We start from the raw sequence: 57,140 nt of genomic DNA, 5'->3' as shown, positions 1-57,140 counted from the left end.
TGGCGCGCTGGGGCTTCGTGCCCCATTGGGTCAAGGACCCACGCGACTTCCCGCTGCTGGTCAATGCCCGCGCCGAAAGCATGGCCGAAAAGCCGGCCTTTCGCGACCGGGTCAAGCATGGCCGCTGCCTCGTTCCGGCCAGCGGCTATTACGAGTGGCACACCGGCCCGGACAAGAAAAAGCAGCCCTATTACATCACCCGCGCCGACGGGCAGCCCATGGCACTGGCCGGGCTCTATTCGGTCTGGATGGGTCCCAATGGCGAGGAGGTCGATACGGTCGCCACCATCACCGTCGCCGCCAACCCGCAACTCTCCGTGATCCACGATCGCATGCCCGCGATCATGCTGAGTGAGGACCAGCAGGACGCATGGCTCAATGTTCGCGAGGTCCGCGCACACGAGGCCGCGCAAATGGCGCTGCCCCTGGACGATGGGGTGTTGAAGTTCCACCCTGTCTCGACCCGGGTCAATTCCGCCCGCGACGATGATCCTGGCCTGATCGAGCCTGTGGACCTGACAAAATCTGCAGCGGCGGAGGCAAAACCCAAGCCCAAGAAGGCAGCCGGCGGCGGCGGGCAGATGGACCTTTTCTGAGACGCCAGCCTTCTTTCTCCCCTTGTGGGAGAAGGCGCCCGACGGGCGGATGAGGGGGCCTAGACCCCGATCTCGAAATAGCCCAGCGCGTCGCCGATGGATTCTTCCTCGTAGTGGAGGTGGCTGAGCAGCACTTTTTCCAGCGCCCGGAACACGGTCACCGCGTCCTCGAAATTGGATGGCCCCGGTGCATCGGCCAGTGCGATCAGCGCATCGATCAGGCGTTCGAGCAATTGATGCACCACCACGTGCTCGGCCTGCAGCCGGTCGGCAATGGCCTTGAACGCCGGCCCCTGCGCCGCAATGCCGGGGAAGATCGCATAGTCTTCGATGGAATGATGGCCATGCACGAACTGGCAATATTGCCCGCACAGCGTGCCGAAGCGCCGATAATTCGAGACCATCACAAGGTCCGCGGTTTCGGACTTGATCTCTTCAACGCTCGCCTTGCCTTCCGACGCGCGCTCGATCAACCGGCCGAGCACCACCATGTTCTCGCGCAGATGGTCATGGATTTGCTTGAGATGTTCGCCCGGCGCTTTCTGCGCTTCGGTCACGCCTTCGAGCTTGGGAATGGCGGGACGCGTAGCGTCGTCGAGAAATTGAATGTCTTTGAGCAGCATGCGTTCATAAATGGGGTCCAGGGGCACCACGGCGCAAGAACGCACATGGAAGTGACTGGGTCACATGATCAGCAACTTGCCCGGATTGAGAATCCCCCTCGGGTCCAGCGCCGTCTTGATCGCCCGCATCATTTCGAGCGCCACCGGATCCTTAACCTGTTGCAGCAGCTCTGTTTTAAGCTGCCCGATGCCATGTTCGGCCGAGACCGAGCCGCCCAGTTTCAGCACCACCTCATAGATGATCTCATGCATGGCCTCGTCATATTGCGCCATGAACGCCTTGGGATCGGCACCGACCGGCATCGAGAAATTGAAGTGAATATTGCCATCGCCCATATGCCCGAAGGGCACGGGGCGAATGCCGGGGACGAATTCTTCTGCCGCTTCCGAGCCTTCGGCAATCAGCGCCGGGACGGCGGCAATGGGCACCGAAACGTCGTGCTTGATCGACGCGCCCTCGCGGCTCTGGCACTCGCTCATCTGTTCGCGGAAGGCCCACATGCGGGTGCGGTCGGCCAGCGCTTCTGCCATCACCGCGTCGGAGATCAGCGTCTTCTCGAAAGCGGCCTCCAGCGCTGCTTGCAGGGCGCCCGGTTCCGTCCCGGCCATGCGGGTCAATTCGATCAGCGCATACCAGGGCGAGGCGCTCGCGGTGGGGTCCTTGTCCAGCATGCCGTGGCGAAGCTGGATGTCGAGGCCAATCCACGGGATCAGTTCGAAGGCGTTGAGGCGCGACCCGACGCGCCCGCGCATCAGTTGAAACAGCGCCAGCGCCGCTTCGGGCGAGGCCACATTGACGATGGCAGTCTCATAGTCCTCCGGCAGGGGGTAAATTTTCAAGCTTGCCGCCGTGATGATGCCAAGCGTTCCCTCTGCGCCCACCAGAAGGTCCTTGAGATCGTAGCCGGTATTATCCTTCTTGAGCGCATTGAGGCCCTGATAGAGCCGCCCATCGGCCAGCACCGCTTCCACCCCCATGGTCAGCTCGCGCGCATTGCCATAGGCCAGCACATTGACGCCCCCGGCATTGGAAGAGAGCACGCCACCAATCCGCGCCGAGCCCTGCGACGCCAGCCAAAGCGGGAACATCGCCCCCTCGGCCTCGGCCGCCTTGTGCGCGTTTTCAAGGATCACCCCGGCCTCGGCGGTCATCACCCCGGCGGTGGCATCAATGGAGCGGATGCGGTCGAGCCTGTGCAGACTCAGGACCACCTCCTGGCCCGAAAGCGGCACCTGTGCACCGACCAGCCCGGTATTGCCGCCCTGCGGGATGATCCCGACACGGTTCTGGTTGGCCCAGGCCATCACCTTTTGTACGGCCTCGACACTGGGGGGCGTCACCACTGCCGTGGCGGTCTGGTGAAAGCGTTTTCGCGGCTCGTTGAGCCAGGCTCCCATCTTTTCGGTGTCGGTCACGATCCCATCGCTTCCCACAATTCCGGTCAGGGTATCGCGCATTTCGCTGGCGGTGAGGGACATGGCAGAACTCCAAAACAGATGAGCTATGAAGGCGTTGCGCTTGCTTGGCCAGCCTAGGGTGTGCCACAAGCAAGCCATAGACTCCAGATGAACAAAGGCCGTGCCGGTCGGCGCGGAAGTGTCCATGACTGCCCCTTCCTGGCCAGACTTCTACTTCGCGCGCCACGGCGAAACCGACTGGAACCGTGAACAGCGCTATCAGGGCAGCCGCGATATTCCGCTCAACCGCACCGGCCAGTTGCAGGCCGATGCCAATGGCGTGCTGCTGCGGGATTTGTTGGAACGCGACGGTGTGGATCCTGCCTCCCTCAACTGGTTTGCCTCGCCGCTGAGCCGCGCTGCAGAAACCATGGACCGCATGCGCGCCGCCTTCGATATCGAGCTGCCGCCCGTGATCCACGACAAGCGGCTGATCGAGATTTCCTTCGGCAATTTTGAGGGCCGCCTGCATGCCGAGATCGCCCGCGAATATTCGGCCCTCGCACCTGGCGAACGCGACGAGAGCTATTGGCGCTTCCGCCCCGAAAATGGCGAAAACTATGATGATGTCGCCGCCCGCCTGCTCGATTTCGCTCATGAGCTGACCCATCACGCGGTGGTTGTAGCCCATGGTGGTGTGCTGCGCGTGGTCCGGCATCTGGTTGAAGGCACGCCGCGCGGCGATGTGCTCAACTGGCCGCCGCCGCAGGGGGTGATTGCCCATTTCGCCGGTGGGCGGATGACCTTGCACGCCGCCGAAAACACCTGGGACGAGCCCGTCGATTGACCTGACGCTCCGGCCTGCCTAGAACGCTCGCAACCACGGGGCCGCGCCATGTCTTTCAACACGTTCGGACATCTTTTCCGTTTCACCACCTGGGGCGAAAGCCACGGGCCGGCGCTGGGCGTCGTTGTCGACGGCTGCCCCCCGGGCATTGCCCTCACCCCCGAGATGATCCAGCGCGATCTTGATCGGCGCAAGCCCGGACAGTCCAAATTCACCACGCAGCGTCGCGAAGCCGACGAGGTGAAGATCCTTTCCGGCGTTTTCGAGGACGAGCGCACCGACGGCCCGCGCACCACCGGCACACCGATCTCGCTGATGATCGAGAACACCGATCAGCGCTCCAAGGATTATTCGGAGATCCGCGACAAATACCGTCCTGGCCATGCCGACTACACCTATGACCAGAAATATGGCATTCGCGACTATCGCGGCGGTGGCCGTACCTCGGCCCGCGAGACGGCAGCGCGCGTTGCGGCCGGTGCCGTGGCGCGCCAGATGCTCGCTGGCGTGACAATTCGTGCCAGCCTCGTGCAGATGGGCCCGCACAAGATCGACTACGCCAATTTCGATTGGGAGCAGGTGGGGCAGAACCCTTTCTTCTGCCCCGACGCCAGGGCCGCCGAGCTCTGGGCCGATTATCTCGATGGTCTGCGCAAGGATGGCAATTCCGCTGGTGCCGTCATCGAGGTGGTTGCCGAAGGTGTTCCGGCCGGCTGGGGTGCCCCGATCTATGGCAAGCTGAGCGCTGACCTGGCCTCGGCGATGATGAGCATCAATGCCGTCAAGGCCGTCGAAATCGGCGCTGGCTTCGAGGCGGCTGGCCTCACCGGCGTCGAGAATGCCGACCAGATGCGGGCGGGCGAAGACCGGCCCTATTTCCTCTCCAACCATGCCGGCGGCATATTGGGCGGCGTCTCCAATGGCGACCCGGTCGTCTGCCGCTTCGCGGTCAAGCCGACTTCGTCTATCCTCACCCCGCGCCAGACGGTGACTACCGCCAATGAGGATGTCGATATCGTCACCAAGGGCCGCCACGACCCCTGCGTGGGCATCCGCGCCGTGCCGGTTGGCGAAGCCATGATGGCGCTGGTCCTGGCCGACCACATGCTGCGCCATAGAGGGCAGACGGGTCGCGAGGGTGGAGTTGGTTTTCAACGGAACTAGGCCCTCGACAGGTCCAGCCGCGTCCCGAAAATCCCCCGCCTTACCCTAAGCGCTCCCAACCCCTCCAGATATTCCACATGCGCCGTCATGGTCATGCGCGCTGCAAGGCGTACTTTGGCCGGCTGGGTGGGATAGATCGCGGCGACCACCGCGCCAATGCTTCGTGCGCCTCTGCTCACGGCGTCGAGCACCTGCTGGTTGCGCATCTCCCGATGCGCCTTGAGGGCGGCCGCATGCGCCGGGCCATCTGAGATTGCGCCGCCATGCGCGGGCAGGTAGCGGCGGTAGGGCAGGGCGATGAGCTTGTCGAGCGAGGCGAAGTAATCTGCCATCGAGCCATCCGGCACCGAGACCAGAGTGGAGTTCCACCCCATCACATGGTCGCCGGAGAACAGCAGGTCGCTGTCCGCCACCCCGAAGGCCAGGTGGTTGGCGCAGTGCCCCGGCGTTGTGTGAACACTTAGGGTCATATCGCCCGCCGGAATTATCTCGCCATCTACCAGGGTCCGGTCCGGCGCCAGGTCCCAGTCACAAGATTTTCGGATCGGGTTGATTTCGAATCGGCGCAAGGGACGTGACAGCCGGTGCCGTCCGCCAAACCAGAGCGGCGCGCCCAGCTTCTGCGCCAGCATTTTTGCCGATGCGCTGTGGTCGCGATGGGTATGCGTGAGCATGATGGCCGTAACCAGACGTCCGCCAATGGCCCTGAGCAGGGCAGCCTCATGCGCATGGTCGATGGGGCCTGGATCGATCAGCGCAAGTTGATGATGTCCCACAAGAAAACTGTTCGTGCCGGTGAATGTGAATGGCGACGCATTTGGCGCGGTCACCCGGACAATGCCCTCCACGACGGCAACGGGTCGACCCGTTTGGGCATCGAATTGGGTGTCGAAGTGTAGTTCTGGAGTGGTGGGGGCCATTGCGTGCCGTGTAACGAAACCGTAATAGACTGTGGTCCGGACCCGACCACCCGGGAGGGGGTTGGTCCCTATCAATTACGGAAGGTATGAAATGGCTGTGACTTTGACCACGCCCAACACGCTGCTCGGTGCATTCCAGCCCAAGGGCAACGTCGCCAAGCTGGCAACCAATGCCGCTATCGTCCTCATCGGCACCATGCTCATTGCCGCTGCTGCCAAGGTCAATGTTCCGGTCTGGCCGGTTCCGGTGACCCTGCAGAGCTTTGCCATCGCCGCGCTCGCCGCTGCTTTCGGCATGCGCATTGGTGTTGCGACCGTTGCCGCATACCTCATTGAAGGGGCCATGGGCCTGCCCGTCTTCGCCACCGGCGGCGGCATGGCTTACCTCGTTGGCCCCACCGGCGGCTTCCTGATCGGCTTCCTCGCGCAGGCGGCAATCATCGGCTATGCCGCCGACCGCGGCGCTTCGAACCGTCCCTTTGCCCTGTTCGGCGCCATGCTGGTGGCGACCGCCGTGCTGTATGCCTTCGGCTTTGCCTGGCTCGTCACCATGGCCGGTCAGGCGGCCTGGGTCGACCAGACCAATGTTGTCGCCTCTGCCTTCGCCAAGGCCGTTCAGCCTTTCCTGGTCTGGGACACCCTCAAGATGGCCTTCGCGGCCCTGACTGTGACCGGCCTGTGGAGCTTCTTCGGCGCCAAGCGCTAAGCGCGGACGCCGCATAGGCAACAAAAAGGGCCGGTCGAAAGACCGGCCCTTTTTGCGTTCTGTATTGGTTGCTTCAGGCCGCCGCCACGGCGAGGCCATTGGCATCGAACAGCAGGGCTTTCGCCGGATCCACATCGAGCGCCAGGCTTTCGCCACGCTTGAGGGCCTGGTCGCCATCGAGCACGGCGAGCCATGAGGCGCCCGAGGGCAGTTCGAGATTGACGATGGTTTCATTGCCCAGGCGCTCGACCAACCCGACCCGGCCGACAATCGCGCCCGAGGTGGCAACCACCAGATCGTGCGGGCGCACGCCAAGCGTCAGCTTGTCACCAGGGCGAACCTTGCCCGCGGGCAGGGCGACGGGCACGCCGACCACATCGGGTCCGCTCACATTGACCGTATCGCCCGAAACCTTGTCGGCATTCACCGCAACGAAATTCATCTTGGGCGAGCCGATAAAGCCGGCAACGAATAGATTGGCCGGGTGCTTGTAAAGCTCGATCGGGCTGCCGACCTGCTGCACGACGCCGCCATCGAGCACCACGATCTTGTCAGCCAGCGTCATGGCCTCGACCTGGTCGTGCGTCACATAGATCATGGTGGCATCCAGATCATTGTGCAGCTTGGAGATTTCCATGCGCATATCGACGCGCAGCGCGGCATCCAGGTTCGAGAGCGGCTCGTCGAACAGGAACACTTCGGGCTGGCGCACAATGGCGCGGCCAATGGCAACGCGCTGGCGCTGCCCGCCCGAAAGCTGGCTGGGCTTGCGATCGAGCAGATGTTCCATTTGCAGGATGCGCGCCGCGTCGCGGATTTTCTGGTCACGCACGGCCTTGGGCGTCCGCGCCAGCTTCAGCCCGAAGCCGACATTGTCATAGACCGTCATGTGCGGATAGAGCGCATAGGACTGGAACACCATGGCGATGCCACGGTCGCGCGGCTCGACCGCGTTGACGACCTTGTCGCCGATCACCAGCTCGCCGCCCGTGATGTCCTCAAGGCCCGCGATCATGCGCAACAATGTGGACTTGCCGCAGCCCGACGGGCCGACGAAAACCACGAACTCGCCATGCTCGATGGAAAGGTCAACGCCCTTGATGACCTCGACTTTGCCATAGCTCTTGCGGAGCTGTTTCAGTTCAAGCCCGGCCATGGTCGGTCTCCTTGCAGTGTGTCGTCATGTGCCCTTACCCCTTCACGGCGCCGGCCGTCATGCCGGCCACGATCTGCCGGTTGAAGAACATGAAGACCAGCAGCGGCGGAATGGTGATGAGCAGGATATTGGTGAACAGCAGATTATAGGCCGTGCTGAACTGGCTCTGGAAATTGTAGAGCGTCAATTGCACGGTCGCGTTGGCATTGCCCGGCAGATAGTAGAGCGGGTTGGTGAAGTCGTTGAAGATGCCGACTGATTGCACCACGATATTGGTGACGGTGACCGGCCAGAGCAGCGGCAGCACCACGCGGAAGAACACATCCAGCGGCCGCGCTCCGTCGATTATGGCGGCCTCATCGAGATCGCGCGGAATGGTGGCGACGAAAGCGCGATAGAGAATGATCGAGAAGGGCAGGTTGTAGGCCACTTCGATCAGGATCATGCCATGCAGCGTCCCGAACAGCTTCAGCCCCTGCAGCAGCCAGATCGTCGGCACCACGGCGGGCGGCACCATCAGGCCGGCCAGGACCAGGAATTCGATCAGCCCATTCCAGCGTGTCTTGCGACGCGCCAGGACGTAACCAACCATGGCCGCAAAGATCACCAGAAGGGTCACGCTGACCACTGTGATGATGCTCGAATTGATGAAGGCGGTGATCATCATCCAGTTGCGGGTTTTGACCACCTCGACCACGTTCTCCCAGAAATGGAAGCCGGTGGGCCAGGAAAAGTCCCGCAGGGCCGATTGCTGCCGGTCCTTGAAGGCCATCAGTATGATGAAGATGAACGGAATGACGAACACCACAAAGGTGGCGGCGATGGCGGCCGCGCCGCCCAGGATCGAAGTGCGCTTTTTCATTCGTGACCCTGCTTGCGATTGAGGAACATGGTCAGCGGCACGACCAGCAGGGCGATGAGGATGAACAACACCACATTGCCCGCGGTCGACAGGCCATAGAACCCGGCCTGGTACTGCTTGTAGATCACCGAGGCGATGGTATCGGAGGCAAAGCCGGGACCGCCCTTGGTCATGGCCCAGATCAGATCGAATGTTCTGAGGCCACCAATGAAGCTCAGCGTGATGACGGTCGAGGTGGCCGGCCGGCAGAGCGGCAGGGTGACGTACCAGAAATTCTGCCAGGGCGTGGCACCGTCAATGCGCGCGGCCTCGTAATAGTCCTGCGGAATGGCGACCAGGCCCGCGATATAGATCACGGTGGCCAGGCCCACGCCCTTCCACACATCCACCAGCGCAACTGAATAGAGCGCCAGGTTCGGATCGGTCAGCCAGCCTGGCCCGGCAATGCCGAACAGCGCCAGTGTCTCGTTGATCATGCCCTGGGTAGGATGCATCAGGACGGTGAAGGTGATGCCGACGCCAACCGTGGAGACCAGCACGGGAAAGAAGATAACCGAGCGCAGATAGCCACGCCCGACGATCTGGCTGGTCAGCATCACGGCCAGCAGCAGGCCGACCACGACCTTGAGGCCGGATGTCACTGCGGCATAGATCACGGTGTTGACCAGGCCCTTGATCAGGAAGGGTTCGCGCAGGAACTGGGCGAAGTTCTCCAGGCCAATGAATTCGGAGTCGAACAGCGTCCAGCGCGTCAGGCTGAAATAGAGCGAGGCAAAGGTCGGCACCAGGAACAGCACCGAATAGATGATGGCGGCGGGGGTGAAGAACCATCCCGGATAAGGCGAGCGCTTGATGGCCCGCGTTTCGGCCCGGTTGGGTGTACCAGCCATGGTGGAAGCGCTCATGTCTCCCCCTCCTTCAACACTGAAAGTGATCCGGGATGCTGATATCAGCACCCCGGATCACAGGGACTATTGGCTTTTACCAGCCTTCAAGGCCAAGCTGCTGAGCCTGCTTGCGCACGTCCTCATCATAGAGGGCTGCGGCGCTGGCCGCATCACGGCTGCCGGTGCCCACCTCGACCAGGATCTGCTCGAGCGCAGGACCCTTGACCGGCGAGAGGAATTCGAGCGCCGGGGCGTTCTGGCCACCTTCCTGGAAGTAGGGCAGCATGTCAGAGACGGAGGGCGGCACGTCGGCCGGCAGTTCACAACCAGCAACCATGTAAGGGCCTGTCGCGCCAACGGCTTCGTTGCGGATGTCACAGCCTTCGGGGCTTGCGATAAACGCCACGAAGTCCTTGGCCAGGTCCGGGCTCGCCGTATTGGCAGCCACATAGACCGAGTCCGGCATCCAGGTGGTCAGGCCATTGTTCTCGGCGCTGTCGCCCGGCTGTGCGAAGAAGCCCACGTCATCGAGATAGTCCGGGGCGGTCTCGGCGATCGCGCCGACGGCAAAGGTCAACATGGGATAGTGTGCGCCTTCGCCCATGGCGATCATGCGCACGCCATCGGCATAGGTGGCCGCACCGAAATCGGCGTTGAAATAGCCGGCCTCGGCCACTTCCTGCAGCTTTTCAAAGCCGCGCAGTGCCGCAGGGGTGGCGGCGAACTTGGCTTCATTGGCGGTGAACTTCTCGGCAAAGTCGGGCTCTTCGGCCAGAACATTGTAGAAGTCGGACAGCACGAAGAGCTGGCTGGTCCAGGTGTCGGCATAGGTCTGGATCACGGCGACCTTGCCGGCTTCCTTGATCGCTTCATTATTGGCCATGAATTCGTCCCAGGTGGTGGGAATTTCGAGGCCAAGCTCCTCATAGATCGGCTTGTTGTAGAAGATGCCGCCGCCCATGGCCGGAGCGAACGGGGCGCCATAGACTTCGCCGCCAGCGGAAACCACGCTCTTGAAGCTGTCCTGAACGCCGTCCTGGAACGCCTCATTGGTCAGCGGCAGCAGGTTCTGGGTCGGGTTGATCGCCTGGAACAGCGAACCCGAATTATACGAGAACACGTCCGCCATGGCGCCGGTGGCCAGGCGCGTCTTGACGATGTTGTCGCCTTCCCCGCCGCCCGGACGCACTTCGATGTCGATGGTGACATCCGGGTTCATGGCCTTGTAGGCCTCGGCCCAGGCTTCCATGGTGGCAATGGACTGCGGGCCATTGTCGACAAGGATCGACAGATAGCCGGACTGCTGTGCCTGGACGGCACTGGCCGTCATCAGCATCCCCAGCGTGCTGGCACCCATCAGGGCAATGAGTTTGGTCTTGGTCTTGGTCATGGTCTTCCTCCCATTTGGCCGCTATTGCGGACCGGTCCTAAGAAAGTTACGCGCCGTTCAGGGCGTGTTCGCGTTCACCAGCGACCTCTGACGCTCCTCGCGCCGGGGTGCGGTATAGTTGAAGGTGACGACGTGGGTTCCCGCGTCCAACGCGGTCTCGGTCCCGGCCGCAATGGCCGCGCCATCCAGCGTCGCATCGCGATACTGCTCTGCCAGGCGCAAGACGCCCTTGCTGCCGGCGGGCACCTCGATTTCGTAGCGCACAGCCTCGCCTTCGATGGTCCATTCGGCGCGGATCAGTCCGGCCGGGCTGTCGTGATGCGCCTTGACCGGTGCGAGCTCGGGTAGAATGACCGGCTCGAAAACCACTGTCTTGAAGCCGGGATCCGTCTCGTCCGGGCGGAACCCGGCTACCCCTTCCAGAAGCCATTGGCAGACGGCGCCATAGGCATAGTGGTTGTAGGAGTTCATCTGCGGATTGTAGATGCTGCCATCGGGCTGGATTGCATCCCAGCGTTCCCAGATGGTCGTGGCGCCCATCTTGACCTGATAGAGCCAGCCCGGAACCTCTTCCTGCAGGAAGACCTCACTGGCCAGACCCCATTCGCCGATCTTGATCAGCGCAGGCAACAGGGCAGGGGTGCCGATAAAGCCGGTCCCGATGCGGCGCTCTGCCCGCTCTATGGTGTTCTTGAAATAGCCCTTGGCGGCCTCGAGCTTGTCGACCGGGATCAGGTCGTGGACGATCGCCAGCGCATAGGAGGTCTGGTCGTCATAGGCCAGGCGCCCCGACGGCGTCACGAATTCATTGGCGAACGCCGCCTTCACCTGGTCGGCCATCCCGGCCATGCGATCGGCAATGTCGGTCTTGCCCACGATCCCGGCAATATCGCTCACGGCCTTGGCCGCAATATGGAGATAGACGGTGGCGGCGGCATCGTCGCCCATGGTCGGCAGCGGCTTGGCGCTGGGACCCTTTGGCTGCAGCCAGTCGCCGAACGAGAAGCCGCGAGCCCCCCATTCGCGCGGCGGCGACACGATCGGGCCATCGCTGATCGACCAGACGAAGTCGACCCACTTGACCATCGCGGGCAGCACTTCTTCGAGAAAAGCCGTATCGCCATAGTGCAGGTAGAGCTGCCAGGGCACCATCCAGATGGCGTCGCCCCAACCGGTCGAACCGTAGAAGCCGGGATAATTGGTGGGGTCGAGCCGGGTGGGATCGGGACAGACATGGGGCACTGCGCCGTCTTCGCGCTGGTCGACCATCAGGTCGCGCACCCATTTGTGGAAGAACCCCTGCACCTCGCCCAGATAAGCGGCGGTTCCGGCGAAGACCTGCGCATCGCCGGTCCAGCCCAGGCGTTCGTCACGCTGTGGGCAATCGGTCGGCACCTCGATGAAATTGGCGCGCTGGCTCCAGAGGGTGTTGAGAAACAGCCGGTTCACCAGCGCATTGCCGGAGGTGAAGCCGGACTTCACCGCGGTCACCGAGCTGATCGGCACCGACACGATATCGATCAGCGTTGCCTCGCCCTCAATGGTCACACGGACATAGCGGTAGCCCTGGAAGGTGAAATAGGGGCGGTAATGTTCATCTCCCGTCCCCGCCAGCACATATTCAATGCGCGCTTCGGCCGTGCGGTAATTGCCATTGTAGAAATTGCCGTCCTGGTCGAGCACTTCGGCGTGCTCGATCGTGATCTTCGCTCCAGCGGCACCCTTGACCGTAATGGCAACATTGCCGCCGGCATTCTGGGCGAAGTCATAGACCGTGCGGCCTTCGGCGTCGGTCCAGTTCCTGGCAACGGCCAGGGGCTCGAGCTCGCGCACCGGTGTCGTTTCATGCGGCACCAGCACCGCAGTGTCGAACGCCAGCGCTTCGGTGCCCGCTGAAACCTTCGGGGCAATCCGCGCATCAAACACTTCGCCGAAATAGATGCCCGACTTGCGAACGGGCAGTTCGCCACTTTCCCAGCCGGCATCGGTAACCAGCAGCGGCTCTCCGGCGCCCGGCGCGGCGTGCAGCTCGGCAATAGCCGCAATCTTGTCGCCCCAGGTGTTGAAGATGGGATGCTTGCCCCACATCATCTGCGAGCGCAGCCAGCCATCGGCCAGCCAGATTTCGATCCGGTTCTCGCCCGGCACCAGCAGGTCGCCGACAGCATAGGTCTGATAGCTCAGACGCGCATCATAGCTGGTCCAGCCCGGCGTCAGCAGGTCATTGCCGACGCGCTTGCCATTGATGAAGGCGCGATACAGGCCCAGGGCGCTGATGGTCAGCACTTCAGATCCACCGACGCGGTCCAGCGTGAAGGACTTGGCGACAAAGCTGGCCGGGGTTCCCACACCAGTATCGGCGAGCGGATGGATCATCCGCGCGGTCCAATTGTGCAGGGCTTTTGCTGCACCCTGGGTGTGAACTGCTGCTGCGTCGGTCACGCTGGCCTCCTCGCCGATAAAGTCGCCTGTAGCGATCTTGTAGAATGTTCTACGTGTATCGTTCTACGTTTTTCATCGTTTGGCAATAGGCTTTCTCGACTGTGGATCAGCGCGTATAAGGGACGCCGGTCCGGTACAAAATCGGTTGGAATAACAGGATCTTGGGAGAGCCGGATGGCGCAGGCGGGGGAGGGGCGGCGAAACGGCCGGGTAACAATCCGTGAAGTCGCGGAGGATGCCGGGGTCTCGGTTGCGGCTGTCTCCAAGGTGCTGCGCGATGCCTATGGCGTCTCAGACGCGCTCCGCGCCAAAGTGCGGGCCTCGATGGACAAACTGGGCTATCGCCCCCTGGCCTCGGCGCGCGGCATGCGCGGCCAGACCTATACGCTGGGCCTCGTGCTGCCCGATCTGCGCAATCCGTTCTTCGCCGACATCATGACCGGCGTGAACAATGCGCTGGAGCGGACCCAATATCAGGTGATGATGGGGATCAGTTCGTCCACGGCAAAGCTTGAAACCGGCGTGGTCGATTCCATGATCGACCGGCAGATGGATGGCATCATCCTGATCGGCTCCACCGAAACCCGGGAGAGCCTGAATACCATTGCCGCCAAAAAGCCCCTGGTCACCATTGGCCACCACGACCCGTCAGCAGAAGCCTTTGACACGGTCAACAACAATGACCAGCAGGGCGCCCTGCTGGTCGTCCGCCATCTGGTCGCGGCAGGCTACCGCGACATTGCCATGCTGAGCCTGCAGGGCGAGCCATCGTCCATTCTCTCGGAACGCGAGATGGGCTATCGCCGGGGCATGATCGAGGCCGGTCTGGGCGGCGCCATCAATATCGCCCACTCCCCGCAGATCATGCGCGACGTTCAGTTTGCAACGCGCCGGCTGCTGCAGGGTCCCAAGCGTCCCGACGCCATCTTCTGCTGGACCGACTTCATCGCCCTTGAGGTGATCAGTGTAGCCACCGAACTGGGCCTGCGCGTGCCCCAGGACGTCGGTATCGTGGGCTATGACAACACCATGTATTGCGACTTCGCCCAGAATAGCCTGACCAGCATCGACCAGTCCGGCGAACTGCTCGGCCTGCAGGCGACACGGTTGGTGATCGAGCGGATCAATGGCCGCACCGAGGTCGAGCATTTCGTGGTGCCGCCGCGGCTCGTCGCCCGCCGCAGCACCAGCCGCAAGGAAGGCTGATCCCAAGGGCCGCAGAGCTGTCCGCCCGATGAAAAACCCCGACGTCCGAAGACGCCGGGGTTGATTGGTCGGAGTAGCAAGATTCGAACTTGCGACCCCCTGCTCCCGAAGCAGGTGCGCTACCAGGCTGCGCTATACTCCGTCAGACTCGCGGCATGTCGGGAAGGCTTGGGCCGAATGGGACGCCCCTGCCGCGATGTGGCGGCTTTATAGCTGTGGTCTTTTCCGTGTTCAAGCGCTTGTCACAACCTTTTACACGTGGTGCAGATCGTGTTGCACGGCGCGGCCGAACCGTGTAGGAACCGGCTCCAAGTTGGGGCGTCGCCAAGTGGTAAGGCACCGGTTTTTGGTACCGGCATTCCCAGGTTCGAATCCTGGCGCCCCAGCCAGAAATCTGCCTCGATACCGATACGCCTTTTGGTGTCGCGCGGCTCGAATGTCAGTTTGCGTTCAGGTCACAGTCAGAATTACCACGGGCTGATGTTGCAGTCGTCGCGCCGGGGAGGTTGCGATGATCGCCAACTGCACCAGAAACCCGGCACTTGCCAACACCAGACACGCGCCGACCCCCAGGGTCGATGCCACTCCTGCACCCACCACTGCGCCGACAGGTGCTGCCCCAGTGGTTGCGGTTACAATCACCGCAGATACCCTCCCCAGCATTGATTGCGGGGTAACTGCCTGCCGCAAAGTCATGGTGGTGATCGACCAGACCATTGGCCCGGCACCCATCAGGAAATAGGCCATGACGACGAGCATAGGCTGGGGAAACCAAAGGGTGGAAAGAACCAACATCGACCCCAAGGCTCCACAGGCCGGGCCAATGAGAATGAGCACGCCGGTGGAAAAGACCCGGCCAAGGATCGGCGTGAGTGCCGCACCGACAACCAGACCCGCACCATATGTCCCCAGAACAAGCCCGACGGCGCTGGCACTCATGGCGAGATCGCTGATCACATAAGCGACGAAGACACCGTGCATGACAAACCAGCTCAGGTTGAAAAATACTGCCGTCAGGCAGATCGGTCGAAGCAATGGATGCCTGACAACAAAGGAGACCCCTTCGCCAAGGTCAGCGAGAACCGGACGTGATGGGGTTGGTTCTGCCGCCGGCTCCTTGATGGTTAGAAGCAGTGCAACGGACACGGCAGATAGAGCGAAGGCCAACAGATAGGCCGGCGACGCTCCGAGTTGCCCCACCAGCGCTCCGCCCAAGGCGGGCCCTGCAACAAAGGCGCCGCTGCGCGCGAGCTCCAACCAGCGATTGGCGCTCGTCAACTCGTTTGGCCCCACGATCAGCGGCAACAGCGCCGGCGCAGCTACGGTAAAGCACACAGTGCCCACTGCTCCCAGAAAGCCCAGACCTGCAAGCATCACCAGGTTGAGGTGACCAGAAATCAGCAGGGCCACAAGGCAGAGTAGGGCAGTCGCACGCAGTATTTCGCCCAGCGCCATAACTGTCCGTTTCGGAGCGCGGTCGATCACCAGTCCGATAGGGATTGCGAACAGCATGAAGGGCAGCGTCTGAGCCGCCTGAAGCAGAGCTGTCTCCGCTGCTCCGGCCGCAAGCGCAAGCACCGCTACAATCGGCGCGGCCGCGAGGGCAAGCTGCTCTGCTACCTGGGCCGCCAGGGTGGACCAGCCGAGGCGGGCAAAACGAGAGTGGGATTTCATGGGACTACCTTGCTCCGAGAAGGTTCGGTCGCACCTAGTCTTTCTGCAATCGTCGCGCGACCCGATTTTCACGGAACCGAGTGGGGCCGCGCTGCCTCCAATCGGGAAGCGTTGACTGATCCTGAACCCTGTGGGGCTAGCGCCTCCGTGCTCATGCAACAGCGCGGAAAGGCACTACTCCGCCGCGGCAACCCGTTCCATGCCGGCGCCAATGGGTGCCCCGGTCGCCGCATCCCAGACCAGTACGGACTCGCGCTGGTTGGAAATGCCGATCCCGGCAATCGCCGCGCCATCGGCCTTGGCCACCACTTCGGCTATCACCTGCTTCACGCCATCGAACAACGCCATTGCCGATTGCTCGGCCCAGCCGGGCTGGGGATAGGTGACGATGTTGGGCGCAGACGCCTGATGCCGCATATGACCCGTCGCATCGACCAACAACGCCTTGGCGTTGGTGGTGCTCTGGTCAATGGCAAGGATCAGCGCGTCCGTCATGTCTTGCGCGCGATAGTCTGGCGCACAGCGTCGGCAATGCCGGCGGCGTTGAGGTCATAGTGGTCAAACAGCCATTTGGCCGAACCCGTTGGCACAAAGCGGGAAACCCCAGAATGCGCATCGGCACAGGATTGGTGGTCGCGACCACTTCGGCAATCGCGCCGCCCAGGCCGCCGCGTACGGAATGCTCCTCCACCGTGACAATGGCCCCGGTATCCGTCGCAGAGGCAATAGCCGCCTCGTCCGGTGGGTTGACGGTGGCCATGTTGACGACACGGGCCGCAATGCCTTCATCGGTAAGCGATCTTGCCGCTGCAACCGCCCGATGCACCATGGTGCCATTGGCGATAATGGTCGCATCGGCGCCATCCACCAGCGTTTCGGCCCTGCCCATTTCGAATGTCGCCCCTTTGGGGCGTTCAAGCGCCGGCACGGCCATGCGGCTGACGCGCACGAAGACCGGTCCGTCATACGCGGCAGCAGCCTTGATCGCTTCGGCCGTCTGCCAGGGGTCAGCCGGCACGATGACCTTGAGATTGTTGAACAGGCGCAGCCAGGCGAGATCCTCGATCGAATGATGCGTCGGGCCGAGCTCGCCATAGGCAACCCCGCTCGACTGGCCGATCAGCTTAACGTTGACATTGGAATAGGCGATGTCGGCCTTCACCTGTTCAAGCGCCCGGCCGGTGATAAAGCAGGACGCGGCCGAAACAAAGGGCACCTTGCCGCCATTGGCGAGGCCCGCGCCGACCGTCACCAGAGTCTGCTCGGCGATCCCCACATTGATCATGCGATCAGGAAACTTGGAGCGAAACCCGCCCAGTTTCGACGAGCCGACGCTGTCGCTGACCACGGTCACGATGCGCGGATCGGCCTCCGCGAGCGCCTCGATCGTTGCCGCGAAGCTGTCGCGGCAATCGAAATAGCCGTCATTCTTTGGTGTAGCAGCGTTCATCAGGCCAGTTCCGCCATGGCTTGCTCGAATTGTGCCTGAGTTGGCACGCCATGATGCCAGGAGACATTGTCCTGCATGAAGCTGACACCTTTGCCTTTGACGGTATTGGCAATCACGCAGAGCGGTTTGCCCCGACCCTTCGGGCTGGCTGAGAGCACGTCAAGCAATTGCTGGCAATTGTGGCCATCGACCATTTCGACATGCCAGCCAAAGGCACGCCATTTGTCGTCCAGTGGATCGAGCGAGGCGGTTTCTTCCGTACCGGCGCCTTGCTGCAGCCGATTGCGGTCGACGATCAGGGTCAGGTTTTCCAATCTGCGGTGCCCGGCGGTCAGCGCCGCTTCCCAATTGCTGCCTTCTTGCAATTCGCCGTCGCCGGTCAGCACAAAGGTGCGGAAATCGGCCTTGTCGATCTGGCCGGCAATCGCAATCCCAGTGGCAACAGGCAGGCCATGACCCAGCGGGCCGGTATTGGTCTCGACGCCGGGCAGATAATTGCGGTTCGGATGGCCGTTCAGCAGGCTGAACGGCTCCTTGTTGGCCGATTCCACCAAGATCGGCCGCGTGTCCTTCTCTGTCCTTGGCGGCGTGGAAATGGTCCACACGCTGATCACCGATGATGGCATCACTGATGCCGATCAAGCCGAGTTCGAGCGCCGCGGCGTCGAAGTGATCATCGCGCGCTGACGGTCTTGCAAACAGATGGTGGTTCAAGCGCGCCGTCTGGAGCGGGGATGTGCGCGAACAATGTTTGAAAAATCACGATAAATCGAAAATAAGCGACAACATGGGGCGCAGAGTCCGCGGGACGTGCCGTCCGCCAGGCATTCTGGCAACAGATAAACTGGAGGAAAGTCGACATGACCACGATTGCACAATGGGACATGTTCGAAGCCAGCTTTTTGGGGCCGTCCGACGGCAACCCCTTCGTTGAGGTCGAACTGGAAGCCAACTTTGCCCAGCACGGTCGCAAGGTGCGGGTGCCCGGCTTCTACGACGGGGAAGGGACCTACAAAGTCCGCTTCATGCCGGACAATCCGGGCGAATGGACATTTGAGACGCGCTCGAACATCTCAGCTCTCAATGGACAGACCGGTGGCCTGACAGTGACGGCGCCACGCCCGGACAATCACGGCCCAGTGCAGGTGGCTAACCGCTATCACTTCGCTCATGCCGACGGCACACCATTTCTCAGCTTCGGCACCACCTGCTACGCCTGGACCCATCAGCCCCTTGCCGGGCAGAACAAGACCCTGCAGACCCTTGGAAAAACCCGCTTCAACAAGGTTCGAATGGGCGTCTTTCCCAAGGACTACCCGTACAATGTCAACGCGCCGCTGCACGACGTCTATCAGCGCAGCGCCGACGGCAACCTCGATTTCGACCGGCCCAATCCCGAGAGCTTCCGCCACTTCGAAACCCAGGTGAAAGCCTTGAGTGATATGGGCATCCAGGCCGATATCATCATGCTGCACCCCTATGACCGCTGGGGCTATTCCGGCATGAGCGCGGAACAAGACTATCGCTACTTCGCTTATCTGACCGCGCGTCTCGCCGCCTATCATAATGTCTGGTGGTCGCTGGCCAACGAATACGACTTCCTGCTCGACACCAAGCCGATGCCGCAATGGGATCGCTATTTCCACATCATCGAGGAGAACGACCCTTACGGGCATCTGCGCTCGATCCACAATGGCGATCCGAAGGCCAGTTACGATCACCGCAAGGCCTGGGTCAGCCATGTCTGCATTCAGCATTGGGATGTGAAGCGCACGCTGGAGTGGCGCGCCGCCTATGGCAAGCCCGTGGTCAATGACGAGCCGGAATATGAGGGCAATATCACCGAGGCCTGGGGCAATATTTCCGCCCAGGAGCTGGTGCACCGCTTTTGGACCACGACCCTACGTGGCGGTTATGCCGGGCACGGCGAAACCTACCGGCATCCTGAAGACCTGCTTTGGTGGGCCAAGGGCGGCGAGCTGCATGGCCAGGCCTGGCAGCGCATCGGGTTCCTGCGGGACGTTTTGGAACAGGATGCGCGCAATGGCTTCGAGCCCATCGAGACCGGCATGCGTTTCGCCGGCCGCGTCTCGGCCGCGCGCGATGGAAACACCACCATCATCTATCTGGGCGAACACCAGCCGGAAATCTGGGCCTATGGCCTGCCCAAAGAACCCGGTGACTATGACGTGGACATCATCGACACCTGGGAGATGAGCATCACGCCGGCGGAGAGAGTTCCAGCGCCGGAGAACCATCCGGTGCGGCATGGCGCCGTCAGCCTGCCACGCGAACCCGATGCCGCCTTTGCCGTCAAATTGCAGACCAAGCCCAACCTCGCCATTCGCATCCGATCGAGGCGGTCCTGACCATGCCGGCTCTTCCAACGACGCTTGGCCACCCCAGTCGGAATGTCCTGCAGAATCGTCCGCCCGGGATGGCCCCCGCGGCCCTCTGGTCGTGGCACCGGAAGAGGAATCTGGAGTGCTCGCCCAGCTTCTTAGTCGTCGTGGCCAGGTCTGATTGGCGCCTCCCGCCACCATTGCAGCCAGCTTCGCGTGCCGCCGCTATGAAGAGCCCGTTCGGTTGAATGCTGTCTGTGCCGGACTGATTGAAGCAAGACCAGTCAGGATCAGCGCAACCAGATCGGCCTGCCGATGGGTCCCTGTCTTGCCAAACAGGTTCCGCAGATGAAATGCCACCGTGGTTGCTGAAATCGCCAGGTCCCTGGCGATTTCGTCGGTCCGGCGTCCACCGGCCAGGGCACGGGCAACTTCTGCCTCGGTCGGCGTCAGGCCAAACAGATCGGACAACACCGCATTGGAGACGTCCGGCCGGCGCGTGGGGTCTGAGATGAACACGACGGCCAGCTTCTCGGACGACACGGATACCTGTGGTTCGGGCAGGGAACAGACCGTCAAGAGGAGGTCCTGCGCGCTTGATGGTCTCGAGACACTGTGGCTCGCGACAAAATCCTCTCCGTCCGCTGCGGCAGCACATGCGCTCTCGATCAGGGCTTTCAACTCGCTATTGAGCACGCTTGAGCCGGCGCGCAGCGTTCGGCCAGAAACCAGGCCGCAGCCGGCATCCGCCATCTCCATGGCCGCCTGATTTGCGAAGGTGATCCCCGACCGCGACGCGACAACCACACCGAAAGCCAGCATGTCGAGAATGCGTTCAATCCCCGGGCGCAACTTTGCTTCCGGGCCACCCAGGGCCCTGCGCAGGTCTGCGATATGGCGCGCGGCCTTTTCATCCATCCGCTCCACCTGCCCAAGACGGGCCTTTATCGTGGCGAGCAGTAGATCATAGTCGATCGGTTTGACCAGATAGTCGTCCGCCCCTGCGAGCTTTCCGGCAATGACCGCCTGGCGTTCATCGAGCGCGGTCAGAAACACCAGAGGCACATCGGCCAGATCGGGGCGTTTGGTGCGAACCGTATCCAGAAAGGTAAATCCATCAATGTGCGGCATCGAAATATCGCACAGGATGAGATCAGGGCGCTTGGTGTCGAGCTGTCTCAGGGCCTCTCGTCCGTCGGCCGCCTCTTGCACTGCGTATCCCGCCGCCGCCAGCTCCTCGACAAGGTCTCGCCGAAGGTGGGTCTCGTCCTCGATGCACAGAATGGTTCTTTTTGTCCGGTCCCAAGCTTCATTCAATTGCGATTGCCTCCCCGCTGGCGCCGGCCAATGCCCAGGATCAGTTCACACCAGTATTAAGCCATATCCAAGCTTTCCTCCCCCCTGCAAACGGACGGGGACGATCCCAATTGGTCACAATAGGGTGGAGGTTGGATCAAACTTGAAGCGGAGTTGTCGCCCATGTGGGATTTTTCGGTCGGTCGCGCCCTTGGACTTATGCTCAAGACGCTGCCATTCGTGCTGCTCCGCATTGCGATCTATTTCGGCGTGGCGGTGGCCTATGTTCTGGTAACGGGTACCGGGGCCGGTATTGGCTGGGGCGTCGGTGGTTTTGGCGATGAGGGGTTCAGGGCCAGCACGACCTTCTGGGGTGGCCTTATCGGCTTCGGCCTCACCGCTGCGGTCATGTATCTGCTGCGCGAATATATTCTCTATGTCGTCAAGGCGGGCCACATCGCCGTGCTGATAAAGCTTCTGGACGGCGAGCAGATGCCCGAGGGCCGGTCGCAGATTGCCTATGCGCGGCAAGAGGTTTCACAGCGCTTCGCCCAGGCGAGCGTCCTTTTCGGTGTAGATCAGCTCATCAAGGGCGTGCTGCGTGCCATCACCGGGCTGGTCCGCGGCATTGTGAGCATCCTGCCGATCCCCGGTGCCCAGCAGATGGTCTCGGTGTTGCAGGCATTTCTCAGAATTGCGGTCGGTTTCATCGATGAGGTCATCCTGGCCTACGCCATTCGTACCGGATCCACCAATGCCTGGGCGTCCGCGCAGACCGGGCTGATCCTGTATGCCCAAAACTACAAGCCCATGCTCAAGAATGCCGCATGGCTGGCCCTGATTGTCTATGGGCTGTCCTTTCTGGTCTTTCTGGTCATGCTGGCGCCAGCGGCGCTCGCGGTCTATCTCATTCCCGGCGCCTGGTCGGCGGGCGGTCTGATTTTCGCGCTGCTGTTTGCCTGGGCAGTCAAGGCCGCGCTGCTTGAGCCATTCGCGATCACCTGCATGATGCAGGTTTATTTCCGGACCATCGAAGGCCAGGTCCCTGATCCGGCATGGGAAGCCAAGCTCGACAACCTCTCGGGCAAGTTCAGGACGCTCAAGGAAAAGGCACAGAACTACCAGCCGCCTCGGGCAACGGATACGGCCGCCGCGCCGGGCTGATCCAGATCGCATCGGCGCGCAAAACTGTGCCCGGAGAGCCCCTTGCGTGGACAGACGCGCCCGTGTCTGGTTTCCTGACATAAGTTCAGTCCGGAAACCGGGGGGCGGCCCAATGGCGCAAAATAGTCGTGCCCGAACGTCTCGGGAACACCTGCAGGCCGTCATGGCATCTTTGATGTCGACGCCGCTTGCGATACTGCGAGCCGTCAGCGCCATATCCGTCTTGTCCTTGGTGCCAACTGTCGTTCTGGCGCAGGACGACGCATTGGCCGATCCCGCCAATGAGATCGTCCTGACAATGACTGGCAATATAGCCCTGGCCAACCTCGATGGCCGGGCAGTGTTTGACCAGGCCATGCTCGACGCGCTCCCGGCAACCGTTCTCGAGACGAGTACTGTCGTAACCGATGGTGTGAAGCGGTTTGATGGCTTTCTGATGCGCGACCTGCTCGACCATGTCGGCGCTGAAGGGGAAATCGTGACGGCCAGGGCGCTCAACGACTATGTCATCGACATCCCCATGGCCGATTTCGAACGCTTCGACGTTCTCGTTGCCACCCATATGGACGGCGAGCGCCTCTTGCCCAGCGACAAGGGCCCGCTCTGGATCGTCTATCCGCGCGACGCACACACCGAACTACAGGACATCCGGTATGACTACCGCTGGGTCTGGCAACTCGTCGAGCTGGAGGTGAGATGACCCGGCGGCGGGACCTTGCGGCCTACTCAGTCGCCGGCATTGCCATCGTCGCCTTTGTCATCCTGCTCGCCTTTGCCCTGCTCAGGCTGGCCGAGACCGAAGCGGAAATGCGTCGCAATGAAGGTGACAACATGCTCTGGGCAATTTCGCGCACCCAGTCTGCGGCGCTTCTGCTCGATTCCTCCGTTTCGCGCCAGACCAGCATCCCCAACGCCGATGCGGAACTCGAAAGACGCTATAACGTGGTTCTGAGCAGACTCACTCTGCTCTCGGAGGGGCCGCAACTGCGCTACATGAAGGATTTGGGCCTCGATGACGAGATTGCGGCCACAACCAGGCAAATTAGGGCGCTGGAGCCCCGCATACTCGGCCTGTCCTTCGGCGACACAGAAACGGCCATTGCAATTCACCAAACCCTGGCGCCCCTGATCGAAGGTCTGGGCCGCGCCGGCAACCAATCCATGGTTCGGCAGTGGGAGGCCACCGGGGCCCGCGTCGATAGCCAGCGCGCGGCCATTGGTCAGGTTATCGTTTCGATCGTGGCCATCATTGCCCTGGGAATATTTCTGTCCCTCACCTTGCTGCGCGCCATGGCCGAGCGCCAACGTGCCGGGCATTTCCTGGCCCTCGAACGCGAAACTGCTGACCTTTATCGGGGATTTGTGACGCTGGTCTCTCATCAGTTCCGGACCCCGCTCGCCGTGATTGACTCGGCCATGCAGCGTATTCTGCGCAGTGGGCACACCATGTCGCGCCCCGAAATCGACCAGAGGGCCAGGCAAGTGCGTGCTGAAATCAAGGGGCTGACCAGCCTGCTTGATGCCACGCTCGATGTTGTCAGGCTGGAAGCGGGTCAGGTCGCCGCGAGGCCTGTTCAATGCGATATTGCTGACCTGGTCGAGCGGGTGAAAGCGCGTCAATTGGCGGAAACACCTGGCCGCATGCTGCGCGTCAGCTTTGGGGACGAAGTTCCACCTTTTCTGACGACCGATCCGGTTCTGGTCGAGCAGATCCTGACCAATCTGGTCTCAAACGCGGTCAAATACTCCCCCGAGACTGAACCTGTTTTGATGAATGTGACGGCCGAAAACCGTCAAATCCGCTTCACAGTCGAGGATCGTGGGGTTGGCGTCCCCGATGACGAACAGGACAAGTTGTTCAGTCGTTTCTTCCGCGCCAGCACGGCGCAGGGCCTGCCGGGGACCGGCGTAGGTCTGTCGACCTCGCACCAATTGGCGCACTTGCTGGGCGGCACGCTCGAATTTGTCAGCCATGCCGGTATCGGATCGATCTTCACGCTTCGGCTCCCCGATGAATGGGCCGGGCCCAAAGCGCAGTCCGACACAGTCCGGTCCGCTGCCTGAGGACAAGATCAGACTTCGATTTGGCTCAAGGTGATCGAAATTCTCATGGCCTGCTCATCAGCCGACCATGATGACGGCCCCGCGGCAATCAGGGCTGCTGCGCGATCACCGAAGCCGTTTTCCGGCTGGGGCGCTATTGCAGCACGGCATCGAACTTCAGGTCGATGCTCAGCGCATCTTCAGGGTCGGGGTTTTTGTGGCCGGCCTTGTCGACATTGGTCAGGACTCCTTCGACCCGCCCGGTGATCTCCAGCAAGGCGCCCACATACATGAAGCTTTCAAGGGTCAATGACAGTCCCGCATCGTCGTCAGCATAATAGAGGCGCAGGGGATTTGAATGCATGCCCATGCTGGCCTCTGCATGCGCGAACTCCCCGGTCAGCTCGCCCAGCCATTCGGCGCCCAGGCCCATTGCCCCCAGGCCGCGCTCACTCAGGTCATCCCCGATGATGTAGAGGGAAATATGCGCGTTGCCATAGTCCGATTGCTGGGCGAACACGACCAGCGCCACGGCCTCGCCATTGATGGTCCCGGTCACCGTTCCGCCTGGGGCAATGGCAAATGCGGGCATGCTGGCTACGAATAGACTGACAAAGGCTGTGGTCAATTTGCGCATGCGATCACGGTCCTTTGCGTCATGGGATGGATGCGTTAGTTGCCGACGGCAATAATCGCGCGCCCCAGCACCTCCTGCCGGCTCAGATCGAGAAACCGTACCTCGTATTGGCCCGGTTCAGTGGGAAGGGTGATGTCTGTTTCGGTTTCAGGGCCGACCGGATGAGCAGAAATCCAGGTGAAGTCAGGCGCATCGCTGGCGGCGAGCGTCACGCGCCGGTCAGCGTCCTCAGGTACGATGGTCCAGGAGACCGATATCGTTTCGCCCGGGGCGGCGCTGGCGGGAACGACTAGGCCCGCGCCATCGTCGAGCGGGGCGTCCGCGGCAACAACTTCCATCGGCGATGCGGCCAAAGTCTTGCTCCCTTCATCGAGCACATAGCGCACTTCGTAGAGTCCCGGTTCGGCCGGAGCCTGCAGCTCGACGTTGTCGTTGCCTTGCACCCGCTGGAAGGCCAGGTAATCTCCCTCTTCAGCCCCCGCCGGCACAATGGTGATCCAATCGCGCGGATTGATTGTTTCGCTCCAGGTCACCGTGAACGCGCTCTCCGCCCGCACGATCGCCGGCGCTGACACACTCTGCTCGGCCTCGATAACTTCCACAGGCGTTGAGGCGAGTGTCTTGCTGCCCTCATCGAGCACATAGCGCACTTCATATAGGCCGGGATCAGCAGGGGCCCTGATCTCGACGCTGTCGTCACCTTGCACGCGTTGAAAGGCGAGGTAGTCACCTTCATCAGCGCCCACCGGCACAATGGTGATCCAGTCGCGCGGATTGACCGTCTCGCCCCAGGTCACCGTGAACTCAGTACCAAAGGTGACGGAGGCAGGGGCTGAGACGGTCTGCTCGGCCTCGACAACTTCCACCGGCGTTGAGGCGAGCGTCTTGCTGCCCTCGTCGAGCACATAGCGCACCTCATATAGGCCGGGATCGGCAGGGGCCCTGATCTCGACGCTGTCGTCACCTTGAACCCGCTGAAAGGCAAGATAATCGCCTTCTTCGGCACCCACCGGCACAATGGTAATCCAGTCACGCGGATTGATTGTCTCGCCCCAGGTCACCGTGAACTCAGTACCAAAGGTGACGGAGGCAGGGGCTGAGACGGTCTGCTCGGCCTCGACAACTTCCACCGGCGTTGAGGCGAGCGTCTTGCTGCCCTCATCGAGCACATAGCGCACTTCATATAGGCCGGGATCGGCCGGGGCCCTGATCTCGACGCTGTCGTCGCCCTGCACGCGCTGGAAGGCGAGATAATCGCCTTCATCAGCACCCACCGGCACAATGGTGATCCAGTCGCGCGGATTGACCGTCTCGCCCCAGGTCACCGTGAACTCAGTACCAAAGGTGACGGAGGCAGGGGCAGAGACGGTCTGCTCGGCCTCGACAACTTCCACCGGCGTTGAGGCGAGCGTCTTGCTGCCCTCTTCGAGCACATAGCGCACTTCATATAGGCCGGGATCAGCAGGGGCCCTGATCTCGACGCTGTCGTCACCTTGAACCCGCTGAAAGGCAAGATAATCGCCTTCTTCGGCACCCACCGGCACAATGGTAATCCAGTCACGCGGATTGATTGTCTCGCCCCAGGTCACCGTGAATTCGGTCCCGAAGGTGACGGTCGCGGGCGCCGAAACGGTCTGCTCGGGCGCCTCTGGCTCCGGCTCCGGCTCCGGCTCCGGTTCAGGTTGGGGCTCCGGCTCCGGCGCCGTCTGAATGACCGCCTGCACCTGTGTCATGGCGTTGCGCAGCTCGTCGGCATCCTGCGCCGGCACAAATGTTCCGCCGGTATTTTCCGCGATACAGGAAAGCTGCCGCTGATCCTCACGCGCCACATCGAACCCGATGACATGGGTCGTGAAAGCAATGCCCTGTTGCTCAAGCTCGGCCGCAATCGAACAGGGATCGGCCTGACAAGACTCGATACCGTCCGAGATCAGCACGACCGTGGCCGGATTGTCCCGAAAGGAAAGGGTTTCGGCCGCCTCGACCACCGCGTCGGTCAGGGGCGTCTTGCCTCGCGGTATGATGCCATTGACGGTCGCCAGGAACGAATTTGCGTCCACCGGCCCCGGCGGGATCATCAGTTCGATATCACCGCAGTCGCCTTCGCGCCTGTGGCCATAGGCCATGAGCCCCAGATTGGTCGATTGCGGCCAGGTTTCAATCAGATCGGCCATGACCTCGCGGGCCGTCTCGATCTTGGCGATGCCATCGATCTGCCCCCACATCGAATTCGAGCCGTCATATACGATCATCACATCTTCAGCGGCAAAGGTCGTGACAGCCGAAAGGCCAATCAAGAGAGACAGAGCAATGGCAGCGTTCTTCATGCGTATGTCTTCCGAGCAAATGGGATAGGCGTGCCTGCGGCACAAAAGGTTCGTCGCGAAGGCTATGCGGGACCGGCGCATCTGTCCCCCTTCGTTCGAAGGGGAAGGAGGCGCCAAAGGGCACAGGCGAAATGCGGCATGCTCCCATGCGCGCGCGGCCCCGTCATTGATGCGAGACACAGCAAATCAAATCTGCTAATGCCATTAGTAATTGGATTTATGATTGCTAATGACGGGCACCAAGACATCATCATCGGTAGCGCGCGCCACGCGCCGGCCTGATCGTCGCGTGCGACGCGTCACAATGACCGATATCGCGCGAGAGGCGGGCTGTTCCCAGGCAACAGTGTCGTTCGTCATCAACAACGCGCCGGGCATCCGCTTGTCCGATGAAACGCGCCGTCGTGTCCTCGATGCCGCCCGGCGCCTGGGCTATAGCGTGCCGGCGGGCAAAGCCGACCCCAAGCAGCAGGCCGGAAAGCGCAACCGTCGGATTGGCTTTATTGTCGATCAGCTTGCGACCAGCCCGGAAGCGGTGCAGGCGATCGAAGGGCTGACGCAGGCGGCGCGGGCGCAAGGTGACCTGGTGTTTGTCGGCCAGAGCGACAATGACGCCGAGATCGAGTCCGCGCTGATCGATGCCTTTGTCGATCAAGGCGTTGCAGCGCTGGTCTATATGACCATTTTCACGCGCGAGGTGGACTTGCCGCTCGAGCTGAAAAGCCTCGATATCCCGGTCTACCTGCTCAACTGCTACGCTGCGGGTCTGGCCCGTCCGGCCGTAGTGCCCAGCGAGATTGCTGGCGGCCAGCGGGCCACGCATTATCTTGTCAGCAAGGGGCACCGGCGGGTCGCCACAATCACCGGCGAAATCTGGATGGAGGCGGCGCAGGACCGGCTCAAGGGCTATCGCCGCGCGCTGGCGACCGCCGATATTCCCTTCGATCAGGACCTGGTTTTCAATGGCGATTGGTCGGCCAGTGCCGGCTATGACGCCACGCGCAAGATCCTCGCTTTGTCCGAAAGGCCCACCGCCATCTTCTGCCAGAACGACCGCATGGCCATTGGCTGTTATGAGGCCTTGAAAGAAGCCGGCCTCGACATTCCGGGGGACATGTCGGTGATTGGCTATGACGACGAGGAAATTGCCCGTCACCTGCATCCGCGCCTGACCACAACGGTGCTGCCGCATCGCGCCATGGGGCAATGGGTGTTCGAACAGATGCTCGATGGCGTGGTCGAGGATCGCTATCCATTGACTAAGCTGGAATGTCCGCTGGTCGAGCGCGATTCCGTCGGCAGACCCCGTTAGGTAGCTAACCCTTTGGTGATGCTATTGAATCTCGCTCCACCAGTTCGCACTCGATCTTGAGTTTCTGCAGCCGCTCATCGGCGTCGATGCCATCGAAGCCGTCCAGCAACTGGCCCACCGCCCAGCGGGCCATTTCATCATGCGGCAGGACCATGGTCGAAAGCGGCGGATCCATGTTCGCGGCAATGTCCTCGTCGTCAAAACCGACAATCGACAGATCGCCGGGAACGGAAAGGCCCAGGCTGCGCGCCACTTCATAGCAGCCAATCGCCATGCGATCATTGAAACAGAAAATGGCGGTCGGCGGATTGGGTTGCGAGAGCAGCGCTAATGCGCGTTCGCGCCCGGCCCGTATGGTCCAGCCCCCCAGGGTGACCAGACTTTCGTCCACCGCGACCCCCCATTTTTCCATGGCCTGGCGGAAGCCCTGTTCGCGGTCGATGGCCGCCTCGACGATGTGTTCGCCCGCCAGATGGGCGATGCGCCTGTGTCCGGCGCGGAGCAGGGCGTCCGTCGCGGTGAAGCCCCCGACAATGTCGCCGGGCACCACTGAGGGGTGCTGCACCTTCTTTTCATAGCAATTGAGCAGCACCAGCGGGAGCTGCGAAAACGCTTCGGGAACAGTCACTTGCCGTGTGATCAGGGTGCAGTAGATCGCCCCGATGGCATTCTGGGCGACCAGCATGTCGAGCCCGGCCTGTTCAAGCGCCGGATCATTGCCGGTACAGAAAGTAGCGATGGTGACGTCCTGCAGCGCGGCCTCGTCCCGGGCCCCCTCGATGAACGGCGCGGCAAAGGGGGTGGTCGAGACTTCATCGATGAACAGACCCACCACACGCGTGCGCCCGGCCGGAACCGGGTGGGTCTTGCCCCGGCGATAGCCAAGCTGCTCTGCCGCTTCCTGCACGCGGCGGCGCGTGGCCTTGGATACACGGGCATTGGGCACGCCATTGAGCACCAGCGAAACCGTGGCCTGCGACACCCCGGCCAGTTCCGCCACCTCGTGCATGGTTGCGCGCTTTTCCAAATCACCGTCCCGCTCGGTTGTCCCCAGCCCCATTTAGGGCGATTTGCCCGGTTTTGACCACCAGCCAGAGCTGTCCTTGCACATTGCGATTTGGCTCTTGCCAAGGCCGATGGTTCGGCCCTATGGTGATAATAATATAACTAATACTGCTTAGGGTGGAGATTATGAACTTGGGTCGGGCAATGACATCCGAGGCGATCAGCGCGTCGCGCAACAGCCTGTCACTGGATGGCGTCTGGCAATTCCGGCATGAGGATGGGCCCTGGCGCCAGGCGCATGTGCCCCAGCCCTGGCAGGCCGAGTTTTCCGACCTGGTCGATACCTTCGGCCACGCCACCTACAAGCGCAGCTTCACCCTGCCTGCCGGCTGGGAAGATCGGGATCTGGCGCTGCATTTCGGTGCCGTCAGCTATGCCTGCGAGGTCTTCCTCAACGGCGAAAAGCTGGGCAGCCACGAAGGCGCCTTCCTGCCCTTCGAATTTGCCGTCGAAAACGCAAGGCTGCGGCCAACCAATGAAGTCGAGGTGCGGGTCACCATGCCCTCGGCCGACCAGTCCGCTTTCCCGGAATTTCCCTTCTCCGAAATCCCGCATGGCAAGATCTCCTGGTATGGCCGCATTGGCGGGCTGTGGCAGTCGGTCTCGCTGCTCGCCAGCGATGCCTGCCGCCTTGACCATGTGGTCATTGAGGCCGGCATGGATGGTGTGCTTAGGGCCGATCTCGCCTTCACCGCCGCGGCCAAGGGCCTGCCGGCCCAATTGGAGGTCCGCGACAGCGAAGGCGTCGTTGTCGCCTCCGCCGATCTGTCGGCGGCTGAATCGGTTGGCGTGACGCTCGAAGTGCCCGGCGTCAAGCTCTGGGATGTCGGCCAGCCCAACCTTTATACCCTTGCGGTAACCCTCGATGGCGGTGTCGATGTGGTCGAGCAAACCTTTGGCTTCCGCACCGTCACCACGGCCAATGGCCAGATCCTGCTCAACGGCAAGCCCGTCTATATGCGCGGCGCGCTGGACCAGGATTATTACCCCGATGGCATCTACACGCCGCCTTCCATCGAATTTCTCGAAGACCAGGCCAAAAAGGCCATCGAGCTGGGCCTCAATACGCTGCGCTGCCACATCAAGGTGCCGGACCCGCGCTATTATGATGTGGCCGACCGCTTTGGCCTGCTGGTCTGGACCGAAGTCCCCAATGTCCAGAGCTTCACCTCGGACTCGGCGCGGCGGATGCGCGAGACCATGGTGGGCATCCTCAATCGCGACCGCAACCACCCCTCTATCATCGCCTGGACGCTGATAAACGAGGATTGGGGCACCCGGCTGGTGGAAAATGCCGAACATCGCCAATGGCTCAAGGACAGCTATGACTGGCTCAAGGCCGAGGACACCACCCGCCTTGTTGTCGACAATTCGGCCTGTTTCCCGAACTTCCACGTCAAGACCGACCTCAACGACTATCACTATTACCGCTCGGTCCCGGAACGCCGGCAGGAATGGGACGACATCACCGCCCAGTTCGCCGCCGGCGCCGACTGGACCTTCTCGCCTTTGGGCGACGCCGAGCGCCGGGGCGACGAACCGCTGATCGTTTCCGAATTCGGCGTCTGGGGCCTGCCCGATCCAACCAAGCTGCGCAACGAGGACGGCTCGGAGCCGGACTGGTTCGAAACCGGTTCGCTCTGGGGTGACGGGGTGGCGCTGCCCCACGGCATCGAGCAGCGTTTCGGCGCGCTCGATATGGCCCGCACCTTCGGCAGCTTCGATGGTTTCATCGAGCAGGTGCAGTGGTACCAGTTCATGAACCTGCGCTACCAGATCGAGGAAATGCGCCGCTACCCCTCGATCATGGGCTACGTCATCACCGAACTGACGGACGTTCATTGGGAAGCCAACGGCCTTCTCGATATTGAGCGCAATCCACGCGTCTTCCACGATGTGTTTGCCACCATCAACGCCGATATCGTCATCGTGCCGCGCCCGGCGCGCTATTCGGCCTGGGCGGGCGAGGCGCTGCCGGTCGAACTCAAGATCGCCACCGGTGGCGGGTCGATCCCGAGCGGGGCAAAATTGAGCTGGACAGGCGATGTCAGCGGATCGCTCGCCGTGCCCGCGACCGGCCCGGTTTCGGTTGCAGATCTGGGAACCACCAGCCTCTCAATGCCGGTGGTTTCCGACAATACCACGCTGCGCCTTGACTTCATCCTCGAAGCCAACGGTGTGGTACTGGCGCGCAATAGCTGCGAGATCGCGCTTTACTCCCAGCGCGAGACGGCAGGGCTTTCCTCCATTGCAACTGCCGATCCCGATCTCGCCGCTTACGCCAGCGGCCTTGGCTATCCGCTCGTTCCGGCGGCCGAGGCCGACATTATCATCTGCCATGCGGTCGATGGCGCCGATGTCGAGGCCATCAAGGCCGGCGCGCGCTATGTGATCCTGGCCGATGGCAGCGTCGAGACCAACAAGAACCTGCGCACCGACATGCCCGATGGGGAATTGCCGCATCGCTCCATAGTGGCCGATGGCAAGCAGTTCCGCCCGAGCCTGGATCAGCATCTGCCCGGCATTGGCCTGGTCGAACGCGATGGCACTATCTGGCGCGGCGACTGGATTGCCGGTTTCTCCTGGGTGCGCCGCGAAGGCCATTTCGCCGCCATTCCGGGCGGCCCGCTCTTCGATCTCAGCTTTTCCGATGTGGTGCCACACCATCTGCTCACCGGGTTCCGGCCCTGGGAGTTCGGCAGCAACGTGATTGCCGGCATGGTTTGCGGCTGGGTCCACAAACCGGCGGCGATCATCGGTCAGAAGCGCGTCGGACGCGGCGGCGTGGTCGCCACCACCTTCCGGCTCACCCGCGAAGCGCCGGGCGCTGATCCGGTTGCTGCGGCCCTGTTCGATGCCCTGGTGGCAACCGCGGCCGACCTGCCGGTGGACGAGGGGAAAATCTAGCCAAGGCGAACTTCATCTCTCCCTGGATGGAGAGGTGAAGAACCGGGCGAGACGCGAAAACGCGCCGCCCAACCAAGGAGGAGAACAACATGGCCGATATCGTGCTCAAGGATGTGAGCAAATCCTATGGCGCCGTCGAGGTGCTCGAGCGGGTGAACATGCATATCCGCTCGGGCGAGTTCATCGTTTTCCTCGGCCCCTCGGGCTGCGGGAAGTCGACCCTGCTGCGGATGATTGCCGGGCTTGAAGCGGTCAACGCCGGCGAGATCCATATTGGCGAGCGCCGGGTGGACAATCTGCCGCCCAGTCAGCGCGGCGTGGCCATGGTGTTCCAGAACTACGCGCTTTACCCGCATATGAGCGTGCGCCAGAACATGAGCTTCGGGCTGGAAAATATCGGCACCGAGAAGGGCGAGATCGCCCGGCGCGTCGACGATGCGGCCCGCATGCTCGAGATCGGCGCGCTGCTCGATCGCCGCCCGGCCCAGCTTTCCGGCGGACAGCGCCAGCGTGTCGCCATTGGCCGAGCCATTGTGCGCGAGCCACAGGCCTTCCTGCTCGATGAACCGCTCTCCAATCTCGACGCGGGTCTGCGTGTCCGCACCAGGGTGGAACTGGCCCAGCTCCATCAGCGCATTGGCACGACGATGATTTTCGTCACCCACGACCAGACCGAAGCCATGACCCTGGCCAGCCGCATCGTGGTGATGAACAACCGCAAGGTCGAGCAGATCGGCACCCCCATGGAGGTCTATTCGCGCCCGGCCAGCCGGTTTGTGGCCGCCTTTGTCGGCTCGCCTTCGATGAACTTCATTCCCGTCACCGGCATCGAGACCGGCGCGGATGGTCTCAGGATCAACGTGGCGGGCGCACAACTCGCCACCACCATCCGCCAGCAGCCGAAAGACAAAGGTGAACTCACCCTGGGCGTTCGCCCGGAATCCCTGCGCGTGGCGCAGGATGGGGCCGGCGACATCACCGGACAGATTGCCCTGGTGGAGCGGCTGGGAGACCGCACGCTGGTGCACGTCACCCTCGCCGACGGCAGCAATGTCGTCGCCGAGGATGAAGGCAAGAGCACGCTCGCGGCCGGTGGCCCGGTGTCGCTCAAGGTGGACGGAACAGCCACCCATCTCTTCGACGCAGCCGGTCTGGCGTACCACGCGGACTAGGCGGCGGCGATTTCGGCCGGTGCGGCCAATGGCTCAATGCACCACATCGGCCGGCACATTTTTCGCATTGAGCTTTTTTGGGAGGAAAGCGACATGAACAAGACAATCAAGCGTCTTGCCCTGGTTTCCACGGCCCTGATGGCCCTGACATCGGCAGCTGCCGCCCAGCAGACCGTAGTCTGGTGGGATTTTCTGGCCGGCGGCGACGGCGTCCGCATGAAAGCACTGATCGACGCCTTCAACGAGGAGCATGCGGGCGAGATCACCATTGAAGGCACGACCCTGGAATGGGGCACACCCTTCTACACCAAGCTGCAGACCTCGGCCGCGATCGGCGAAGGCCCCGATATTGCCACCTATCACCTCAGCCGCATGCCGCTGGCTGTCGATAGCGGTACTTTGGCCGAGATCAGCGATGAGGATATGGCTTCGGTCGGCCTTTCGGACGACAGCTTCACCGCTGCCGCCGCCCAGGCTGCCAAGGTCGATGGCACCCGCTATGGCGTGCCCTTCGACCAGCACGGGCTGATCCTCTACTACAACAAGGAAATGCTTGGCGAAGCCGGGATGCTCGATGAAAACGGCATGCCCACCGGTCTCGACGGCATGGAGAATTTCGAGGCGGCGCTTGCCCAGTTCACCACCGAAGACGGGAAGTATGGTCTCTCCATGCCGACTGGCGACCGCTATCGTGCTGTCTATTCCTTCTTTGGCCAGCAGGGCGGCACCATGTTCGACGCCGAGGCGGGCGGGTTCTTCCCGACCGATGAAGACGTCAACAAGCTGGCGACTGCCACCGAGACAATGAAGCGCTGGGTGGACAATGGCTGGACCCCTGCCCAGATCGAAAGCCCGGCCGCGCTGGCCCAGTTCACCTCTGGCCAGGCCGCCTTCTTCATCATGGGCAATTGGGAAGTCCCGACCTTCACCGATCTCGCCGCCAAGGGCGAATTGTTCGAGTGGGGCGCGGTGGAATTGCCCGTGCTGTTCGATCAGCCGGCCGCCTGGTCGGATTCCCATGCCTTCGTCATCCCGGCCAATGGCGGCAAGGAAAACGATCCCGAAAAGCGTGCTGCGGTGATGGAAGTCATCGCCTGGATGGACAAGAACTCGCTCGACTGGGCAGGAGCCGGTCACATCCCAGCCTATAACGAGGTGCGCGAAAGCGAAGGCTTTGCTTCGATGAAGCCGCAGTCCGACTATGCCGGTTTCGCCGATACCGCCGTGTTCGATCCACGGACGGTGCTGGCCGGTCCCGCCGCCCCGCTCGGCGATGCCTGGTCCAACTTCATCAATCCGGCCACCACCGGCGAACTCGACCCGGCCGACGCCGCCATGGAAATGCGCGACGACCTCAACAGCCAGCTCTAGGGCTTGTGACCTCGGCCGGCGCCCACGGGTGCCGGCCACCAAACGGTTATTGCGGGAGGAGAACCGACATGATCCGCGACAAGCGCTCGGAATATCTGGCGGCCCTGATCCTGGTCGGGCCCTTCGTGGTCATTTATGGCCTGCTGTTCGTCTGGCCCACCATCCAGATGGTGATGCTCAGCTTTACAGACGCCCCCCTCATCGGGCCGGGAGACTGGGTCGGCATTGAGAACTATGTCGAAATCCTCACCCACCGCCTGTTCCACAATGCGACCTGGAACACAGCCTATTTCGTGCTGCTCACGGTCGTGCCCAACACGCTGGTGTCACTGGCCATTGCCATGGCGGTCAACCGGCTCAAGGGCTGGCAGCAAGGCTTCGTGATGGCCTGCTTCTTCCTGCCCTACATCCTGCCTGTCTCGGTGGTCTATCTCACCTGGAACTGGATCATCGACGTGCAATACGGCCTGGTCCAATACATCGTGCGTCCCTTCAATGGCGGGGAGCCGATGTCGCTGACCCGCACCATACCCTTCTTCATGCCGACCGTCGCCGTGGTCACCATCTGGTGGACGCTGGGCTTCAACGTGCTGCTGTTCATTGCCGGACTGCGCAACATTTCGCCCGAGATTTATGAAGCGGCCTCGCTCGACAGCGCCGGACGCTGGCGCCAGTTCCGCAAGATTACCTGGCCGCTGATCTGGCCGGTCACCGCGCTGGTGCTGACCATCCAGCTCATCGCCCAGCTCAAGATCTTCGATCAGGTCTATCTGTTCTCCATCGGCGGGCGACAGGACCCCACCATCGTGCTGGTCCAATATATCTACAAGCTGGCCTTCCAGCAGAACAAGGGCGGGGAGGGCGCCGCCGCCGCGACCCTGCTGTTCGCGATGATTATCATCCTGAGTGTCCTGCAATATCAGGCGCTGCGCGCAAGGGGGGAGAAATGAGCTCCGAAGCAATCACCCGCCCGGCCGAAAACGCCGCGCGCCTCAAGGGCGACCGCCTGATCGATTTCGGCGGGCTGGCCCTGACCATCGTGACACTCGGTTTTGCGCTGATGGCGATCTTCCCGGTCTATTGGGCCGTCGTCACCTCGTTCAAATCCGAAACCGAGGTGATCGCCTCGGGCATTGCCCTGTGGCCCTCGCGGATCAATACCGAGGCCTATGAGCATATCTGGACCAATACCAATATCGGCATCTGGTACATCAACTCCTTCGTTACCTCCGCACTCATCACCGCCGGCGTCATCGTCTCCTCGGCCGGCTGCGCCTATGCGCTCAGCCAACTCGATTTTCCCGGCCGGCGGCTGATCTATGTGCTGATCCTGGCCTGCTTCATGGTCCCCATGCAGGCATTGATCATCAATCATTTCGTGCTGATGGCGCAGTTCAAGCTGCTCAACAGCTGGGCGGGCATCATCCTGCCGCAACTGATCGTGCCGGTGACCATCATTGTCTACAAGCAGTTCTTCGACAATGTGCCGCGTGAGTTCCGCGAAGCCGCGCAGATGGACGGGGCCGGGCATTTCAAGACGCTGTTCCGCATCTACCTCCCCATGAACTGGGGCATTACCAGCGCGCTGGCGATCATCACCTTCATTGGCGCCTGGAACAGCTTCCTCTGGCCCTTCCTGGCGGCAACTGGCGAAGCGACCATGACAGTCCCGGTCGGCATCACCCAGGTCAAGGATGCCTATGGCATTGTCTATGCGCGGCAAATGGCCTCGGCCGTCATGGCGGGCCTGCCGGTGGCAGTGCTCTATCTCATCTTCCAGCGCCGGGTGACCCAGGCAATCATGCTCTCGGCAGGCGTCAAGGGGTGATGGCAGCGCCCGCTCGCTGCCTCAGGTGGCGGGCGGTTTGACTGATTGCGCAGACAAGGCTGCGGGCAAGGAGCCACGGACAACGACCGGCATCGGCACCAGATCGGGCTGGGCGTTCTCTTGCGGACCCAGCAACAGTTCGACGGCCCGGCGCCCCATATCTTCATGCGGCAGCCCAATGGTCGTCAGGCCGGGGCGCAGATAGGAGGCCAATTCGTCATTGTCGAAGGATACCAGGGCGACGTCCTCTGGAATTTTGAGGCCGGCTTCACCAAGCGCCTGGTAGGCACCGAAGGCCAGCCGGTCATTGAGGCACAATAGAGCCCGCGGGCGGCGGCTCTTGAGCAGCTTGCGCGTCAGCTCGTAACCGAAATTGGGCTCCCAGTTCCAGCAGCTCAACTCGGCCGAAAACTGCAGCCCTGCATCGGCCATTGCGTCGCGTATGCCCATGAATCGCCGTGCGATCGTTTCGGACCGGAACAGGCCCTCTTCCTGCTTCGCATTGTGACCGAGAAGGACAATGTCCTCCTCGATACCGCTGCCCACCAGCAGTTCCACGGCCTTGCGTCCGCCCTCATATTCGCCCGGCAGCACCGAATTGGGGAAGCGTGCGCTGGTGCCGTTGAGCATCACCACGGGCACATTGATCGCCAGGTCCGGTACAAACACCTCACGCGCGCGCATGGCCGCAAAGATCAGGCCATCCACCTGCCGGTCGAGAGCGGTTTCCACCGCCTGGATTTCCCGCGCCGGTTCGCCCCCGGTCTCGAGCACCAGCATCACATGCTTGGCCTCTTCGGCTGCCGACAGGGCACCCCGGATCAGGCCGCTCGCGAAGCGTGTGGTCGCCACATAGTCGGAGATGAAGGCAATGGAACGTGACTTGTCCGTGCGTAGCGCGCGCGCTGCCACGTTTGGGCGGTAGCCAAGGCTTGCAGCGGCGTCGTGCACCTTCTTGTGCGCCTCGGGCGACAGACGTGTGTCCGGCCGGCCCGTCAGGATCATCGAAGCCGCGGTCGTCGACAAACCGGCCAGACGCGCCACGTCCGCCAGTGTTACACGCTTTTTTCCCAACGCCTTCTGTTCCCCTCAACGGCCGGGTTGATCGCTTTTCGACTGGATAGCCATGCGACCCCCGCTTGACAAGCAATGCGCATCATAGCATGTGCTAAATGGATTTAGCAAAGCACCAATCCAGGCGTGTTTTGCAAAGACCTCGGAAAGGGGCTTGAGGAGTGGCATTCCATCTGCCGGATCATTGGGTGTGGGATTTCTGGCTCGCCGACGATGGCGAGAACTACCACATGTTCTATCTGCATGCGCCCAAATCGCTGGGCAATCCCGACTTGCGGCATCGCAATGCCCGCATTGGGCATGCCAGCTCGACCGATCTGCGCAGCTGGACCAATCACGGCCAGGTGTTTGACGCCGGCGCGCCTGGCAGCTTCGATGGCAGCGCCACCTGGACCGGCAGCGTGGTGCGCGGCCCCGACGGGCTCTGGCGCATGTTCTACACCGGCTCGCGTTTTCTCGCCCCCGACAGCTTCGCCAATATCGAATCAATCGGCGTGGCCACTTCGCCCGACCTGTTTGCCTGGACCAAGCAACCCGGCCAAATTTGCGTCGCAGATGAGCGCTACTACGAAACCCTGGGCGCCTCGTCCTGGCCTGAAGAAGCCTGGCGCGACCCTTGGGTGTTCTGGCGCCAGTCGGACCAGCGCTGGCACATGCTGGTCACCGCCCGCGGCAAGGATGGTACGGAACCTGATCGTGGGGTGATGGGCCATGCCACGTCTCCCGATCTCGTTCACTGGTCGGTCGAGCCGCCGCTGAGCGCATCCGGTTCCGGCTTTGCCCATCTCGAAGTGTTCCAGATCATCAGGATCGACGGCCAGAACCACATCGTCTTCTGTTGCGACGCCGCCAAGCTGTGCGGCCACAGGGCAGGGGGCGTGGGCGGGGTCTGGAGCCTGCCGGTGGGCGAAATGCCTGGACGGGTCGACTTTGCCGCTGCCCGCCTGCTGGTCGACGAACGGCTCTACGCTGGCAGGATCGCACAGGACCGGCAGGGCAGGCCCTGGCTTCTGGCGTTCAACAATGTCACCGCGGATGGCGCCTTCGAAGGCGGCATTTGCGACCCTCTCCCCATTAGCACCGGTGCCGACGGTTATCTTGAGGTCAGCCCGCAATGACGATTGAAGTACATGGCTCGGTCGAGCCCGGTTTCGAACCTGTCGCAGACGCATTTGCGGCTGCATTTGCCGAGCGCCCCACAATGGGCGGCGCCTTGCACGTCACCCTTGGCGGTCACAGCGTTATTGATCTCTGGGCCGGTATTGCCGATGAGCGCACAGGCCGCGTCTGGCTCCAGGATACCCCTTCGGTCGTTTTCTCCTGCACCAAGGGGCTGATGTCCATCCTGATCGCGCGTCTCGTGCAGGATGGGCTGCTCGACTACGACGCCCCGGTTGCCCGCTACTGGCCCGAATTCGCCCAGGCCGGCAAGGCGGATATCACGGTCGGTCAGGCGCTGGCGCATCGGGCCGGGCTCTCCGCCCCACGCGAGAACCTGACCGAGGATGACGTTGTCGACTGGGACCGCATGGTGGCTGTGCTGGCTGCACAGGAGCCGCTATGGCCCAACGGCACTGGCTACGCCTATCACGCATTGACCCATGGCTGGCTGACCGGAGAACTGGTCCGCCGGGTCACCGGCAAGTCGGCCGGCGCCTGGTTCGGTGAGGTGATCACTGGCCCCCTGGGTGCGGACGCCTGGATCGGTCTCCCCGACGCCTTGGCAGATCGTCCCGCCCATCTTCAGGTCAGCGCGCCGCTTTCCGCGTTGTGGGCCGATGAGGCCAGAAAGCCTGCCCCAAACTGGCCCTACAAGGCCATGACCTTGGGCAATGCTCTGCCCGCCGACCTTGTCACCGATGAGGGCGGCTTCAACCGCCAGCGCATTCGTGCCGCTGAAATTCCCGGCGCCGGCGGGGTGGCCACAGCCAAGGCATTGGCCATGATATGGTCGGCCACGGTGGTTCCCACAAAGGGCATCCGCCTGATCGATGATGCGGTGATCGCCACCGCCACCCGCACCCAGAGCGAGGGTGTCTCGGTGTTTGGCGGCGATCCGCCTTATTCCCGCTGGGGCTATGGCTTCCAGCTTGATTCCGAAGCGCGGCGCTATCTGGGCGATGGCTGCTTCGGGCATGATGGTGCAGGGGGGCAGGTTGGTTTTGCCGATCCCACGCGCCAGATCGGTTTCGGCTTCGTCACCAATTGGATGATGGGGCCGGAAGACCAGCGCGCGACCGGGATCATCTCGGCCCTGCGTCAGGTTCTCTAGTCGTCGCGCAGGGTACAAGGCCCATATTGACTCCGCTTTGTGCTCATGCGCTAAATCCATTTAGCAGACGGAAACATCCACTGCAGTCTTACCCTGGAGGAGGTAGTCGTGAGAAACACAACCCGCCACGCACTTCGCATTGCCGCCCTGAGCCTCAGCGTTGCCGCAACGGCCGGAACGGCCTTGGCCGCACCAAGCTGCGGCACTGAGCCGGTCGTGCTCAATTCCTATTTCGAAACCGGCTTCCCGCTGCCCACGCGGCTGGCCGAAGAGTTCACCAGGCAGTTCCCCAATGTCACCTTCGACATCAAGGAAGACCAGTTCGCCAACATGATGGAGAACTCGCCGCGCATCCTGTCCGAGGCCAATGCGCCCGACCTGATCCGTCTGCCCTCGCTGACCGATCTGGTAGCCAACGACCTGCTGCTCAATCTCGACACCTACTTCACCGAATTCGGCTGGGACGCATTCCCCGCCGGCCAATTGGTGCAGTTGCGCGTTGAAGAGGGTGGCCGTCCGCGCGGTACCGGTTCGCTCTATGCGATGGGCCTGAACTATTCCATGACCGGCGTCTTCTACAACAAGGAGCTGGCCGCCCAGCTCGGCATGACCGAGCCGCCCCAGACCCTGGCAGAGCTTGATGCGCTCATGGCCGCCGCCAAGGAAGCCGGCATCCAGCCGATCATGCAGTGGAACAAGGGCACCGCAGGCCTGGCCTTCCCGCTGCAGAACCTGATGGGCGCCTATGGGGCACCCGAGCCCATCAATGACTGGATCTTCCAGAAGGACGGCGCGACCATCAATACGCCCGACAATCTCGAGGCGGCCCAGCATCTCGATGGCTGGATCAAGGCGGGCTATTTCCCCTCCGACGCCAACGCCATCGAATATTTCCAGATGATGAGCCGCTATATCGGCGGCGAGGGTCTGTTCATGTTCAACGGCGACTGGGAGTCGGGCAATCTCGACGCCAACGCCGCCGGCAAGTTCGGCTTCTTCATCATGCCCAGCGTGGAAGAAGATGGCCGTCACGCCACCATGTCCGCCCCGCTGACCTTCGGCATTGCCGCCAACGCGGCAAACCCGGATTGTGCCGCCTTCTTCCTCGATTGGGTTGCCACCAATGAAGAGGCCCGCAAGATCAACGTCGCCGTCGGTGGTTCCAACCCCGGTGGTCCGACCGATCTGCCCATGCCTGCCGTTGAACCCGGCTCGGTGACCGAAGCCTCGCTGGCCGCTGGCCAGATCCTGGCCGAGGACAATGGTGCCATGGACTTTATCGCCAATGCGACCGGTGCCATCTTCGCTGCGGGCTGGACCCCCGAATTGCAGAAGATGGTGGGCGGACAGCAGACCCCCGAAGGCCTGCTTGAAGCCGTTCAGGAAGAATACGAGACCCAGCTTTCCCGCTAAGTCTGGGCCCCAACGCCCCTGAGCGGGCCGGAATGAAACATGACTGATATCAAGACGTCCCCTCCGGACGCTCAGCCAAAACCAGTGCGGCTCCCCCCATCTCGGGGGAGCCGCAAGACGCGGATGGCGGCCTGGCTCTTCGTCGCGCCGGCCTTCATTGCCTATGCAGCCTTCGTGCTCGCTCCGCTCTGCATGAGCATCTACTATTCCCTCCTGCGCTGGGATGGCATCGGCGAGGCGCAGTTCTACGGGCTGAGCAATTACGTGACCGTGCTGACCGACAGCGATCTGTTGCAGATCATCGGCAACGCCTTTCAGCTCGTCCTCTATTTCACGCTGATCCCGGTACTGCTCGGGCTGGCCGTGGCCGCTGCCATTCGCAGCCACATGGCCGGACGCTTCGGCACCATCACGCGCACGGTTCTCTTCCTGCCCCAGGTCATTCCGCTGGTTGCCGCCGGTATCGCCTGGAGCTGGATGTTTGCCTCCACGGGCCTGGTCAACCAGACCCTGAAGGCCATTGGCCTTTCAAGCTGGGCCCGCGGCTGGCTCGGCGATTTTGTCTGGGCGCTGCCTGCCGTCGGCATTATCGGCGCCTGGGTGCTGCTGGGGCTATGCACCATGCTGCTGGTCACCGGCATCACTAAGATCGACCCCAGCCTTTATGAAGCCGCCCGGCTCGATGGCGCGCGTCCCTGGCATGAATTCCGCTACATCACCCTGCCGGGCCTGCGCCAGGAGATCGGCGTGTGCATCACCGTGACCGTGATCGCTGCGCTCGCCAGTTTCGACATCGTCTATATCTCCACCCAGGGCGGGCCGGGGATCACCACCACCGTGCCCGGCCTTGAAATCTATCGCCTGGCCTTCGCCCACCGGCAGGTCGGCCTCGCCTCGGCGCTGGCCATTGTGCTGATGGTTCTGGTGCTGATCTCCATCGCTCCGGTGCAGTGGTTCACGCGGGACAAGAAATGAAGACCGCATCCCCCAATTCCCTGATCGCCCGCGGTCTGATCATCGTTCTGATGATCGTCACGCTCCTGCCGTTCCTGTCCATGCTCTCGGCCGCATTGGCGCCGCAGGGCACCTATCCCAATGGCCTGCAATGGCCGGCCGACCCGCAATGGGGCAATTTCGTCCGCGCTTTCGAAGTGGCCAGGATGGATCAGTTGCTGCTCTCGAGCACCCTGATCGTGCTCGGCGTGGTGCCTGTTTCCGTGCTGATTGCCACCATGGCCGGCTATGGCTTGGCCAAGCTCACGAGCAACAGATACAAATGGCTTTACCTGGTCTTCGTGTTCGGCCTCACGCTGCCCTTCGAAGCCGTCATCACCCCGCTTTACTACGAGGTGCGGGCGCTCGGCCTGCTCAACACGCGCTTTGCAATCATCTTGCCGCTGATCGGGCTCTACATGCCCTTCTCGGTCTATTGGATGCGTGCGCACTTCCTCAACGTGCCCCACGACCTGACCGAAGCCGCCCAGCTCGACGGCGCAACCCGCTGGAAGGAATTCTGGCTCGTGCAGGTGCCCCTGGCGCGTCCGGCCATCATGTCGCTGACCATCCTGCTGTTCCTCTGGACCTGGAACCAGTTCCTGCTGCCGGTCGTGTTGGTGCAGGACCCGATGCAGCGCACCATGGCTGGTGCCCTGGGCGCCTTCCAGGGGCAGTGGGGCACCGATATTCCGTTGCTCTGTGCCGGCTCGCTTCTCATTCTGGCGCCGACCGTGGCGTTGTTCCTCGTCTTCCAGCGCCAGTTCGTCGCTGCCCTCATGCAGGGCGCGGTGAAGGGCTAACAGGAGTCCACCAAAAATGTCAGGTCTCACTCTGCGGTCTGTCCGCAAGAACTACGGCGACGTGCCGGTCATCAAGGGCGTCGATCTCGATATCGCCCATGGCGAATTTGTGGTCTTTGTCGGCCCCTCGGGTTGTGGCAAATCCACCCTGCTGCGCATGATCGCCGGGCTTGAGGACATCACCGGTGGTGAAGTCTCCATCGGCGACCGCGTGGTCAACGATGTCGAGCCGCGTGATCGTGGCGTGGCCATGGTGTTCCAGTCCTACGCGCTCTATCCGCATATGAGCGTTTACGACAATGTGGGCTTCGGCCTCAAACTGGCCGGCACCCCCAAGGCGGTTCGCGATGCCAAAATCCGCGATGCCGCCAAAGTGCTGCAGATGGAGCATCTGCTCGATCGCCGCCCGGCCCAGCTCTCCGGCGGCCAGCGCCAGCGCGTCGCCATCGGCCGTGCCATTGTGCGCGAACCCGATGTGTTCTTGTTCGACGAACCGCTTTCCAATCTGGATGCTGCCCTGCGCGGCGACATGCGCATGGAACTGGCCCGGCTCCATAACGACCTGGGCGCCACCATGATCTACGTCACCCACGATCAGATCGAAGCAATGACCCTGGCCGACAAGATCGTCGTGCTCGATGCCGGCATGGTCCAGCAGGTCGGTTCGCCTCTTGAGCTCTATAACAACCCAGCCAATCTCTTCGTCGCCGGCTTCATAGGCTCGCCCAAGATGAACATCTTGCAGGCTGCGGTGGTGGCGGGGGCAGATGGTCCGGTGCTGCAGACTGAAATGGCCGGAGGTGGTCTGGCCTGGTGTCCGGCGCCTGAAGGCTTGCCTGTTGGTGGCAAGGTCTCTGTTGGTCTGCGGCCCCATGCCCTGGCGCGCGATCCTGCGGGTCCGGTCACCGGCGAGGTGCGGCTTGTGGAGCGGCTTGGCAACGAAACCCTGGTGCGTCTTGCACTGCCCTCCGGGCAGGAAATCACTGCGGCTCTGGCCGGCCAGGAGCAGATCGAGCCCAGGCAGCACATTGCGCTCGGCTTTGGTCAGGCCGACCTGCTGCTCTTTGGCGAAGATGGCCAGCGGCTGACAGCCTGATCCCCCGACGCGCCGGTTGCCCCGCCCACAGGGCAACCGGCTCGCGCAGGCGCTAGCAGGCGCAATAAATATCGTAGAGCGTCACCAGCACCCGGCGCACATCATTTGACGCCAGCGTATAGTTGATCTGCTGGCCCTCGCGACGCGTGCTGACCAGGCCCCAGGCGCGCAATTTGGACAGATGCTGGGACAGCGGAGACTGGCCCAGATCGACGCGCTCGGCCAGATCACTGACATTGAGCTCCTTGTCGAGCAGGTTGCACAGGATCAGCAGCCGCTTCGGATTGGCCATCGCCGTCAGGAGCTGGGATGCCCGTTCGGCATTCTGCTCCATCTTCTCCATTTCCATCTTGATCATATTAGAGATCTCGTATATACGAATATTCGTCTAAAGGACTTATCGCTCTTTTTCGGGCGGTTTTCAAGGAGTTTGAGATGCGCATCAATCTTGGGTCTGCCGACCGTATCGCTCGAATCATTCTGGGCCTCCTGCTTGTCGTCCTGGCCTTTGTACCGGCCCTGCCGCTCGCTGCGTCCCCCGTTTTGCAATGGGGTGCCGTGATCATTGGTGCCGTTTTGATCGTCACCGCCCTGGTGCGCTTCTGTCCGCTCTATGCCCTTTTTGGTCTCTCAACCCGCAAGGTTTCCCATTGATGACTGAGTTTACCCCAGTGGCGTCGCTGTTCGGCGGCGCCCTGATCGGCTTGTCTGCCGTTCTTCTCATGGCCTTTCACGGCCGCATCGCCGGCATGACCGGCATATTGTCCGGCCTGTTGCCGCCCATGTCCAGTGATTGGGCCTGGCGCGCAGCCTTTGTCGCAGGCGCTATTGTGGCGCCCATACTCATTCTGGGCGTGTCCGAAACCGCCATTGGCTATCAAAGCCCCGTGCCCATGCCCTGGGTCATCATCAGCGGCTTGATTGTGGGCGGCGGTGTCTATTTCAGCTCCGGCTGCACCTCGGGCCACGGCGTCTGCGGCATGGCGCGTCTCTCGCCACGCTCGCTGGCCGCCACCGCCACCTTCATGGTCGCGGCCTTCCTCACTGTCTTTGTCATTCGCCATCTCCTCGGGGGCTTCTGATGCAGCGCACACTTCTCGCCGGCATGATCGGCCTCGTCTTCGGCGCCGGCATTGCCCTCTCGGGCATGGCCAATCCCGCCAAGGTTCTCAATTTCTTCGATCTGGCAGGAACCTGGGATCCCTCCCTGGCCTTCGTCATGGGCGGTGCATTGCTGGTGACGGCCATCGGCTATCGGTTCGTTCTCAAGCGCGACAAGCCCGTTCTCGAGGCCCGGTTCCACCTGCCCACCAGCCGCAAGCTCGACCTGCCACTGCTCGGCGGTTCCGCAGTCTTTGGCATCGGCTGGGGCATTTCCGGCTTCTGCCCCGGCGGCGCCATTCCGGCCCTGGGACTGGGTGAAGTCTCCGCCTGGGCCTTTGTTGGCGCCATGCTCGCCGGCATCTTCGCCGCCCGCACCATCCGCGTCGCGCTCGAACAGCGCGCCACGCAAAACGCGTGAGTTCAACTCAAGGAGTTCGTCATGAGCACCATTCCGTTCACCCCCGATCTCTCGGTCAAGCCGGAGGTCACCGCCTTCTTCGATGCGCCGACCAACACCATCTCCTATGTCGTCAAGGATCCCAATTCGGCATCCTGTGCCGTCATCGACTCGGTCATGGACATCGACTACGCCGCCGGCCGCATCACCTATGATGGCGCCGACAAGATCATCGCCTTCATCGAGCAGAACAATCTCAAGCTCGAATGGTTGATCGAAACCCATGTCCATGCCGACCACCTCTCGGCTGCGCCCTATATCCAGTCCAGGCTGGGCGGTAAGCTGGGCATTGGCGAGAACATCACCATCGTCCAGGACACCTTTGGCAAGATCTTCAATGAAGGCACTGAATTCCAGCGCGATGGCAGCCAGTTCGACCGCCTGTTCACCGATGGCGACAGCTACCAGATTGGCGGCCTGACCGCCTATGTCATGCACACGCCGGGGCACACCCCCGCCTGCATGACCCATGTGGTGGGCGATGCCGCTTTTGTCGGCGACACCCTGTTCATGCCCGATGGCGGCTCGGCCCGCGCCGACTTCCCCGGTGGCGACGCGCGCACCCTCTACCGCTCGATCCAGCGGGTGCTGGCCCTGCCGCGTGAGACGCGCCTGTTCATGTGCCACGACTATGGTCCGAACGGCCGGGATATCCAGTGGGAAACCAGCGTCGGCGACGAGATCGACCACAACATCCATGTCGGCAAGGGCACGGACGAGGACACCTTCGTCAAGATGCGCGAAGAGCGCGACGCCACCCTGGCCATGCCCAAGCTGATCATCCCTTCGCTGCAGGTCAACATGCGCGCCGGCCAGCTTCCCCCCAAGGACGAGAGTGGCAAGAGCTTCCTCAAGGTCCCCCTCAACGGTCTGTAGGCGCACCCCCAAAACTGCGCGCAGGCCGGCTCCTCCTCCCGACCGCAACCGGGGGGAGGGGCACACCCCAGGATGTCACCCCATGTTTCCCTTTTTCAAATCACGAGCCAACACCATGAATGTCCGCAAGCTTGACGACAATTTTTCCGTAACCGGCCAGATCACACCCGAGCAGGTCAAGGCCGTCTCCGAGGCCGGCTACAAGTCCATTGTCTGCGCCCGCCCCGACAATGAGGAATTCGGCCAGCCCAGCTTTGACGAGGTCGCCCGCGCCGCCGAGGCCGAGGGCATCCAGATCGTCCATATCCCGGTCTCGGGCCCTCTGGGCGAAGGCCAGATCATTCGCTTTCACGACGCCTGGGAGAACATGCCCAAGCCCGTTCTCGGTTACTGCCGCTCCGGCGCCCGCGCGGGCAGCCTCTATGCCACGCTGACCCGCTGAACCTCCTTGCATCGGCCCTTGCCCGCCTGACGGCGGGTCGTGGGCAACCGGACCGACCATGAACATCAAGACCTACTTCCCGATCCTCGACTGGGGCAGCCGCTACAATCGCCAGACCCTGACCAGCGATCTGATTGCCGCGATCATCGTCACCATCATGTTGATCCCGCAATCGCTGGCCTATGCCCTTCTGGCCGGCCTGCCGCCCGAGGTGGGTCTTTATGCGTCCATCCTGCCGCTGATCGCCTATGCCATTTTCGGCACCTCATCGGCGCTGGCGGTCGGGCCGGTTGCCGTGGTGTCCCTGATGACGGCGACGGCGGTTGGCCGCCTGGCCGCCGAGGGCTCGGCAGACTATGCCAGTGCCGCCATCATCCTGGCCCTGCTCTCGGGCGTCATGCTGACGCTGATGGGGCTTTTCCGGCTTGGCTTTATCGCCAATTTCCTGTCCCACCCTGTCATCTCCGGCTTCATCACCGCCTCGGGTATCATCATTGCCACCTCCCAGATTGGTGGCCTCCTCGGCATCAGAACCGAAGGGCACGCCATGCCCGAACTGGTGATGTCGATCCTGGGCAATATCGGTCAGGTCAATGTCTACACCTTGGCCGTTGGCGTGGTGGCGGTCGCCCTGCTGCTCTGGATCCGGCTTGACCTCAAGAACTGGCTGGCCCGCTTTGGCGTGCCCAAGGGCGTTGCCACCATCATCGTCCGCGCCGGTCCGGTGCTGGTGGTCTTCCTCACCATGGCCTGGTCGGTCGGCATGGATCTGGGTGCCAAAGGCGTGTCCCTGGTGGGCCAGGTGCCGCAGGGCCTGCCCATGCTGTCCTTGCCCGGCTTCAACCTCGACACCATCCAGCAATTGGCCGTGCCCGCGCTGATTATCTCGATTGTCGGCTTTGTCGAATCCATCTCAGTCGCCCAGACCCTGGCCGCCAAGCGCCGCGAACGCATCTCGCCCAACCAGGAACTGATTGGTCTGGGCGCCTCGAACATCGCCGCTGGCCTGGGTGGCGGCTATCCGGTCACTGGTGGCTTCGCCCGCTCCGTGGTCAATTTCGACGCCGGCGCGGCAACCCCGGCCGCCGGAGCCTTCACCGCCATCGGCATTGCCGCGGCAACCCTGCTGCTCACCCCGTTCCTCGCCATCCTCCCCAAGGCGACCCTGTCGGCAACCATCGTCATCGCCGTCCTGACCCTGGTGGATTTCTCGATCCTCAAGCGCGCCTGGTCCTATTCTAAGGCCGATTTCGCGGCCGTCGCCTTTACCCTTGCCGGCACGCTGCTGCTGGGCGTTGAGGTCGGCATTTCGCTTGGCGTCGGGGCCTCCATCCTCATCTTCCTTTATCGCTCGTCCCAGCCGCACGCCGCCATTGTCGGCCAGGTGCCGGGCACCGAGCACTATCGCAACATCAAGCGCCACCAGGTCGATACCGTGCCGGGCGTCCTGTCCATCCGTGTCGATGAAAGCCTCTATTTCGCCAATACACGTTACCTTGAGGACCTGGTCATCAACCAGGCCACCGCCAATCCCGGCCTCACCGACGTCGTGCTGATGTGTTCGGCCGTGAACACAATCGACATGTCCGCCCTCGAAAGCCTGGAAGCCATCGAACATCGCCTGGCTGATCTCGGCGTCCGCCTGCACCTCTCCGAGGTCAAGGGTCCGGTCATGGACAAGCTCAAGCACACCGATTTCCTGGCCCATCTCTCGGGCAGCGTGCATCTGAGCCAGCATCAGGCAATCACGGCCATTCTGGCTGCGCGCGACCCTTCCGCGCCCCCAACCGATCCTGCCCTGCGTGCCGCCCAGTAAGCTGCCCCTCAAGCTGCAGGCGGATGGTGCCAGGGCTGACCCGAACTTTGTGCACTTGCGGGAGATGACGTGGCCGGCGCTTTGGCGCTAGGTTAGCCCTGCAGGCAAGCAAACATGCACCTGCGAGGGAGGCAGGGTGGCGGTGCAGCGCAGAGTGAGATGGCATCTTGGCCTTGCGGGCGCCGTCCTGGTATGCGGCCTTGCCATGGCTGCCTATCTTCTGGCCCACGAGGCCGGGATGGATCGGCTCGCAGGGCAGTTGCGCGACCGGCTCACCTTGTCGCAGCGGGCCGTTGAAAGCGAAATCGAGCGCTTCGCTTATCTCCCCCAGGTGCTGGGCGAGGATAACCGCGTGCTCGGGCTTCTGGCCCAGCCCTCCGCAGACCGCGTGGACCAGGTCAATGCCTATCTGACCAGCGTCGCCGAGCATGCCCAGGCCGATGTCGTCTATCTGATTGACCGGAATGGATTGACGCTGGCTGCGTCGAACTGGGCCACGCCAAGCTCCTTTGTGGGGCACAATTACGATTTTCGCCCCTATTTTACCGATGCGCTCGAGCGGGGTCGGGGCGCCTATTACGCGGTGGGCGTGACCACTGGCGTGCCGGGCTATTTCCTCTCCAGCCGCATCGATGGGCCGGACGGGCCGCTTGGCGTGGCGGTCGTCAAGGTCGACATGTCCCCGCTCGAACGCGTCTGGGCAGAGGCGGGTGAAATGACGGGCGTAGCCGACAGCGCGGGCATCGTGTTTTTGAGCGGTGTGCCCAATTGGCGCTATCGCCCACTCTATACCCTCGATCAGACCGATACGTCCCGGATCCAGGCAGAGCGCCGCTATGACGGCAATGACGTGTTTTCCCGTGTCCCCTTGGTCGACGCGCTTGAGACGTCAGGTCTGACATCCGTGAGCCAGGAGGGGCTGCCGCGCCTGGCGATGAGCACCGCCCTGATCGCCCCAAAGGGGTGGCGATTATTCAGCGCCTTGCCCTCGGCGCCCGTTCGGGATCAGGCGCAATTGGTGGCCGGGGTGGTGGGTCTCCTGACCCTCGTCTGCCTGCTGCTGGGGCTCTATGGCTACCAGCGGCGGCAGCTAACCCGCTGGAAGCTTGAGCAGAATACGGTGTTGGAGCGTCGCGTTGCCGAACGCACCGGTGCACTGGCCCGTGAGGTCGAAGAGCGAAAGCGCGCGGAAGAAGAATTGCGCCATACCCAGGATAGTCTGATCCATGCAGCCAAGCTGGCCGCTTTGGGACGCATGTCGGCCGCCATCGTCCACGAGGTGAGCCAGCCTCTCTCGGCGCTGGACAACACGCTTGCGGCGGCCAGCCTGCATGCCCGCAACCAGAACACCGAACAGTCCACGGCCTCCATTCAGGCCGGCCGCGATCTCCTCAAGAGAATGCAGCGCACCATCAAGAACCTCAGGACCTTTTCCTCGCGCGCCAAAAGCCTGCCCAGCGAGCCCATCGCCCTTGAGCAGTCCATTGCCGAAGCACTCGACATCGTCGCGCCGCGGGCCAGGGAGCGGGGCGTCACAGCCGTGCTGGAAAGCGTGGACACGGCGATCATGGCGGCCGTGAATGCAGTGCGCATCGAGCAGGTCTTCATCAATCTTCTGATCAACGCCATTGATGCGACGGCCAGCATGGGCAACTCCCAAGTCTCCGTCAGGCTGCGGCAGTCCGGAGATATGGCGTTGGTGGAATTTTGTGACGCCGGCCCCGGCATCCCCGACGACATTGCCGACCAGATCACGGAACCGTTCTTCACCACCAAGGCTACCGGCGAGGGTCTGGGCCTGGGCCTCTCCATCTCCCGGGCAATTCTTGAAGATTACAAAGGAACTCTGGCCTTTTCATCGGCGCCGGGCGGCGGGACATGCGCCACGGTTTCCCTGCCGCTGGCGACCCGGCAGTCCAGGCTAGAGCCAGCAAAATGACGCGCGGCCGGATCGTATTTGTCGATGATGAGCCGGATCTGTGTGCCGCCGCGGCAGACTGGCTCGATGCCAGCGGTTTTGAGGTCGAGGTCTTCACGGATCCAAGACAGGCACTGCGCAGCTTAGACAGCGCAGCCTGCGATTGCATGGTTTCGGATATGCGTATGCCCGGTCTTTCCGGCCTGGACCTGCTGCGCGATATCCGCGAGCGCGACCCGGACCTGCCCGTGGTGCTGCTGACCGGTCATGCAGATGTGCCCTTGGCGGTGGAGGCCATTCAGGCCGGTGCCTACCATTTCCTCGAGAAGCCCTATGATGCCGAACAACTGGTCTCCATTCTCGACAATGGCGTCGAACGGCGGCGGCTGAAGCGGGAAATCCAGCGCCTGCAGCGCGGGGCCGAGGATCTGGATGCCAGGCTGATTGGCATTTCGCCCGTCATGGCAACCGTTCGTCGTTCGGTGCAGCGTCTGGCGGACATCGACGTGGACGTCCTGATCACTGGCGAGACCGGCACGGGCAAGGAAGTTGTTGCCCGCGCACTTCATGATTTCGGCCACCGCCGCGCCGGGCCGTTCGTAGCCATCAACTGCGCGGCCGTCCCGGAGACGATTTTCGAAAGCGAAATCTTCGGGCATGAGCGGGGCGCCTTTACGGGTGCACAGACTTCGCGGCAGGGCCGCATCGCCCATGCTGCAGGGGGAACGGTGTTCCTCGACGAGATCGAATCCATGCCCCTTGCGCTACAGGCCAAGGTGCTGCGGATCATCCAGGAGCGCATGGTCGAGCCGATCGGGTCCAACCGGCAAGTTCCGGTTGATGTCCGTTTCATCGCCGCGACCAAGGTTGATCTCAAGGCAGAAAGCGAGGCCGGACGCTTCCGGTCCGATCTTTACTTCCGATTGTCCACCATTGACCTGCCGCTTCCTCCACTGCGCGACCGGCCCGAGGATATTCCGCTGCTCTACGCCGTCTTTGCGCGCCGCGCGGCCGAGCGATACGGTCTTGGCTTCAAGGAATTGCCGCCGGATCTCAGTCTGGACCTGTCGCAGCAGCGCTGGCCGGGCAATGTGCGCGAACTCAAATCCTATGCCGAGCGTGCGGTGATCGGGCTCGAGGCTCCGGCCCTGCAGCCGGCGGTGCCGGGGAACCTTCCCGAACTGGTGGCCGCCTATGAGGCCAGGGTCATTGCCGCCACGCTTGAGGCAACCGGGGGCGCCACAGCCGAGGCCGCCGAGCGCCTGGGTGTGCCGCGCCGCACGCTCAACGAGAAAATCGCCAAATACGGACTTCGCCCCGAGCCGGAGCTTGGCGAAACTTCGCCAGGCTAACAGCGCCGCTGGCATGTTTCCGCCCGGGTGCGCTCAGAAAGAGCAATACTTTCAAGGCTGCCGGCTTGGCACGGGGCTTGCTCTTATCTGGGTGGTACGCCGCAATGACCGGCGACCACCAAACCTATTGGGAGGAAATCGATGACGAATATGATGACGCGCCTGGGCGCGGCAGCCCTGCTTTGCACCGCCCTTGCCACGCCAGCCGTTCATGGCCAGGAATTCATCAACGTCCTGACCGGTGGCACATCGGGCGTCTATTACCCGCTTGGCGTTGCGCTCAGCGAAATCTACGGCGACGGGATCGAAGGCTCGCGCACCCAGGTGCAATCGACCAAGGCTTCGGTCGAAAACCTCAACCTTCTGGCCCAGGGGCGCGGGGAGATCGCCTTCGCCCTTGGTGACTCAGTGGCCTTGGCCTGGGCAGGCAATGCAGAAGCTGGCTTCCCGCAACGCCTCGAAGGCCTGCGGGCCATTGCGGCCATCTATCCAAACTATGTGCAGATCGTTGCCGATGCGCAGTCCGGCATCGTCACGCTCGAAGACTTGCCGGGCAAATCCATGTCAGTGGGCGCGCCTGCCTCGGGCACCGAACTCAATGCCCGTGCCATCTTCCAGGCCGCAGGCCTCAGCTACGAAGATCTTGGACGCGTTGAATACCTGCCCTATGCGGAATCTGCCGAGCTGATCAAGAACCGTCAGCTCGAATCCACCCTGCAGTCCGCAGGACTGGGCGTGGCCTTCATTCAGGATCTGACCGCCACCCACGAGATCAACATCGTGGCCATTCCGGCCGAGACGGTCGTGCAGATCGGCGACCCCTATGTTCCGGCAATCATTCCGGCCGGCACCTATAGCGGCCAGGATGAAGATGTGCCCACCGCGGCCATCGGCAATGTCCTGGTGTCCCATGAGGGCGTGAGCGAGGAAACCGCCTACCAGATGACCAAGCTGCTCTTCGAAAATCTCGACCGCATGCGGGCAGCGCACAGCGCTGCTGAAAGCATCGACATCAACGCCGCGATCAAGGGACTGCCCATTCCGCTGCATCCGGGTGCCGAGCGCTACTACCGCGAACAAGGCATTATTCAATAGTGCCCACAGGGCCCGCCACGCACGTCGGCGGGCCCACACCTTGCTCTTCTGGGAGGAAAGAGACCTATGACCCAACCCGGTGACATTGGGGCCGACACCCTGGCCCATCAATCCGATGAGGATTTTTCCGAGGGCCTGCCGCCGGGCTTCGGCCCGGGCATTTCGGGCAGCATCGCCTTTGGCACGGCCATTGCCTTTGCCCTGTTTACGCTCTGGACCGCCGCCTATGGCGCCCTGCCGAGCCAGGTGGTGCGTGCCATGCATGTGGGCTTCCTGCTCCTGTTGACCTTTGGTCTGGTGGCCAATCTGGTGGCCAAGACGGCACCGGCCAAGGCTTTTTTCTGGGCATTGGGCATCGCCGGATTTCTCACCGGCATCTACAATTGGGTTTTCTATGCGGACCTGATCCGCCGCACCGGCTTCCTGACCACTTGGGACCTGGTTGTCGGCACGTCTGCCGTCGTGCTCGTTTTTGAAGCGGCGCGCCGTATCCTGGGATGGCCGCTCGCCCTTATCGCGGGCATTTTTCTCGCCTATTGCTTTTTCGGGCAACACCTGCCCGCGCCGCTGATCCATCGTGGCTACGATTTCGAACTGATCGTGGAGCATTTCGGCTTCGGCACCGAAGGCATTTACGGCACGCCGATCTATGTGTCGGCCGCCTATATCTTCATTTTCGTGGTCTTTGCCGCCTTTCTCGAACGTGCGGGCATGCTCAAGCTCTTCAACGACTTCGCCCTCGGCCTGGTCGGCGGCACGCGGGGCGGCCCGGCGCAGGTGGCGGTCCTGTCCTCGGCGCTCATGGGGACCATTTCCGGCTCCGGCGTCGCCAATGTCGTGGCCTCCGGGCAGTTCACCATCCCGCTGATGAAACGCTTCGGCTACCGTCCTGCCTTTGCCGGCGGTGTCGAGGCCACTGCCTCGATGGGCGGGCAGATCATGCCGCCCGTCATGGGCGCCGTGGCCTTCATCATGGCCGAAACGCTCAACGTTCCTTATGCCGCGATCGTACAGGCTGCCATTGTGCCGGCCTTGCTCTACTTTGCCGTCTGTTTCTGGATGGTGCGCCTGGAAGCCGGAAGGCTCGGGCTCAAGGGTCTGCCCAAGGACAAGCTTCCCAATCCCTGGCAGGCGGTCAAGGAACAATGGCCCTTGATCCTGCCTCTTGCTGCGCTGATCTATCTGCTCCTGGCGGGCTATACGCCCGTGTTTGCCGGCACGATGGGTCTGGCGCTGGTCGTGGTGCTGATCCTGGGCACGCCGCTGGCGGCCCGTATCGGCCCAATGGCCTTCCGCGTGGTGTTCTGGATCGCGCTGGGTCTGGCAGCCGCCTCATTCGCCTGGGTGGGTGTCAATCTGCTGTTTGCCGTGATCCTTGGATTGATCGTGGCCTGCGCCTTCTTGAAGGGCGGCCGGGAAACCCTGGTCATCTGCCGCGATGCGCTGGCCCAGGGCGCGCGCAATGCCCTGCCGGTGGGCGTGGCCTGTGCGGTGGTGGGCGTGGTGATCGGCACCCTGACGCTCACCGGCATTGCCTCCACCTTCATCAGCGCCATCATCAGCATCGGGGAAAGCAATCTCTTCCTCTCGCTCGTCCTGACCATGCTGACCTGCCTGGTACTGGGCATGGGCATTCCCACCATCCCCAACTACATCATCACCTCCTCGCTGGCGGGGCCGGCCTTGCTTGAGCTGGGCGTGCCCCTGCTGGTCAGCCATATGTTCGTCTTCTATTTCGGCATCATGGCTGACCTCACCCCGCCGGTCGCCTTGGCCTGCTTTGCGGCAGCCCCCATCGCCAAGTCGAGCGGGCTCAAGATCTCGCTCAATGCCATCAAGCTGGCGGCGGCAGGGTTTGTGATCCCCTTCATGGCTGTGTTCACGCCGTCCCTGATGCTGCAGGACGGTGGCTGGATGGCTGACGCGTTTGGCTACCCGGTGGAGGTCGCCTATGTGATCTTCAAGGCCTGTGTGGGTATCGGGCTGACCGGCGTTGGCCTGATCGGCTTCCTCTTCGTTCGGGCCGGCGTGCTGGAACGCATTGCCTTCCTTGCCGCCGGCATAACGCTGATCCTGGCCCTGCCGCTGACCGACGAAATCGGCTTCGCCCTGGGACTTGCCCTTGTCGGTTTGCAGGTCTGGCGGCTGCGCAAGGAGCGTCCAAGTGTCGGGGACCTGCCGGCATGAGCCTGTGTATCGCCGCAAGCGGGAAGCTCATCGTGCTTGCGGCGACCGCTTTTTCGCTCAACTGGACCCATTCGGTCGAAAAGACCGTCTGGTCCGAAAACTGGATTGTCGAGGGGGGCGCCCTAAGGGTCGTGCAAGCAAGTGTGGAGGGATCCGGCGCCGGGATCGACCTTCCTGACAATGCGGTCCGGCAAGGCGAAAGCTGGGTCTATACGCCTGACCTCGCGCCGGTGGAGAAGCTTACTCTCGCGGCATCTGGCGTTACCGCTTCACCCTGGACCCTTTGCGCCGGGGAGACCTGCCTGGAGCTGGGGACCGTGTCGGCAGATCCGATCAGGATTTGGGTTTCCGAGCAATGCGCGGCCGACTGAGCGTGTCGGTGAGCAGTTGCCGACGAGTGCCGTCCCTTCGCGGCTGTCACCCCGCGCAGCCATAAAAAAAGGCCACCCGTAGGTGGCCTTTCGCATCAATAATGCTGCTCTTACTTCTGCAGCACGAGGTTGATGGCGGACTCGCGGCCGTCGCGACCGGTCTCGACTTCATAGGTGAGCTTGTCGTTCTCATACAGGCCATCGACGCCAGAATTCTGCACAGCCGAAATGTGGACGAAGTGGTCCTTGCCGCCGTTATCCGGGGTGATGAAACCAAAGCCCTTGGTGGTGTTGAAGAATTTGACGGTGCCGTTGATGGTAGCCATTTGAATTTTCCTTAAAGCTCGGAGCCGAAGCGAAACGAGCGTTTCCCCCCGCAACATGCAAAGGGGCCTACAAACGTTCGCAAAATAGATCGTGAGCCAAGGACCGGAATGAACCGGCTAGAGGCAGCCGACTTGGGCTGAAAACGTATGTCGGTCTTTTCGCATCAAATCATGTCGACAACAAGACCAATCTCGCCATTTTCCAGATTGGCCTGTCTGCGACCCGAAACCGCACCGACTCCTGCCGCTGCCCAGCAATGCGTTTACCGCGATGCGTGCACATATGGCCCGCTGATCGCCAAAGACGGGCAGGCGGTCCTGCGCCGGGCGTTCCGCTGGCTGGCCAGCTAGAACACCATCCTCCGCCCCGCTTCCACGTTACTTGAGCGCTGGCAGGAAAGGGGTGGCTTGCGGACGGTCCGGTTTTGGGCGCGGGGATGCAGATCGCGGACATACTGAAGATGGCTCGTTTCTTGATGTGCTCGCCGGTACGGTCCAAACGGCCAAACAGTCCGTCAGGCTGGCCAGCTTGAAACAGACGTCGGGCAGAGGCTGATTCACTCTGCCCTAGCTGTCCAACTAAAGTCCCACCACACACCTCATAGCCGCGTCCCCAAGCCGCCCTCCCTTAATGTTCAACTGGTCGAACAAAGCAAATGGCTGCAATCTTCGGGTGCTTCAGGCTGACAGTGCCAATTCGGACTGATTGACCCTAAAAAGCGCGGCAACGACGTCTGACTGGGTGACCATCCCAGCGAGC

51 protein-coding genes, 2 tRNA genes and 1 pseudogene (1 of these 54 running past the window's edge) are annotated in these 57,140 nt (G+C 62.4%); 34 read left to right on the top strand and 20 right to left on the bottom strand.

Annotation, left to right across the window (positions count from 1 at the left end):
- A protein-coding gene (locus DDE76_RS11085) for an SOS response-associated peptidase (RefSeq protein WP_104891750.1) crosses the window boundary here: on the top strand, positions 1–596 show its 3' portion. The gene continues 154 nt to the left of window position 1, outside the view; the window shows 596 of its 750 coding nt (coding positions 155–750); its start codon lies off the left edge, out of view; its stop codon occupies positions 594–596.
- A gap of 59 nt (positions 597–655) precedes the next feature.
- Here DDE76_RS11085 and DDE76_RS11080 read toward each other — a convergent pair whose 3' ends face one another.
- Positions 656–1,219 carry a hemerythrin domain-containing protein gene (locus tag DDE76_RS11080; protein WP_157955759.1) on the bottom strand — a complete coding sequence of 188 codons (564 nt, stop codon included), beginning with the start codon at positions 1,217–1,219 and terminating at the stop codon, positions 656–658.
- 60 nt (positions 1,220–1,279) lie between these two features.
- Complete coding sequence (locus DDE76_RS11075; RefSeq protein ID WP_104891748.1) at positions 1,280–2,698, bottom strand: FAD-binding oxidoreductase; 1,419 nt, start codon at positions 2,696–2,698, stop codon at positions 1,280–1,282.
- Between the two features lie 124 nt (positions 2,699–2,822).
- Between DDE76_RS11075 and DDE76_RS11070 the strand changes: the two genes are divergently transcribed.
- Complete coding sequence (locus tag DDE76_RS11070) at positions 2,823–3,464, top strand: histidine phosphatase family protein (protein ID WP_104891747.1); 642 nt, start codon at positions 2,823–2,825, stop codon at positions 3,462–3,464.
- A gap of 48 nt (positions 3,465–3,512) precedes the next feature.
- Entirely contained in the window at positions 3,513–4,628 is a 1,116-nt protein-coding gene (aroC, locus tag DDE76_RS11065) for a chorismate synthase (protein WP_104891746.1), read from the top strand.
- Here the strand turns inward: aroC and DDE76_RS11060 are convergent.
- Complete coding sequence (locus tag DDE76_RS11060; protein ID WP_104891745.1) at positions 4,625–5,548, bottom strand: MBL fold metallo-hydrolase; 924 nt, start codon at positions 5,546–5,548, stop codon at positions 4,625–4,627. The two genes, aroC and DDE76_RS11060, sit on opposite strands and share 4 nt — an antisense overlap.
- A gap of 91 nt (positions 5,549–5,639) precedes the next feature.
- Between DDE76_RS11060 and DDE76_RS11055 the strand changes: the two genes are divergently transcribed.
- The gene (locus DDE76_RS11055; protein WP_104891744.1) at positions 5,640–6,254 is read left to right on the top strand and encodes a biotin transporter BioY; all 615 of its coding nucleotides are present in this window, start codon (positions 5,640–5,642) and stop codon (positions 6,252–6,254) included.
- Positions 6,255–6,327: 73 nt separating this feature from the next.
- On the opposite strand, the gene DDE76_RS11050 is transcribed toward DDE76_RS11055, so the two are convergent.
- From DDE76_RS11050 to DDE76_RS11030, 5 genes are all read right to left on the bottom strand, one after another.
- Entirely contained in the window at positions 6,328–7,410 is a 1,083-nt protein-coding gene (locus DDE76_RS11050) for an ABC transporter ATP-binding protein (RefSeq protein WP_104891743.1), read from the bottom strand.
- Between the two features lie 34 nt (positions 7,411–7,444).
- Positions 7,445–8,272: a carbohydrate ABC transporter permease gene (locus DDE76_RS11045; protein WP_104891742.1), complete on the bottom strand. Its 828-nt coding sequence runs from the start codon at positions 8,270–8,272 to the stop codon at positions 7,445–7,447.
- Complete coding sequence (locus DDE76_RS11040; RefSeq protein WP_104891741.1) at positions 8,269–9,177, bottom strand: carbohydrate ABC transporter permease; 909 nt, start codon at positions 9,175–9,177, stop codon at positions 8,269–8,271. Before DDE76_RS11040 ends, DDE76_RS11045 begins: the two co-directional genes overlap by 4 nt.
- A 76-nt stretch (positions 9,178–9,253) precedes the next feature.
- Positions 9,254–10,549: an ABC transporter substrate-binding protein gene (locus DDE76_RS11035; protein ID WP_104891740.1), complete on the bottom strand. Its 1,296-nt coding sequence runs from the start codon at positions 10,547–10,549 to the stop codon at positions 9,254–9,256.
- 57 nt (positions 10,550–10,606) lie between these two features.
- Positions 10,607–12,925 (bottom strand): alpha-L-rhamnosidase, encoded by a 2,319-nt coding sequence (locus tag DDE76_RS11030; protein ID WP_104891739.1) that lies wholly within the window; start codon positions 12,923–12,925, stop codon positions 10,607–10,609.
- Positions 12,926–13,165: 240 nt separating this feature from the next.
- On the opposite strand from DDE76_RS11030, the gene DDE76_RS11025 reads away from it, so the two are divergent.
- Complete coding sequence (locus tag DDE76_RS11025; RefSeq protein WP_104891738.1) at positions 13,166–14,197, top strand: LacI family DNA-binding transcriptional regulator; 1,032 nt, start codon at positions 13,166–13,168, stop codon at positions 14,195–14,197.
- 65 nt (positions 14,198–14,262) lie between these two features.
- On the opposite strand, the gene DDE76_RS11020 is transcribed toward DDE76_RS11025, so the two are convergent.
- Positions 14,263–14,339, bottom strand: a tRNA-Pro gene (locus tag DDE76_RS11020).
- A gap of 172 nt (positions 14,340–14,511) precedes the next feature.
- On the opposite strand from DDE76_RS11020, the gene DDE76_RS11015 reads away from it, so the two are divergent.
- Positions 14,512–14,586: transfer RNA gene (locus DDE76_RS11015), tRNA-Gln, on the top strand.
- 61 nt (positions 14,587–14,647) lie between these two features.
- Here DDE76_RS11015 and DDE76_RS11010 read toward each other — a convergent pair.
- The 4 genes and pseudogenes from DDE76_RS11010 to DDE76_RS10995 all read right to left on the bottom strand — a co-directional run bounded on the left by DDE76_RS11010 (position 14,648) and on the right by DDE76_RS10995 (position 17,872).
- Positions 14,648–15,871, bottom strand: coding sequence for an MFS transporter (locus DDE76_RS11010; RefSeq protein ID WP_104891737.1), 1,224 nt, complete (start codon positions 15,869–15,871; stop codon positions 14,648–14,650).
- 174 nt (positions 15,872–16,045) lie between these two features.
- Positions 16,046–16,366 carry an FGGY family carbohydrate kinase gene (locus DDE76_RS11005; protein ID WP_104891736.1) on the bottom strand — a complete coding sequence of 107 codons (321 nt, stop codon included), beginning with the start codon at positions 16,364–16,366 and terminating at the stop codon, positions 16,046–16,048.
- Positions 16,363–17,321, bottom strand: a pseudogene (locus DDE76_RS11000) (transketolase family protein). Before DDE76_RS11000 ends, DDE76_RS11005 begins: the two are co-directional and overlap by 4 nt.
- Positions 17,321–17,872, bottom strand: coding sequence for a transketolase (locus DDE76_RS10995; protein WP_245891886.1), 552 nt, complete (start codon positions 17,870–17,872; stop codon positions 17,321–17,323). The pseudogene DDE76_RS11000 and the gene DDE76_RS10995 overlap by 1 nt, the downstream one beginning before the upstream one ends.
- On the opposite strand from DDE76_RS10995, the gene DDE76_RS19925 reads away from it, so the two are divergent.
- Entirely contained in the window at positions 17,859–18,008 is a 150-nt protein-coding gene (locus DDE76_RS19925) for a hypothetical protein (RefSeq protein WP_245891885.1), read from the top strand. The two genes, DDE76_RS10995 and DDE76_RS19925, sit on opposite strands and share 14 nt — an antisense overlap.
- Positions 18,009–18,181: 173 nt before the next feature.
- Positions 18,182–19,690: a DUF5060 domain-containing protein gene (locus DDE76_RS10990; protein WP_104891734.1), complete on the top strand. Its 1,509-nt coding sequence runs from the start codon at positions 18,182–18,184 to the stop codon at positions 19,688–19,690.
- A 198-nt stretch (positions 19,691–19,888) separates the two neighbouring features.
- Here DDE76_RS10990 and DDE76_RS10985 read toward each other — a convergent pair whose 3' ends face one another.
- Entirely contained in the window at positions 19,889–20,980 is a 1,092-nt protein-coding gene (locus DDE76_RS10985; protein ID WP_104891733.1) for a response regulator, read from the bottom strand.
- A gap of 162 nt (positions 20,981–21,142) precedes the next feature.
- On the opposite strand from DDE76_RS10985, the gene DDE76_RS10980 reads away from it, so the two are divergent.
- From DDE76_RS10980 to DDE76_RS10970, 3 genes are all read left to right on the top strand, one after another.
- Entirely contained in the window at positions 21,143–22,123 is a 981-nt protein-coding gene (locus tag DDE76_RS10980) for a hypothetical protein (RefSeq protein ID WP_104891732.1), read from the top strand.
- 175 nt (positions 22,124–22,298) lie between these two features.
- A complete protein-coding gene (locus DDE76_RS10975) occupies positions 22,299–22,823 on the top strand; it encodes a putative pterin-binding protein (protein ID WP_198650895.1) in 525 nt (174 codons plus the stop codon).
- Positions 22,820–24,187 (top strand): sensor histidine kinase, encoded by a 1,368-nt coding sequence (locus tag DDE76_RS10970; protein WP_104891731.1) that lies wholly within the window; start codon positions 22,820–22,822, stop codon positions 24,185–24,187. The genes DDE76_RS10975 and DDE76_RS10970 overlap by 4 nt, the downstream gene beginning before the upstream one ends.
- A gap of 133 nt (positions 24,188–24,320) precedes the next feature.
- On the opposite strand, the gene DDE76_RS10965 is transcribed toward DDE76_RS10970, so the two are convergent.
- Both DDE76_RS10965 and DDE76_RS10960 read right to left on the bottom strand, forming a co-directional pair.
- The gene (locus DDE76_RS10965; RefSeq protein ID WP_104891730.1) at positions 24,321–24,803 is read right to left on the bottom strand and encodes a hypothetical protein; all 483 of its coding nucleotides are present in this window, start codon (positions 24,801–24,803) and stop codon (positions 24,321–24,323) included.
- A gap of 35 nt (positions 24,804–24,838) precedes the next feature.
- Positions 24,839–27,130: a VWA domain-containing protein gene (locus DDE76_RS10960; protein WP_157955758.1), complete on the bottom strand. Its 2,292-nt coding sequence runs from the start codon at positions 27,128–27,130 to the stop codon at positions 24,839–24,841.
- 304 nt (positions 27,131–27,434) lie between these two features.
- On the opposite strand from DDE76_RS10960, the gene DDE76_RS10955 reads away from it, so the two are divergent.
- Positions 27,435–28,442: a LacI family DNA-binding transcriptional regulator gene (locus DDE76_RS10955; protein ID WP_104891728.1), complete on the top strand. Its 1,008-nt coding sequence runs from the start codon at positions 27,435–27,437 to the stop codon at positions 28,440–28,442.
- Positions 28,443–28,446: 4 nt separating this feature from the next.
- Here DDE76_RS10955 and DDE76_RS10950 read toward each other — a convergent pair whose 3' ends face one another.
- Positions 28,447–29,469 carry a LacI family DNA-binding transcriptional regulator gene (locus DDE76_RS10950; RefSeq protein ID WP_158672369.1) on the bottom strand — a complete coding sequence of 341 codons (1,023 nt, stop codon included), beginning with the start codon at positions 29,467–29,469 and terminating at the stop codon, positions 28,447–28,449.
- A gap of 182 nt (positions 29,470–29,651) precedes the next feature.
- Between DDE76_RS10950 and DDE76_RS10945 the strand changes: the two genes are divergently transcribed.
- The 5 genes from DDE76_RS10945 (at position 29,652) to DDE76_RS10925 (ending at position 36,785) form a co-directional block, all read left to right on the top strand.
- Positions 29,652–32,414, top strand: coding sequence for a glycoside hydrolase family 2 protein (locus DDE76_RS10945; protein WP_245891883.1), 2,763 nt, complete (start codon positions 29,652–29,654; stop codon positions 32,412–32,414).
- Positions 32,415–32,503: 89 nt separating this feature from the next.
- Positions 32,504–33,586, top strand: a complete 1,083-nt coding sequence (locus DDE76_RS10940; protein WP_104891725.1) for an ABC transporter ATP-binding protein — start codon at positions 32,504–32,506, stop codon at positions 33,584–33,586.
- Positions 33,587–33,679: 93 nt separating this feature from the next.
- Complete coding sequence (locus DDE76_RS10935; protein ID WP_104894722.1) at positions 33,680–34,957, top strand: type 2 periplasmic-binding domain-containing protein; 1,278 nt, start codon at positions 33,680–33,682, stop codon at positions 34,955–34,957.
- 68 nt (positions 34,958–35,025) lie between these two features.
- Positions 35,026–35,907, top strand: a complete 882-nt coding sequence (locus DDE76_RS10930) for a carbohydrate ABC transporter permease (RefSeq protein ID WP_104891724.1) — start codon at positions 35,026–35,028, stop codon at positions 35,905–35,907.
- 110 nt (positions 35,908–36,017) lie between these two features.
- Positions 36,018–36,785, top strand: coding sequence for a carbohydrate ABC transporter permease (locus DDE76_RS10925; protein WP_245891890.1), 768 nt, complete (start codon positions 36,018–36,020; stop codon positions 36,783–36,785).
- 21 nt (positions 36,786–36,806) lie between these two features.
- Here DDE76_RS10925 and DDE76_RS10920 read toward each other — a convergent pair whose 3' ends face one another.
- Positions 36,807–37,859, bottom strand: a complete 1,053-nt coding sequence (locus tag DDE76_RS10920) for a LacI family DNA-binding transcriptional regulator (protein WP_104891722.1) — start codon at positions 37,857–37,859, stop codon at positions 36,807–36,809.
- Between the two features lie 161 nt (positions 37,860–38,020).
- Between DDE76_RS10920 and DDE76_RS10915 the strand changes: the two genes are divergently transcribed.
- The 6 genes from DDE76_RS10915 to DDE76_RS10890 all read left to right on the top strand — a co-directional run bounded on the left by DDE76_RS10915 (position 38,021) and on the right by DDE76_RS10890 (position 44,436).
- On the top strand, positions 38,021–38,977 hold the full coding sequence (locus DDE76_RS10915) for a glycoside hydrolase family protein (RefSeq protein ID WP_198650894.1): 957 nt from the start codon (positions 38,021–38,023) through the stop codon (positions 38,975–38,977).
- Positions 38,974–40,131 (top strand): serine hydrolase domain-containing protein, encoded by a 1,158-nt coding sequence (locus DDE76_RS10910; RefSeq protein WP_104891721.1) that lies wholly within the window; start codon positions 38,974–38,976, stop codon positions 40,129–40,131. The genes DDE76_RS10915 and DDE76_RS10910 overlap by 4 nt, the downstream gene beginning before the upstream one ends.
- 108 nt (positions 40,132–40,239) lie before the next feature.
- Positions 40,240–41,544: an ABC transporter substrate-binding protein gene (locus DDE76_RS10905; protein ID WP_198650893.1), complete on the top strand. Its 1,305-nt coding sequence runs from the start codon at positions 40,240–40,242 to the stop codon at positions 41,542–41,544.
- Between the two features lie 123 nt (positions 41,545–41,667).
- A complete protein-coding gene (locus tag DDE76_RS10900; RefSeq protein WP_104891719.1) occupies positions 41,668–42,519 on the top strand; it encodes a carbohydrate ABC transporter permease in 852 nt (283 codons plus the stop codon).
- Complete coding sequence (locus DDE76_RS10895) at positions 42,516–43,340, top strand: carbohydrate ABC transporter permease (protein WP_104891718.1); 825 nt, start codon at positions 42,516–42,518, stop codon at positions 43,338–43,340. The genes DDE76_RS10900 and DDE76_RS10895 overlap by 4 nt, the downstream gene beginning before the upstream one ends.
- 16 nt (positions 43,341–43,356) lie before the next feature.
- Positions 43,357–44,436 carry an ABC transporter ATP-binding protein gene (locus tag DDE76_RS10890; RefSeq protein ID WP_104891717.1) on the top strand — a complete coding sequence of 360 codons (1,080 nt, stop codon included), beginning with the start codon at positions 43,357–43,359 and terminating at the stop codon, positions 44,434–44,436.
- Positions 44,437–44,488: 52 nt separating this feature from the next.
- On the opposite strand, the gene DDE76_RS10885 is transcribed toward DDE76_RS10890, so the two are convergent.
- A complete protein-coding gene (locus DDE76_RS10885) occupies positions 44,489–44,794 on the bottom strand; it encodes an ArsR/SmtB family transcription factor (RefSeq protein ID WP_104891716.1) in 306 nt (101 codons plus the stop codon).
- A 77-nt stretch (positions 44,795–44,871) separates the two neighbouring features.
- Here DDE76_RS10885 and DDE76_RS10880 point away from each other — a divergent pair, with 77 nt between their 5' ends.
- From DDE76_RS10880 to DDE76_RS10830, 11 genes are all read left to right on the top strand, one after another.
- A complete protein-coding gene (locus tag DDE76_RS10880) occupies positions 44,872–45,090 on the top strand; it encodes a YgaP family membrane protein (RefSeq protein WP_104891715.1) in 219 nt (72 codons plus the stop codon).
- On the top strand, positions 45,090–45,518 hold the full coding sequence (locus tag DDE76_RS10875) for a YeeE/YedE family protein (protein WP_104891714.1): 429 nt from the start codon (positions 45,090–45,092) through the stop codon (positions 45,516–45,518). The genes DDE76_RS10880 and DDE76_RS10875 overlap by 1 nt, the downstream gene beginning before the upstream one ends.
- On the top strand, positions 45,518–45,958 hold the full coding sequence (locus DDE76_RS10870; protein ID WP_104891713.1) for a YeeE/YedE family protein: 441 nt from the start codon (positions 45,518–45,520) through the stop codon (positions 45,956–45,958). Before DDE76_RS10875 ends, DDE76_RS10870 begins: the two co-directional genes overlap by 1 nt.
- 21 nt (positions 45,959–45,979) lie before the next feature.
- Entirely contained in the window at positions 45,980–46,873 is an 894-nt protein-coding gene (locus DDE76_RS10865) for an MBL fold metallo-hydrolase (RefSeq protein WP_104891712.1), read from the top strand.
- A 115-nt stretch (positions 46,874–46,988) separates the two neighbouring features.
- The gene (locus DDE76_RS10860) at positions 46,989–47,315 is read left to right on the top strand and encodes a protein tyrosine phosphatase family protein (RefSeq protein ID WP_104891711.1); all 327 of its coding nucleotides are present in this window, start codon (positions 46,989–46,991) and stop codon (positions 47,313–47,315) included.
- Between the two features lie 58 nt (positions 47,316–47,373).
- Positions 47,374–49,131 (top strand): SulP family inorganic anion transporter, encoded by a 1,758-nt coding sequence (locus DDE76_RS10855; protein ID WP_104891710.1) that lies wholly within the window; start codon positions 47,374–47,376, stop codon positions 49,129–49,131.
- Positions 49,132–49,336: 205 nt separating this feature from the next.
- Entirely contained in the window at positions 49,337–51,070 is a 1,734-nt protein-coding gene (locus DDE76_RS10850; RefSeq protein WP_104891709.1) for an ATP-binding protein, read from the top strand.
- Positions 51,067–52,401 carry a sigma-54-dependent transcriptional regulator gene (locus DDE76_RS10845; RefSeq protein WP_104891708.1) on the top strand — a complete coding sequence of 445 codons (1,335 nt, stop codon included), beginning with the start codon at positions 51,067–51,069 and terminating at the stop codon, positions 52,399–52,401. The genes DDE76_RS10850 and DDE76_RS10845 overlap by 4 nt, the downstream gene beginning before the upstream one ends.
- A gap of 141 nt (positions 52,402–52,542) precedes the next feature.
- The gene (locus tag DDE76_RS10840; RefSeq protein WP_104891707.1) at positions 52,543–53,496 is read left to right on the top strand and encodes a TAXI family TRAP transporter solute-binding subunit; all 954 of its coding nucleotides are present in this window, start codon (positions 52,543–52,545) and stop codon (positions 53,494–53,496) included.
- 66 nt (positions 53,497–53,562) lie between these two features.
- Positions 53,563–55,683 (top strand): TRAP transporter permease, encoded by a 2,121-nt coding sequence (locus DDE76_RS10835; protein ID WP_104891706.1) that lies wholly within the window; start codon positions 53,563–53,565, stop codon positions 55,681–55,683.
- Positions 55,680–56,054, top strand: coding sequence for a DUF1850 domain-containing protein (locus DDE76_RS10830; protein ID WP_104891705.1), 375 nt, complete (start codon positions 55,680–55,682; stop codon positions 56,052–56,054). Before DDE76_RS10835 ends, DDE76_RS10830 begins: the two co-directional genes overlap by 4 nt.
- 110 nt (positions 56,055–56,164) lie before the next feature.
- On the opposite strand, the gene DDE76_RS10825 is transcribed toward DDE76_RS10830, so the two are convergent.
- Positions 56,165–56,380: a cold-shock protein gene (locus DDE76_RS10825; protein ID WP_046103280.1), complete on the bottom strand. Its 216-nt coding sequence runs from the start codon at positions 56,378–56,380 to the stop codon at positions 56,165–56,167.
- Between the last annotated feature and the right edge of the window lie 760 nt (positions 56,381–57,140).

Origin of the sequence: Devosia indica, from assembly GCF_003056405.1 — a bacterium.
Lineage (GTDB): Bacteria > Pseudomonadota > Alphaproteobacteria > Rhizobiales > Devosiaceae > Devosia > Devosia indica.
Note: the sequence above shows the minus strand (reverse complement) of the source record. Positions and strands in the feature narration are given on the sequence as shown.

Bases quoted from the DNA above. Each gene is read 5' to 3' on its own strand.
- DDE76_RS10980 (WP_104891732.1), top strand. From the start codon at position 21,143: ATGTGGGATTTTTCGGTCGGTCGCGCCCTTGGACTTATGCTCAAGACG.
- DDE76_RS10975 (WP_198650895.1), top strand. From the start codon at position 22,299: ATGTCGACGCCGCTTGCGATACTGCGAGCCGTCAGCGCCATATCCGTC.
- DDE76_RS10925 (WP_245891890.1), top strand. From the start codon at position 36,018: ATGGCGATCTTCCCGGTCTATTGGGCCGTCGTCACCTCGTTCAAATCC.
- DDE76_RS11025 (WP_104891738.1), top strand. From the start codon at position 13,166: ATGGCGCAGGCGGGGGAGGGGCGGCGAAACGGCCGGGTAACAATCCGT.
- DDE76_RS11030 (WP_104891739.1), bottom strand. From the start codon at position 12,925: ATGATCCATCCGCTCGCCGATACTGGTGTGGGAACCCCGGCCAGCTTT.
- DDE76_RS10875 (WP_104891714.1), top strand. From the start codon at position 45,090: ATGACTGAGTTTACCCCAGTGGCGTCGCTGTTCGGCGGCGCCCTGATC.
- DDE76_RS11055 (WP_104891744.1), top strand. From the start codon at position 5,640: ATGGCTGTGACTTTGACCACGCCCAACACGCTGCTCGGTGCATTCCAG.
- DDE76_RS10865 (WP_104891712.1), top strand. From the start codon at position 45,980: ATGAGCACCATTCCGTTCACCCCCGATCTCTCGGTCAAGCCGGAGGTC.
- DDE76_RS10850 (WP_104891709.1), top strand. From the start codon at position 49,337: ATGGCTGCCTATCTTCTGGCCCACGAGGCCGGGATGGATCGGCTCGCA.
- DDE76_RS10840 (WP_104891707.1), top strand. From the start codon at position 52,543: ATGACGAATATGATGACGCGCCTGGGCGCGGCAGCCCTGCTTTGCACC.
- DDE76_RS10825 (WP_046103280.1), bottom strand. From the start codon at position 56,380: ATGGCTACCATCAACGGCACCGTCAAATTCTTCAACACCACCAAGGGC.
- DDE76_RS10910 (WP_104891721.1), top strand. From the start codon at position 38,974: ATGACGATTGAAGTACATGGCTCGGTCGAGCCCGGTTTCGAACCTGTC.
- DDE76_RS10870 (WP_104891713.1), top strand. From the start codon at position 45,518: ATGCAGCGCACACTTCTCGCCGGCATGATCGGCCTCGTCTTCGGCGCC.
- DDE76_RS11005 (WP_104891736.1), bottom strand. From the start codon at position 16,366: ATGACGGACGCGCTGATCCTTGCCATTGACCAGAGCACCACCAACGCC.
- DDE76_RS11040 (WP_104891741.1), bottom strand. From the start codon at position 9,177: ATGAGCGCTTCCACCATGGCTGGTACACCCAACCGGGCCGAAACGCGG.
- DDE76_RS10970 (WP_104891731.1), top strand. From the start codon at position 22,820: ATGACCCGGCGGCGGGACCTTGCGGCCTACTCAGTCGCCGGCATTGCC.
- DDE76_RS11050 (WP_104891743.1), bottom strand. From the start codon at position 7,410: ATGGCCGGGCTTGAACTGAAACAGCTCCGCAAGAGCTATGGCAAAGTC.
- DDE76_RS10895 (WP_104891718.1), top strand. From the start codon at position 42,516: ATGAAGACCGCATCCCCCAATTCCCTGATCGCCCGCGGTCTGATCATC.
- DDE76_RS11045 (WP_104891742.1), bottom strand. From the start codon at position 8,272: ATGAAAAAGCGCACTTCGATCCTGGGCGGCGCGGCCGCCATCGCCGCC.
- DDE76_RS11075 (WP_104891748.1), bottom strand. From the start codon at position 2,698: ATGTCCCTCACCGCCAGCGAAATGCGCGATACCCTGACCGGAATTGTG.
- DDE76_RS10935 (WP_104894722.1), top strand. From the start codon at position 33,680: ATGAACAAGACAATCAAGCGTCTTGCCCTGGTTTCCACGGCCCTGATG.
- aroC (WP_104891746.1), top strand. From the start codon at position 3,513: ATGTCTTTCAACACGTTCGGACATCTTTTCCGTTTCACCACCTGGGGC.
- DDE76_RS10900 (WP_104891719.1), top strand. From the start codon at position 41,668: ATGGCGGCCTGGCTCTTCGTCGCGCCGGCCTTCATTGCCTATGCAGCC.
- DDE76_RS10945 (WP_245891883.1), top strand. From the start codon at position 29,652: ATGACATCCGAGGCGATCAGCGCGTCGCGCAACAGCCTGTCACTGGAT.
- DDE76_RS11080 (WP_157955759.1), bottom strand. From the start codon at position 1,219: ATGCTGCTCAAAGACATTCAATTTCTCGACGACGCTACGCGTCCCGCC.
- DDE76_RS10965 (WP_104891730.1), bottom strand. From the start codon at position 24,803: ATGCGCAAATTGACCACAGCCTTTGTCAGTCTATTCGTAGCCAGCATG.
- DDE76_RS10960 (WP_157955758.1), bottom strand. From the start codon at position 27,130: ATGAAGAACGCTGCCATTGCTCTGTCTCTCTTGATTGGCCTTTCGGCT.
- DDE76_RS11010 (WP_104891737.1), bottom strand. From the start codon at position 15,871: ATGAAATCCCACTCTCGTTTTGCCCGCCTCGGCTGGTCCACCCTGGCG.
- DDE76_RS10890 (WP_104891717.1), top strand. From the start codon at position 43,357: ATGTCAGGTCTCACTCTGCGGTCTGTCCGCAAGAACTACGGCGACGTG.
- DDE76_RS10880 (WP_104891715.1), top strand. From the start codon at position 44,872: ATGCGCATCAATCTTGGGTCTGCCGACCGTATCGCTCGAATCATTCTG.
- DDE76_RS11035 (WP_104891740.1), bottom strand. From the start codon at position 10,549: ATGACCAAGACCAAGACCAAACTCATTGCCCTGATGGGTGCCAGCACG.
- DDE76_RS10845 (WP_104891708.1), top strand. From the start codon at position 51,067: ATGACGCGCGGCCGGATCGTATTTGTCGATGATGAGCCGGATCTGTGT.
- DDE76_RS10835 (WP_104891706.1), top strand. From the start codon at position 53,563: ATGACCCAACCCGGTGACATTGGGGCCGACACCCTGGCCCATCAATCC.
- DDE76_RS10955 (WP_104891728.1), top strand. From the start codon at position 27,435: ATGACCGATATCGCGCGAGAGGCGGGCTGTTCCCAGGCAACAGTGTCG.
- DDE76_RS10990 (WP_104891734.1), top strand. From the start codon at position 18,182: ATGACCACGATTGCACAATGGGACATGTTCGAAGCCAGCTTTTTGGGG.
- DDE76_RS10855 (WP_104891710.1), top strand. From the start codon at position 47,374: ATGAACATCAAGACCTACTTCCCGATCCTCGACTGGGGCAGCCGCTAC.
- DDE76_RS10860 (WP_104891711.1), top strand. From the start codon at position 46,989: ATGAATGTCCGCAAGCTTGACGACAATTTTTCCGTAACCGGCCAGATC.
- DDE76_RS11070 (WP_104891747.1), top strand. From the start codon at position 2,823: ATGACTGCCCCTTCCTGGCCAGACTTCTACTTCGCGCGCCACGGCGAA.
- DDE76_RS10930 (WP_104891724.1), top strand. From the start codon at position 35,026: ATGATCCGCGACAAGCGCTCGGAATATCTGGCGGCCCTGATCCTGGTC.
- DDE76_RS10940 (WP_104891725.1), top strand. From the start codon at position 32,504: ATGGCCGATATCGTGCTCAAGGATGTGAGCAAATCCTATGGCGCCGTC.
- DDE76_RS11060 (WP_104891745.1), bottom strand. From the start codon at position 5,548: ATGGCCCCCACCACTCCAGAACTACACTTCGACACCCAATTCGATGCC.
- DDE76_RS10830 (WP_104891705.1), top strand. From the start codon at position 55,680: ATGAGCCTGTGTATCGCCGCAAGCGGGAAGCTCATCGTGCTTGCGGCG.
- DDE76_RS10885 (WP_104891716.1), bottom strand. From the start codon at position 44,794: ATGATCAAGATGGAAATGGAGAAGATGGAGCAGAATGCCGAACGGGCA.